Annotated in this window: 38 protein-coding genes and 1 tRNA gene; 30 read left to right on the top strand and 9 right to left on the bottom strand. The window is 65.9% G+C overall.

Annotated features, from left to right (window positions below):
• Nucleotides 1-328 precede the first annotated feature (328 nt).
• The 15 genes from KF709_14990 to KF709_14920 all read left to right on the top strand — a co-directional run bounded on the left by KF709_14990 (nt 329) and on the right by KF709_14920 (nt 21811).
• The gene (locus KF709_14990) at nt 329-1630 is read left to right on the top strand and encodes a DUF512 domain-containing protein (GenBank protein ID MBX3175711.1); all 1302 of its coding nucleotides are present in this window, start codon (nt 329-331) and stop codon (nt 1628-1630) included.
• Entirely contained in the window at nt 1627-2961 is a 1335-nt protein-coding gene (der, locus tag KF709_14985; protein MBX3175710.1) for a ribosome biogenesis GTPase Der, read from the top strand. Before KF709_14990 ends, der begins: the two co-directional genes overlap by 4 nt.
• The gene (plsY, locus tag KF709_14980) at nt 2954-3619 is read left to right on the top strand and encodes a glycerol-3-phosphate 1-O-acyltransferase PlsY (protein MBX3175709.1); all 666 of its coding nucleotides are present in this window, start codon (nt 2954-2956) and stop codon (nt 3617-3619) included. Before der ends, plsY begins: the two co-directional genes overlap by 8 nt.
• Nucleotides 3616-4608, top strand: coding sequence for an NAD(P)-dependent glycerol-3-phosphate dehydrogenase (locus KF709_14975; GenBank protein ID MBX3175708.1), 993 nt, complete (start codon nt 3616-3618; stop codon nt 4606-4608). Before plsY ends, KF709_14975 begins: the two co-directional genes overlap by 4 nt.
• Complete coding sequence (locus tag KF709_14970; protein MBX3175707.1) at nt 4608-4967, top strand: MerR family transcriptional regulator; 360 nt, start codon at nt 4608-4610, stop codon at nt 4965-4967. The genes KF709_14975 and KF709_14970 overlap by 1 nt, the downstream gene beginning before the upstream one ends.
• The gene (gene surE, locus KF709_14965; protein MBX3175706.1) at nt 4967-5731 is read left to right on the top strand and encodes a 5'/3'-nucleotidase SurE; all 765 of its coding nucleotides are present in this window, start codon (nt 4967-4969) and stop codon (nt 5729-5731) included. Before KF709_14970 ends, surE begins: the two co-directional genes overlap by 1 nt.
• Nucleotides 5713-6375 (top strand): protein-L-isoaspartate(D-aspartate) O-methyltransferase, encoded by a 663-nt coding sequence (locus KF709_14960; GenBank protein MBX3175705.1) that lies wholly within the window; start codon nt 5713-5715, stop codon nt 6373-6375. The genes surE and KF709_14960 overlap by 19 nt, the downstream gene beginning before the upstream one ends.
• A gap of 81 nt (nt 6376-6456) precedes the next feature.
• Complete coding sequence (locus KF709_14955; GenBank protein ID MBX3175704.1) at nt 6457-6981, top strand: adenine phosphoribosyltransferase; 525 nt, start codon at nt 6457-6459, stop codon at nt 6979-6981.
• 220 nt (nt 6982-7201) lie between these two features.
• A complete protein-coding gene (locus tag KF709_14950; GenBank protein MBX3175703.1) occupies nt 7202-8434 on the top strand; it encodes an AAA family ATPase in 1233 nt (410 codons plus the stop codon).
• A gap of 29 nt (nt 8435-8463) precedes the next feature.
• A complete protein-coding gene (locus tag KF709_14945; GenBank protein MBX3175702.1) occupies nt 8464-9084 on the top strand; it encodes an HNH endonuclease in 621 nt (206 codons plus the stop codon).
• A gap of 190 nt (nt 9085-9274) precedes the next feature.
• Complete coding sequence (locus tag KF709_14940) at nt 9275-12166, top strand: DEAD/DEAH box helicase family protein (GenBank protein MBX3175701.1); 2892 nt, start codon at nt 9275-9277, stop codon at nt 12164-12166.
• 133 nt (nt 12167-12299) lie between these two features.
• Nucleotides 12300-13550, top strand: coding sequence for an ATP-binding protein (locus KF709_14935; protein ID MBX3175700.1), 1251 nt, complete (start codon nt 12300-12302; stop codon nt 13548-13550).
• 31 nt (nt 13551-13581) lie between these two features.
• Nucleotides 13582-16719 carry a site-specific DNA-methyltransferase gene (locus KF709_14930; GenBank protein MBX3175699.1) on the top strand — a complete coding sequence of 1046 codons (3138 nt, stop codon included), beginning with the start codon at nt 13582-13584 and terminating at the stop codon, nt 16717-16719.
• The gene (locus KF709_14925) at nt 16719-18515 is read left to right on the top strand and encodes a DUF262 domain-containing protein (GenBank protein MBX3175698.1); all 1797 of its coding nucleotides are present in this window, start codon (nt 16719-16721) and stop codon (nt 18513-18515) included. Before KF709_14930 ends, KF709_14925 begins: the two co-directional genes overlap by 1 nt.
• Entirely contained in the window at nt 18515-21811 is a 3297-nt protein-coding gene (locus tag KF709_14920) for a DEAD/DEAH box helicase family protein (GenBank protein MBX3175697.1), read from the top strand. Before KF709_14925 ends, KF709_14920 begins: the two co-directional genes overlap by 1 nt.
• A gap of 315 nt (nt 21812-22126) precedes the next feature.
• On the opposite strand, the gene KF709_14915 is transcribed toward KF709_14920, so the two are convergent.
• Complete coding sequence (locus KF709_14915; protein MBX3175696.1) at nt 22127-23533, bottom strand: protein kinase; 1407 nt, start codon at nt 23531-23533, stop codon at nt 22127-22129.
• An 830-nt stretch (nt 23534-24363) separates the two neighbouring features.
• Between KF709_14915 and KF709_14910 the strand changes: the two genes are divergently transcribed.
• Genes KF709_14910 through KF709_14895 form a run of 4 tightly spaced genes read left to right on the top strand, consistent with a single transcriptional unit; the run spans nt 24364 to nt 27785 of the window.
• Entirely contained in the window at nt 24364-24888 is a 525-nt protein-coding gene (locus KF709_14910) for a hypothetical protein (GenBank protein ID MBX3175695.1), read from the top strand.
• Between the two features lie 10 nt (nt 24889-24898).
• A complete protein-coding gene (locus tag KF709_14905; GenBank protein ID MBX3175694.1) occupies nt 24899-26494 on the top strand; it encodes a hypothetical protein in 1596 nt (531 codons plus the stop codon).
• 11 nt (nt 26495-26505) lie between these two features.
• Nucleotides 26506-26898 carry a hypothetical protein gene (locus tag KF709_14900; GenBank protein ID MBX3175693.1) on the top strand — a complete coding sequence of 131 codons (393 nt, stop codon included), beginning with the start codon at nt 26506-26508 and terminating at the stop codon, nt 26896-26898.
• Entirely contained in the window at nt 26895-27785 is an 891-nt protein-coding gene (locus KF709_14895) for a dienelactone hydrolase family protein (protein ID MBX3175692.1), read from the top strand. Before KF709_14900 ends, KF709_14895 begins: the two co-directional genes overlap by 4 nt.
• Nucleotides 27786-27817: 32 nt before the next feature.
• On the opposite strand, the gene KF709_14890 is transcribed toward KF709_14895, so the two are convergent.
• A complete protein-coding gene (locus KF709_14890; GenBank protein ID MBX3175691.1) occupies nt 27818-30673 on the bottom strand; it encodes a hypothetical protein in 2856 nt (951 codons plus the stop codon).
• Between the two features lie 269 nt (nt 30674-30942).
• Here KF709_14890 and KF709_14885 point away from each other — a divergent pair, with 269 nt between their 5' ends.
• Together KF709_14885 and KF709_14880 are read left to right on the top strand one after the other, a co-directional pair.
• The gene (locus KF709_14885; protein ID MBX3175690.1) at nt 30943-31578 is read left to right on the top strand and encodes a YdeI/OmpD-associated family protein; all 636 of its coding nucleotides are present in this window, start codon (nt 30943-30945) and stop codon (nt 31576-31578) included.
• Nucleotides 31579-31727: 149 nt separating this feature from the next.
• Nucleotides 31728-32486 carry a hypothetical protein gene (locus KF709_14880; GenBank protein ID MBX3175689.1) on the top strand — a complete coding sequence of 253 codons (759 nt, stop codon included), beginning with the start codon at nt 31728-31730 and terminating at the stop codon, nt 32484-32486.
• Nucleotides 32487-32530: 44 nt separating this feature from the next.
• Here KF709_14880 and KF709_14875 read toward each other — a convergent pair whose 3' ends face one another.
• Together KF709_14875 and KF709_14870 are read right to left on the bottom strand one after the other, a co-directional pair.
• A complete protein-coding gene (locus KF709_14875; GenBank protein MBX3175688.1) occupies nt 32531-35224 on the bottom strand; it encodes an ABC transporter permease in 2694 nt (897 codons plus the stop codon).
• Between the two features lies 1 nt (nt 35225).
• Nucleotides 35226-35567 (bottom strand): PadR family transcriptional regulator, encoded by a 342-nt coding sequence (locus tag KF709_14870; protein MBX3175687.1) that lies wholly within the window; start codon nt 35565-35567, stop codon nt 35226-35228.
• Nucleotides 35568-35685: 118 nt separating this feature from the next.
• Here KF709_14870 and KF709_14865 point away from each other — a divergent pair, with 118 nt between their 5' ends.
• Together KF709_14865 and KF709_14860 are read left to right on the top strand one after the other, a co-directional pair.
• Nucleotides 35686-37611, top strand: a complete 1926-nt coding sequence (locus KF709_14865) for a serine/threonine protein kinase (protein MBX3175686.1) — start codon at nt 35686-35688, stop codon at nt 37609-37611.
• A gap of 410 nt (nt 37612-38021) precedes the next feature.
• A complete protein-coding gene (locus KF709_14860; protein MBX3175685.1) occupies nt 38022-38501 on the top strand; it encodes a nuclear transport factor 2 family protein in 480 nt (159 codons plus the stop codon).
• A 25-nt stretch (nt 38502-38526) separates the two neighbouring features.
• Here KF709_14860 and KF709_14855 read toward each other — a convergent pair whose 3' ends face one another.
• From KF709_14855 to KF709_14845, 3 genes are read right to left on the bottom strand one after another with little or no spacing between them, the layout of a single operon-like run.
• A complete protein-coding gene (locus KF709_14855; protein MBX3175684.1) occupies nt 38527-40287 on the bottom strand; it encodes a DUF885 domain-containing protein in 1761 nt (586 codons plus the stop codon).
• Nucleotides 40287-42272 (bottom strand): PD40 domain-containing protein, encoded by a 1986-nt coding sequence (locus KF709_14850; protein MBX3175683.1) that lies wholly within the window; start codon nt 42270-42272, stop codon nt 40287-40289. The genes KF709_14855 and KF709_14850 overlap by 1 nt, the downstream gene beginning before the upstream one ends.
• An 11-nt stretch (nt 42273-42283) precedes the next feature.
• Nucleotides 42284-43687 carry a protein kinase gene (locus KF709_14845; GenBank protein MBX3175682.1) on the bottom strand — a complete coding sequence of 468 codons (1404 nt, stop codon included), beginning with the start codon at nt 43685-43687 and terminating at the stop codon, nt 42284-42286.
• Between the two features lie 226 nt (nt 43688-43913).
• On the opposite strand from KF709_14845, the gene KF709_14840 reads away from it, so the two are divergent.
• From KF709_14840 to KF709_14820, 5 genes are all read left to right on the top strand, one after another.
• Nucleotides 43914-46676: a hypothetical protein gene (locus KF709_14840; protein MBX3175681.1), complete on the top strand. Its 2763-nt coding sequence runs from the start codon at nt 43914-43916 to the stop codon at nt 46674-46676.
• Between the two features lie 110 nt (nt 46677-46786).
• Nucleotides 46787-47536, top strand: a complete 750-nt coding sequence (locus KF709_14835) for a hypothetical protein (GenBank protein ID MBX3175680.1) — start codon at nt 46787-46789, stop codon at nt 47534-47536.
• Nucleotides 47537-47552: 16 nt separating this feature from the next.
• A complete protein-coding gene (locus KF709_14830; protein ID MBX3175679.1) occupies nt 47553-48965 on the top strand; it encodes a hypothetical protein in 1413 nt (470 codons plus the stop codon).
• 15 nt (nt 48966-48980) lie between these two features.
• Nucleotides 48981-50330: a hypothetical protein gene (locus tag KF709_14825; protein ID MBX3175678.1), complete on the top strand. Its 1350-nt coding sequence runs from the start codon at nt 48981-48983 to the stop codon at nt 50328-50330.
• A gap of 181 nt (nt 50331-50511) precedes the next feature.
• Entirely contained in the window at nt 50512-51180 is a 669-nt protein-coding gene (locus KF709_14820; protein MBX3175677.1) for a TetR/AcrR family transcriptional regulator, read from the top strand.
• On the opposite strand, the gene KF709_14815 is transcribed toward KF709_14820, so the two are convergent.
• Both KF709_14815 and KF709_14810 read right to left on the bottom strand, forming a co-directional pair.
• Nucleotides 51080-54268, bottom strand: coding sequence for an efflux RND transporter permease subunit (locus KF709_14815; GenBank protein MBX3175676.1), 3189 nt, complete (start codon nt 54266-54268; stop codon nt 51080-51082). The two genes, KF709_14820 and KF709_14815, sit on opposite strands and share 101 nt — an antisense overlap.
• The gene (locus KF709_14810) at nt 54265-55464 is read right to left on the bottom strand and encodes an efflux RND transporter periplasmic adaptor subunit (GenBank protein ID MBX3175675.1); all 1200 of its coding nucleotides are present in this window, start codon (nt 55462-55464) and stop codon (nt 54265-54267) included. Before KF709_14810 ends, KF709_14815 begins: the two co-directional genes overlap by 4 nt.
• A gap of 106 nt (nt 55465-55570) precedes the next feature.
• Here KF709_14810 and KF709_14805 point away from each other — a divergent pair.
• Nucleotides 55571-55644, top strand: a tRNA-Arg gene (locus KF709_14805).
• 68 nt (nt 55645-55712) lie between these two features.
• The gene (locus tag KF709_14800; GenBank protein MBX3175674.1) at nt 55713-56369 is read left to right on the top strand and encodes a hypothetical protein; all 657 of its coding nucleotides are present in this window, start codon (nt 55713-55715) and stop codon (nt 56367-56369) included.
• Nucleotides 56370-56660 lie beyond the last annotated feature (291 nt).

The raw sequence follows: 56660 nt of genomic DNA, 5'->3' as shown, positions 1-56660 counted from the left end.
ACTGCGAATACGGGGAACGGAATGCGGGTCAACCGCGGACGGCAATGCGGTAACCGCAACGGCAACTGCCCTTCAAAGGGGTCCCTCGGGCAGATCCGTGCGCCGCGGCCCCCCAAGAAGGCAGTTGTAGTTTCCGAATCGCCCCTCGCCGTTGTCCCGCATTCGCCGTACATCCCGCATCCGCAGTCCTCTGTGTCTCTGTGCCTCTGTGGCATATCGTCAGTTCTATAAGTGACGCCCTGACATTGTGTTCGCCCCTCTGTCTTAATAGATTTCTTGAGCCGCGAAGCCGCGGCTTTTTTTGTCCCGTTGGCACTCAGGAAGTCCCATGGTCCGCGTCTCCAAAGTCCACCCCGAGAGCATCGCCGCCGAGCTGGGCCTCGTGCCCGGCACGGAGCTGCTCAGCGTGGACGGGCGCGCCCTGGATGACTTCCTCGACTGGGAGTTCCTCACCGCCGACGACGCCTTCGAGCTCGAAGCAAGGCTCCCCGACGGCGAGCACGTCGTGTTCGAGATCGAACGCGAGGGCGGGGAGCCCATGGGCCTCGAACTCGAGCCTCCCAACGTCCGCCGCTGCGCCAACCGCTGCGAGTTCTGCTTCATCGAAGGCCTCCCCAAGGGCCTGCGGAAGCCGCTCTACATCCGCGACGACGACTACCGCCTGAGCTTCGCCTACGGCAACTTCGCCACGCTCAGCAACCTCAAGGAGCGCGACTTCCAGCGCATCCTCGAGTACCGGCTCTCGCCGCTCTACGTCTCCGTGCACGCCACGCCCTGGGAGGCCCGCAAGGTCCTGCTCAACAACCCGCGCGTGCCGAACATCATGGAGCAGCTCACGCGGCTCACCGAGGGCGGCATCCAGTTCCACGGCCAGATGGTCGTGGTCCCGGGCCTCAACTCCGACGACGTGCTCGAGCAGTCCCTCAAGGACCTCTACAGCTTCGGCGACGCCTGCCTCTCCGTCGCGCTCGTGCCCGTGGGACTCACGCAGTTCTCGCACATCTACACCGGCAAGTCGATGGACCGCGAGAACGCCAACAAGATCCTCGAGACCGCCGAGCGTTGGGCGGCGAAGGCGCAGAAGGAGCGCGGCGAGGTCTGGGTCTATGGCTCCGACGAGCTCTACCTGCTCGCCGGCCGCGAGCTGCCGGCCGCCGAGCACTATGGCGATTTCTCGCAGATCGAGAACGGTGTGGGCGCGGTGACCTCGCTGCGCGACCGCGTGCGCGATGGCGTCTCCCGCCTGCCGCGGCTTGATGGCAAGCGCATCGGCGTCGTCACCGGCTCGGCCATGGCCAAGCTGATGCCCGAGCTGTTGGAACAGCTCACGAACCAGACGGGTGCCAAGTTCGAACTCATCGCAACAGAGAACTCGCTCTTCGGCCCCACCGTCACCACTGCAGGCCTGCTCGTGGGCGCGGACATCCGGCGCGCGCTGGCCGAGCGCCACGATCTCGATCTGGCGCTGATCCCCGCCGAGACCATCAACCAGGACGGCATCTTCCTCGACGATGAATCGTTCATCGCCGTGCGCGAAGACCTGCCGATGCCCGTGTATCCCTCGTACGACTTTATCGACGTGCTCGAACAAGAAGGTGTGCCAGCCGGAGTAGCGGAGGGCATCGCGTGAACGACGGCACCATCCCCGTGGTCGCCCTCGTGGGGCGGCCCAATGTGGGCAAGTCGCACCTGTTCAACCGCCTCATTGGCGATGACACGGCGATCGTGAGCGAAGAGGCCGGCACCACGCGTGACCGGCATTTTGCGCGCGCCGAGTGGCAGGGGCGGGCGTTCTGGCTGGTGGACACGGGCGGCCTGGTCGAGGACTCCGACCTGCCGATGGACGTGGCCATCAAGCGTCAGGTGAAGCAGGCCATCGAGGAAGCGGACCTGCTGCTGCTCACGGTGGACGCCAAGGCGGGCCTGCACCCCAGCGACGCGCGTATCGTGGACATGCTGCGCAACTCGCGGAAGCCCTGGGTGCTGGTCGCCAACAAGGTGGACGACCCGAAGAGCACGGATCACTTCGAGTTCTTCAATCTGGGCGCGGGAGACCCCGTGCCGGTCTCGGCGGCCAACGGCAAGAACTCGGGCGATTTGCTCGATGTGATCGTCGAGAAGCTGCCCGAGAAGCAAGAGGTCGCGGGCCCCGACGTGATGCGCGTGGCCGTCATCGGCCGCCCGAACGTCGGCAAGAGCTCGTTCATCAACCGCCTGCTCGGCGAGGACCGTCTGGTCGTGAGCGACACGGCCGGCACGACGCGTGACTCCATCGACACGCCGTTCACGTATCATGAACGGCGGTTCATCTTTGTCGATACCGCCGGTCTGCGACGTCAGAGCAAGATCGACGACGGCATCGAGTTCTACTCCTCGCTGCGCACGCGCCGAGCCATCGAGCGCGCCGACATCTGCATCCTGATGATCGACGCCACCGAGGGGCTGCATAACCAGGATCTCAAGATCGCCACGCTGGCCTGGGAGGCCGGCCGCGGGATGATCATTGTCGTCAACAAGTGGGACCTGAAGGAGAAGGACGACAAGACCAGCGCCAAGTTCCAGAAGGAATGCACGGAGAAGGCGCCGTATCTCAAGTTCGTGCCCTTCCTGTTCACGAGTGCCATCACGGGCCAACGCGTGACCAAGGTGATGGACGTGCTGCTTGAGGTGGAGAGCGAGCGCAAGAAGCGCATCAGCACCAGCGACGTGAACGAGACGCTGCAGGAGCTGCTGGCGCGCCGGCAGCCGCCGCAGGCCGCGGGCAACGAGGTCAAGCTCAACTACGCCACGCAGGTGCTCACGGCGCCGCCGGCCATCGCCGTGTTTGGCAACCATCCGGAGCTCGTCCAGGAGCACTACGTGCGCTACCTGCACAACGGCTTCCGCGAGAAGTGGGGCTTCACGGGCAACCCGCTCAAGATCCTGCTGCGCCGCAAGGGAGGCCGCAACACGTATGAATGAGCTGACCGGGAACCTGCACTGGGGCGTGGCGCTCGCGATTGCCTACCTCGCGGGCTCGTTCCCGACGGCCTACCTGGCCGGCCGTCTGCTCAAGGGCATCGATCTGCGCACGGTGGGCTCCGGCAACCTCGGCGCCTCCAACGTGTTTCGGAACCTCGGCGCGCTGCCGGGCATCGTGGTCCTGTTGATTGACGCCGCCAAGGGCGCGCTGCCGGTGCTCTATCTGCCCAAGCACATCAAGGGCGTGTGGTTCTTCGAGTCGCGCGAAGTGCTGGTCTGGGGCCTCGCCTGCGGCATCCTCGCCATCGCCGGCCACGCCAAGCCGATCTTCCTCGGCTGGAAGGGCGGGGGCAAGGGCGTGGCGACGGCCGCCGGTGTGTTTGGCGCGCTGGCGCCGGTGTCGCTGGGCATCAGTCTCATCGTGTTCATCGCTGTGACGGCGGGAAGCGGCATCATCTCGCTGGGCAGCATCTCCGCGGCTATCGTGCTGCCGATCGCCGTGGCGGTGGTGAAGGGTGTGCAATCGCCCATCTTCACTGTGGCGCTGTTGATTGGCGTGTTCGTGGTCTGGTCGCACCGCGGCAACATTGCGCGGCTCAGGGCCGGCACCGAGCCGCGCAGCTTCGGCTCAGGCAAGAAGCAGAAGGAGGCACAATGAAAGTCGCCGTGATTGGCGCCGGCGCCTGGGGCACCGCGCTGGCCAACCTGTTGGCCGAGAACGAGCACGACGTGATGCTCTGGGCCTACGAGCCCGATGTGGTGGAGAGCGTCAACCAGCACGCCGAGAACCGACGTTTTCTGGGCGGCGTGCAGTTGCACAGCGACCTGCGGGCCTCCGGCCAGTTCGAGCACGTGCTCGAGGGCGTGGAGCTGGCGCTGTTCGTCGCGCCCTCGCACGTGCTGCGTGGTGTTGCCGCGGCCGCCAAGAAGCACGTGCCCGAGGGCATCCCGCTTGTCGTGGCCACCAAGGGCATTGATCGCGACCATCTGGCGCTGATGACCGACGTGGTGAACGAGGAGATCCCCGGGCATCCCATCGTCGCCTTGAGTGGGCCGAGCTTCGCCCTAGAAGTCGCCAACCATCTGCCCACCGCCATCGTCGCGGCCTCGGCGGACACCGACGCCGCGCTCAAGGTGCAGGAGGCGCTCAGCACCTCCGCGTTCCGCGTCTACACGCAGAGCGACGTGATCGGCGTGGAACTCGGCGGCGCGCTCAAGAACGTGATGGCCGTGGCCACTGGTATTGCCGACGGCCTGCAGCTGGGCTTCAACGCGCGGGCCGCGCTGATCACGCGTGGGTTGGCCGAGATGACGCGGCTGGGCGTGAAGCTCGGGGCCGATCCGCAGACCTTCGCGGGGCTGGCCGGCATGGGCGACCTCGTGCTGACCTGCACTGGATCGCTCTCGCGCAATCGCTCCGTTGGCTTGGAGATCGGGCGCGGCGCCACCTTGCAGGAAGTGCTGCAGGGCCGCGAGACCGTGGCCGAGGGCGTGACGACCACCGAGACGGCCAAGAAGTTGGCCGAGAAGCACGGGGTGGAGATGCCGATCGTGAACGCCGTGCATCGCGTGCTGTTTGAGAAGCAGCCGGCGCGCTGGGCATTGGTGGAGCTGATGACGCGCGACCTGAAGGCGGAGAACGAGTGATGGCGGGCGGCGCGGAGCCGGTCCGCGAGTTCTTCAGCATTGGCGACGTCTGCGAGATGACCGAGCTCAAGCCGCACGTGCTGAGGTATTGGGAGAGCCAGTTCAAGTTCCTGAGCCCGGCCAAGAACCGCAGCGGCAACCGTGTGTACACGCGCCGCGAGGTGGAGCTGGTGATGCTGGTGAAGCACCTGCTCTACACGGAGAAGTACACGATCGAGGGCGCGAAGCAGAAGGTGGACGAGCAGCGCAAGGGCGGGGGCATCAAGCCCGCGGCGCGGCAGGGCCTGGACGCGGAGACCGTGATCCAGTTGGAGAAGGACCTACAGGGCATCCTCGAGATCTTGGAGCGCAAGGACTGATGCGGCTTCTGTGCAGTAATGACGATGGAATCCTGGCGCGCGGGCTGGAGTGCCTCGAGCGCGCGGCGAGTCCGCTGGGCGAGGTGTGGGTGGTGGCGCCGGACCGTGAGCAGTCGGCGACGTCGCACTCGCTGACGCTGCATCATCCGCTGCGGCCCATCCAGCTCGGCGAGCGGCGCTGGCAGGTGGACGGCACGCCGACCGACTGCGTGATGCTGGCCATCGAGGCCTTGCTGCCCGAGCGGCCGGACTTCGTGCTGAGCGGCATCAACCACGGGCCCAATATGGGCGAGGATGTTCTCTATTCCGGCACTGTGGCCGCGGCGATGGAAGGGCTGGCGCTGGGCGTGCCGTCGATTGCCGTGTCGTTTGGCGGGCGGGTGTTGCGGTCGGACGACTCACTGCTCTTCGACCACGTGGACAATCTCACCAAGGTGCTCACGCACCTGACGCAGCTGCCTTCATTTCCTGCTGATACGCTGCTCAACGTGAATATCCCGCCCATCCCCGCGAAGGACGTGAAGGGGATTCGGCTGACACGGCTCGGGCGTCGTGTGTTTTCCGACTCGCTGACACCGATGAAGGATCCCTGGGGGCGCGAGATCTTTTGGATCGGTGGTGGGTCGGTGTCGTGGACTGGCTCGTCGGAGGACTCCGACTTCCGCGCGCTCAAGGATGGGTACATCTCCATCACGCCGTTGCACCTGGACCTGACGGCGAAGGACCGGCTGGAGGATGCGGAGCGGTGGTGGCGTCCGCTCTAGTGCACGCGTACGGCGGCGCGCGGCGGCGGTTGATCGAGGAGCTGCAGCGCAAGGGGATCAAAGACCTGGCGGTGCTGAAGGCGTTTGATGAGGTGCCGCGGCATGAGTTTGTGCCGACTGGGCTGCGGCATCGCGCCTATGAGGACTCGCCGTTGCCGATCGGGCAGGGGCAGACGATTTCGCAGCCTTGGGTTCACGCCAAGTATCTCGAGTTGCTTGGGCTTTCCGGCAAAGAACGCGTGCTCGAGATTGGCACTGGCTCTGGGTTCCAGTCGGCGCTCTTGTCGCGGCTTGCTGGTGCTGTGTTCTCGATTGAGCGGATTCCGGCGTTGGCGGAGTTGGCGCGGGAAGCTCTCCGGAGATGCGGGATTGAGCATGTGATCCAGCGTGTGGGGGATGGGACGCTGGGGTGGCCGGAGTATGGGCCTTATGACGCGATTCTTGTTGGGGCTGCGTCGCCTGCTGTGCCTCAGCCATTGTTGGATCAGTTGGCGGTGGGTGGGCAGCTGCTGATTCCGATTGGGGACCGTGAGGTGCAGAAGTTGGTTCGGGTGCGGCGGACTTCAGACGCGGAGTTTGAGGAGACGACGCTCGATGCGATGCGGTTTGTGCCGTTGATTGGGCGGCATGGCTTCGAGTCTTGATTGCGGGCCTAGGGCAGGGTGCCCTAGGATGGGTTGCGGGGTCCCTGGCGCGGAGGAATGTTGATGACGGACGCGGGCTCGGTGGGGCTGGAGGCGCGGCTCAGGGCGGCGATACGGGATGTGCCGGATTTTCCCAAGCCGGGCGTGGTGTTTAAGGACATCACGCCTGTTTTGTTGGATCCTGTCTTGTTCGCGGATGTGGTGAAGGCGATGGCGGCGCCTTGGCGTGGGAAGGGCGTCACGCACGTGCTGGCGATTGAGAGCCGGGGGTTTCTGTTTGGGGCTCCTATCGCTTTGGAGCTAGGCGCGGCGTTGGTGCCGGTGCGGAAGGCTGGGAAGCTTCCCTCTGCTCGGATCTCGGAGCGGTATGCGTTGGAGTATGGGGAGGATGTGGTGGAGATCCATTCCGACGCGTTGGATTCGAAGTCGCTGGTGTTGATTGTGGATGATGTGGTGGCGACGGGAGGGACAGCGGCGGCGACGCGAAGGTTGGCGATGCGGTGTGGGGCGGGGGTGGTTGGGATTTCTGTGCTGATCTCTCTCGAGTTCTTGCCTTGGCGGGAGGCCATGAGGGGTGTGGGCGCGGCCGTGGTGATGGAGTATTGAGATCAGTGGGCGCGTCGTGTTGACTCCGCATTCCGTTGCGTGGTCAGCAGACGTAGGTGGATGGCGGGCGCGAGCTGAATTCTCACCAAGAACTCGACTCGTCTCGTGGACGCGGTTACGAAGGCCAATGGATTGGCGACACCTCATGCTGTTGCTTGAAGTCGGCAAGTGGAGAGCCCGTTTGCTTGGTTCATCAGTGGAATGGCAACGTGACTGACCTATGACCTACTTCACACATCTGAAACTCAGTCGCTGGCGCCAGTTCGAAAGCGTCGCGCTAGATCTGTCTGACCGCCTTGTGGTGCTAACGGGCCCCAACGGTTGCGGTAAGACGACGCTTTTGAGTTTGCTCGGGCGCCATTTCGGATGGAATCAGCAGTTCCTCTCGTCGCCGCTCACGTCAAAACGCCAGCGTCGGCGATACTCAGACGCGTGGGATGCCGAAGAGCAGCCGGAAATCAGCGGTGTGCCCATCGGAACCCTTGGATACTCAGAAGGACACCAAGCTCGCATCGTCGCTCCGGTCGCAGATTCCACACAGACCAATATTCAACTCGATAATCAGCGGCCCGTCGCCGGCATCCACATTCCGTCGCATCGCCCTCCTCCCGGTTACGCGCGCCTGCAAAACATTCCGATTGACCCGAAAACATCTGAGCAGCACTTCCAAGCCTACCAGAACTTCCTCTTTCAGTCTTACGGGGAGTCGCCTAGACGAAACCCATCCGTTGCAATGAAGGAGGCATTAATTGGCTTCGCGGTCTTTGGAGAGGGCAACTCGTCAGTAAGTGCGAACCAGGAGTACGAGGGTATCCTTCGCGGCTTCGAGAGCATCCTCGGCAAGCTTCTCCCACAGCATCTCGGCTTTGAACGGATTGAGATCGATACTCCAGAGGTCCTGCTTCGCACACGCACGGGGCGCTTCCCTCTGGAGTCAATGTCAGGAGGCCTCAATGCCATCTTTGGCATTGCCTGGCAGATTCATATGCACGCAATCGGTGGCCGAACGTGCACGGTGCTGTTGGATGAGCCTGAGAATCATCTGCACCCGAGCATGCAACGCGAGTTTCTGCCGCGACTGCTCGACGCATTTCCTGACCACCGGTTTGTCGTTGCAACACACAGCCCGTTCGTAGTGGCATCGTCGCCAGTTGCAGCAGTCTACGGTCTCTTGTTCGGGACTAACCAACGCGTCACGTCACGTCGGCTTGAGCACACGGATCTGGCGGGTTCGCCGCAGCGCTTGCTTCGTGATGTATTGGACGTTCCCGTCGTGATGCCTTTGTGGGTTGAGGCACGAATCAAGCAGCTCTTGTCCGGGTTCGCAGATCGCTCATTTGACGCGGATGCCATCTCGGAGCTCCGTGAGCGACTGCGCGAAGAAGGGCTTGAATCGGCTTTCGGAGATTACCTCGTCCAGGCTCCTCTTCGAGGCGAGAGCTCGCTCTCATGAGGCGTCATGAAAAAGGTGCCGAGCCGACAGTGCTAGTCGAGAACGGAGCGAGGTGGCTCCAGGAGTACCTTGCAGACCCGACGAACGAAACGAAGCGCAAGCGCTATCGGCACGATGACGTGCGCGCTGCCCTTCGCGAGGAGACCGGATGGAAGTGCGTGTTCTGTGAGAGCAGAATCGGCCACAACACGCCTGGGGACGTGGAGCACAAGAAGCCTGCAAGCAAGTTCCAGGAGTTGCGGTTTGTCTGGGACAACCTTACGGTCGCCTGCACTGAGTGCAATCGGCGCAAGTCTGACTACCACAGCGACGAGCTGCCGTTCATAGACCCATATCTCCACGCGGTGGAGGAGGATGTCGTACACTGCGGACCACTGGTTACGTGGCGGATTGGTGCGGCCAGCGCTGAGTTCTCGGTCCGGAAGCTCGAGTTACACTTGTATGACCGCCCCGCTCTGATTCAGCAGAAGCTGGACGTGCTCGCACGCGCGCGCGCATTGATCGACCTATCCGCCAACGACGCTGATCCGTTGACGCCAGTTAGGCTCGACGAGCTAAGGAAGATGCAGGAGAAGAATGCAGAGTTCTCAGCTTGCGTGCGTGCGTTTGTTGCTGTGCTGTTGCCTTCCGCCGCTCTTTGGACAGCCTAACGAGGCTCGCGGCGAATCGTTGCGCCGAGAATGATTGGGTGAGCGTCTGGCGCCCTAGGCTAGGAGGGATGCGCCAGTGCTACCGGCCCGGCACTTCTGCTTGCATTTGCATTCAAGACAACTGCTGCGTGCGCCCGGCCGCCCAACGGCGCGCCACCGATGAACGCCGAGCACCGCACACGACGAGTTGATGTCTCTCTCCGCTCACCACGCCAAGTATTACGCCCACGACCTGACTCGGCGGGCCGCCGGAGGCATCGACCGCCTCTCCTCAGCGCTGTTCGACGCAGCAGTTGACCTCAATCCGCATCAGATCGAGGCCGCCCTATTCGCCCTGCACTCCCCCCTCTCGAAGGGCGTGATCCTCGCTGACGAAGTCGGCCTCGGCAAGACAGTCGAGGCGGGCATTGTGCTCTGCCAACTGTGGGCCGAGCGCAAGCGCCGGCTCCTGGTGATCGCTCCAGCTGCGATTCGGAAGCAGTGGGCGCTGGAGCTCGGCGAGAAGTTCAAACTGCCGGTACTGGTGCTCGACGCTAAGTCGCTTCGCGAAGCGCGCCGGGCCGGCCACGACCCGTTCGCATCCGGTGCGATCCAAGTGATGTCATACCATTTTGCGCACGCGTTTCGGGATGAGCTGCGAGGTGTGGCATGGGACCTGGTTGTCATCGACGAGGCTCACAAGCTCCGGAATGCCTTCCGTCCGAGCAACAAGGTGGGTCAGGGGATACGGTGGGCGACGGAGGGTTGCCGAAAGCTCTTACTCACCGCCACGCCGCTGCAGAACTCGCTTCTCGAGCTCTACGGCCTGTCGACGCTCATCGACGACACACTGTTCGGCGACGTCAATGCGTTCCGGTCGCTTTACGCGAGCGCCGGCAGCAATCTAGATGCGCTCCGCACGCGGCTGGCAACGTTCTGCAAGCGCACTCTGCGGAATCAGGTTACCGAGTACGTTCGCTACACGGAAAGGCGTCCGCTCACACGACCTTTCCAGCCGACTGACGACGAGCACGCATTGTACGAAGCTGTCTCGGAGTTCCTGCAGCGTGAGGACAGCTATGCGCTTCCCCATCGTCAGCGCCACCTTACGGCGCTCATCTTGCGCAAGCTGCTGGCCTCTTCCTCACAGGCGATTGCCGGCACCCTTGATGCTCTGCGGAAGCGCCTGGAGTCGCTGCGCGACGAACGGGTCGGTAACGACCCCGAGTTCACGGAGCGACTCATCGAGTCCGAGGAACTCGAAGAGGACCTTCTGGACGAGATCCTCGCGAACGAGGACGCGGCCGGCTTGGAAACCGAGTCCTCGGTGCCCATCAATCGACAGCAGCTTCGCGAAGAGATAGAGATTCTGCGCCGCCTAGCGGACCGTGCGAGGCGCATCGGCGAGGACAGCAAGTCTGCGGCACTCCTCACCGCGCTCGACGTTGGACTTGCGGAGATGGCGAAGACGGGCGCCGCGCGACGGGCTCTCATCTTCACAGAGTCACGGCGCACGCAGGACTACCTCAAGCAGTTCCTCGAGACCCACGGGTATGCGGGCCAGGTGGTCGTGTTCAACGGGACCAATGGTGGGCCCGAAGCGACGGCGATTTACCAGCGATGGCTCGAGGCCAATCGCGATTCCGGGAGGATTTCGGGGTCGAAGGCGGTGGAGCTCCGTACCGCACTCGTCGAGCACTTCCGCGACCACGCCACGATCCTGCTGGCCACCGAAGCGGCGGCCGAGGGCATCAACGTGCAGTTCTGCTCCCTAGTGGTCAACTATGACCTACCGTGGAATCCGCAGCGCATCGAACAGCGCATTGGACGCTGCCATCGCTACGGCCAGCGGCATGACGTCGTGGTTGTGAACTTCCTCAACGAGCGCAATGCTGCCGACAAGCGAGTACTCGAGCTGCTGACGGAGAAGTTCTCCCTCTTCAGCGGCGTTTTCGGCGCCTCTGACGACGTTCTCGGCAGCATCGACAGCGGCGTGGACTTTGAGCAGCGCATTCTGGCCATCTACCAAGAGTGCCGCACGCCGGCTGAGATTGACGCGGCGTTCAAGGCGCTTCAGGATGAGCTAGACGAACAGATCCGCGCGCGCCTCGACGACACCCGCCGCGCCTTGCTCGAACACTTCGACGAGGACGTTCACCAACGGCTGCGCGTGCAACTAGCGGACGCGCAGGCACAGCTAGATCGCGTGGGCCAGCGCTTCTGGGCGCTCACCCGCTGGATGCTGCACGAGGCCGCCAGCTTTGACGATGCGGCCTTGGCCTTCGACCTGTACCGCGCCCCAGACGACCACATCGCCACGGGTCGCTACCACCTGATCTCCAAGACACACCCGCGCGCCAGCGATGGCGACGCCAGCGGCGAGGAGGCGAGCCGCTTCCTCTACCGACTCTCGCACCCGCTGGGCGAACACGTAATCGAGAGCGCCAAGGGGCTACTCACACCGAGCGCACACCTCACCTTCGACAGCTCGGCTCACCCGACACGCATCGCTGCGGCTGAATCCCTGCGCGGGCGTTCCGGCTACCTCACGCTCACGCGCCTCGCCGTGGACTCCTACGAACGCGAGGAGTATCTGCTCTTCTCCGGCTTCGACGATGCGGGCGTCGCCCTCGATCAGGAGACAATGGAGAAGCTGTTCGGACTGGGCGGCACGGCCGCACCGCACGTGCTGCCGTCCGCAGCGCAGGGCCAACTGGCGCGCGAAGCGGAGCGTCACGCGCAGGCCACGGTCAGTCGCTCGCTGGAGCAGAATAACGCGCACTTTCAGGCGGCGCGCGAGAAGCTGGAACGCTGGGCCGAGGACCTGGTGCATTCGGCCGAGAAGGCGCTGCACGACACCAAGGAGCAGATCAAGGCGCTGCGTCGCGAAGCGCGGCAGGCGGTGACCTTGGCCGAGCAGCACGCCGTCCAGGAGCGCATCCAGAAGCTGGAACGCCAGCAGCGCAAGCAGCGGCAGGAGATCTTCGCCGCCGAGGACGAAGTGTTCGAAAAGCGCGACCGGTTGATTGACGAATTGGAGCGTCGGTTGGCGCAGCGCGCCGAGACCGAGACGCTGTTCTCGGTCCGATGGACGGTGGTGTGACGGTGACTCCGCAGCGCCCGGAGGCGCCGGGCTTCCGAGTCGAGGTGCTTTTCATATGGCCGCCATCTAACATTGCAATCGGCCGCTAATCTAGATTGCATATGGCCGCCACCGAAGCTTACATTTGGCCGTAATGGCACCCATCCCTCCGTATCCGCGGTTCGCGACGCCACTGCTCGAACAGGCACTAGCCGAGTCGCCGGTGGTGCTGATCCACGGGCCTCGGCAGTGCGGCAAGACGACCCTCGCCCAAGCGGCAGGGGACGCGCACGGCTACGGCTACTTCAGCTTTGACGATGCGGTCACGCTGGAGGCGGCGACCACCGACCCGGTAGGCTTTGTGGGCGACCTACCCGAGCGCGCGATCCTGGACGAGGTCCAGCGCGCGCCTGCGCTCTTCACCGCCCTCAAGCGCGCGGTGGACCGCGACCGGCGACCGGGCCGATTCCTGCTCACGGGCTCGGCCAACGTACTGCTGCTACCCACGCTCTCCGACTCGCTCGCCGGACGGATGGAGATCCTGCGCCTGCACCCGCTGGCGCAGAGCGAGCTGGCAAGAGCGAAGCCCGCGTTCCTCGACGCCCTGTTCGGAGGTGGCTTCAAGGCGCGCCCCTACGCTCGGTTGGGCAAGGAGCTCGGGCGGCGCATCGTGTCCGGTGGTTTTCCAACCGCGCTCGCCCGCAGCTCGGCGCAGCGGCGGGCGACCTGGTACCGCGACTACGTGGAGACGCTGGTGCAGCGCGACGTGCGCGACCTGGCTCGGATTGCGTCGCTGGACGCTCTCCCGCGGTTGCTCACGCTGGCGGCCGGACAGACCGCGCACCTCCTCAACGTGAGTGACCTCGCGGCGCCCTTTCAGTTGAGCCGGCCAACCATCCGGGACTACGTGACGCTGTTGGAGCGCATCTTCCTGCTTGAAGAGCTGCCGCCCTGGCACAGCAACAGGCTGAGTCGCCTCATCAAGACGCCCAAGCTCCACGTCACCGATACCGGCGTGGCCTGCGCGCTGCTGGGGCTCGACGAAGCCGCACTGTCGGAGGACCGCGGCACCCTGGGACAGCTGCTGGAGACCTTCGTGGTGCAGGAACTTCGGCGTCAGGCCAGTTGGCGGGATGACGACCTGCGCTTCCACCACCTGCGCGACAAGGACGGAGTGGAGGTGGACCTCGTGATCGAGCAGGGCGCGCGCGCGCTGGCCGCAGTGGAGGTCAAGGCGTCCGCGACAGTCACCGCCTCCGACTTCCGGGGAATCCGCAAGCTGCAGACGGCGCTGGGCAAGCGGTTTGCAGGTGGCGTGGTGCTGTACGACGGCGAGGCCAGCGTGAGCTTCGGCGACGGCCTCTATGCGGTGCCCATCCGTGCGCTCTGGGAACTGACGCAATGATACCTTGGATCACTGACCGACGGGACGACCGATGACCCAGCAGTACACCAAGCTGAAGACCCTGCTGCAGGAGCTCTTCCAGCTCGACCAGCCGGACCTGGACTTCGGCCTCTACCGCGTTATGCACGCCAAGAGCGCCGAAGTCACCAAGTTCCTCGATGAGGACCTGTTGCCGCACGTGCAGCAGGCCTTCGCGCAGTACCAGTCAGCGGACAAGGCGGAGATCGAGAAGGAGCTGGCCAAGGTCATTGCCGGCGTCGAGGCGGCGGGGCTCACGCCGGACGCCTCACCGAAGGTGAAGGAGCTGCGAAAGAAGCTGGCCAACGAAGCAGTCGACGTGAAGACGCTCGAGCGCGAGGTGTATGACCACCTGTACTCGTTCTTCCGCCGCTACTACTCCGAGGGCGACTACCTAGCCAAGCGCGTGTACAAGCCGGGGGTGTACGCCATTCCGTACGAAGGCGAGGAGGTGACGCTGCACTGGGCCAACAAGGACCAGTACTACATCAAGACCAGCGAATACCTGCGCGACTACGCGTTTCAGCTGCGGCCGCATGACGAGGCGAAGCCGATGCGCGTGCACTTCCGACTGGTGGACGCCGCCGAGGGGGAGCACGGCAATGTGAAGGTGGCGGAGGGGAAGGATCGTCGCTTCAAGCTGGCAGCAGAGCAGCCGCTCGCAGTGGAGAATGGTGAACTCGTGGTGCGCTTCACCTACCAGCCGGATGCGAAGAAGCAGGCCGAGCTCAACGCCGAGGCCGAAGCAGCGGTGCTGGCGAGCACCGATGCCGCGGTCGCTGACTGGGTAGCGGCGTTGCAGGCGCCTGCGCCCACCGAGAAGGATCCCAAGCGCACGGTGTTGGCCAAGCATCTCAAGGGCTACTCGGACCGCAACACGTTCGACTATTTCATCCACAAGGACCTGGGTGGATTCCTGCGCCGCGAGCTCGACTTCTACATCAAGAGCGAGGTGATGCACCTTGACGATGTGGAGAGCGAGACGGCGCCGCGTGTGGAGCAGTATCTGTCGAAGATCAAGGTAGTGCGGCGGATTGCGGGGAAGATCATCGACTTCCTGGCGCAACTGGAGGACTTCCAGAAGAAGCTGTGGCTCAAGAAGAAGTTCGTGGTAGAGACATCGTGGTGCGTTCGGCTCGGGGTGATTCCGGAGACGTTCTACGCAGAGATCGCGGCGAACGAAGCGCAGCGTGAGGAGTGGGTGCGGTTGTGTGGGATTGATTCGATCGCTGGAGACCTGGTGGCCGCGGCGTATAGCGTGCCGCTGGCGGTGGAGTTCCTCAAGGGGCAGCCGTCGATGGTGGTGGATACGCGGCACTTCGACGCGGACTTTGTTGCGCGGCTGCTGGACGGGCTCGGCGATGTGGACGCGCACGTGGACGGCGTGCTGTTCCATAGCGAGAACTTCCAGGCGCTCTCCGTGATGCAGTCGCTGTTCCGTGGAACGATACCCTGCATCTACATCGACCCTCCCTACAACACGGGCGGTGACGGATTCGCCTACAAGGACAGCTATCAGCACTCGAGTTGGGCATCGATGATGATCGAACGCGCCGACACAGCATTCTCGCTCCTCAACCCTAGCGACGGAGCACTGTTCGCTAGCATCGACGACGGAGAGCAAGCTCTTCTCTACAGCCTGCTCTCCTCGGCGTTCGGGGCTGAAAACTTTGTGAGCAACATCATTTGGCAGAAGAAGTACGCGCCAGCGAACGACGCCAAGTGGTTTAGCGACGATCACGATTTCGTGGTAGCGTTCGCGCGCTCACGCGAGCGCTGGCGGCCGACAAAGCTGCCGCGCACAGAGGCGCAGGATGCCTCGTACAGCAATCCAGACAAGGACCCGCGCGGTCGCTGGAAGGCTGACAACTACAAGTCAAACAAGTCAGCGGACGAGCGGCCGAACTTATTCTACGCGATTCGGAACCCGACCACAGGCCAAGACGTGTGGCCACAGCGATCTCGCGTGTGGGCGTACTCGCGCGAACAGCACGAGATCAACGAGCTGGAAGGCCGTGTCTGGTGGGGCCGCGATGGCACGAATGCGGTTCCCGCCTACAAGCGTTTTCTCTCGGAGGTCGGCGACGTAGTGCCCCGAACAATCTGGAGGCACGAGGAAGTGGGCCACAACCAAGATGGCATTCGGCAGCTACGTGACCTGCTACCAGATACAACATTCACGAGCCCGAAGCCGACGGGGCTGATTGAACGCGTCGTGCGCGTGGGTAGCGGCACTGTCACTCTCGACTATTTCGCTGGATCCGGCACTACCGCACACGCCCTGATTAACCTCAACCGAGAGGACGGCGGAAGCCGCAAGTTTGTTCTCGTCGAGATGGGAGACCACTTCGACGCCGTTCTCCTGCCACGCATCAAGAAGGTCACTTTCACCCCCGAGTGGAAGGACGGCAAGCCGAGGCGCCTCCCCAACGCTGAGGAGTCCGAGCGCGCGCCTCGCATCGTCAAGGTGCTACGGCTGGAGTCGTATGAGGACGCGCTCAACAACCTCGAGACGCGCCGCACCGCCACCCAGCAGCTCCTGCTCGACTCGCCTGAGGCCCACGGCCCGGATGGGCTCAAGGAGCAATACGTACTCCGCTATATGCTGAACGTGGAGACGCGCGGCTCGCAGTCGCTGCTCAACGTGCAAGCCTTCACCGATCCCACGGCGTACCGACTCAAGGTCAAGCGCCCAGGCTCCGACGAGAGCCGTGAGGTGAATGTTGACCTATTGGAGACGTTCAACTGGCTCGTCGGCCTGACCGTGCGTCACATCGCGGCACCGCAATCGTTCAGCGGGGCCTTCGTGAGGGACGGCGAAGGACGGCTCCGGCTCAAGGACGCGCGCCTCAAGAAGGATGCCGCTGGTCCACACTGGTTCCGTACCGTCTCCGGCACGACCCCTGACGGCCGCAAGGCGCTGGTGATCTGGCGCAAGCTCAGCGGCGACGTGGAGCAGGACAACCTCGTGCTCGACGAGTGGTTTACCAAGCAGGGGTACTCGGCCAAAGACTCGGAGTTCGACGTGATTTGGGTGAACGGCGGCAACAACCTGGAGAACCTCAGGATGCCCGATGACCGCTGGAAGGTGCGGCTCATCGAGGAGGACTTCCATCGCCTGATGTTCGAGGGGACGGAGCGTGCACAGTAATGTCTACGCAGCGCTACTCAGTCACGCCGCACGCGATCGAAACGCTTCTCACCTGGGTCAAATCGGGCGAGATCGCCATTCCCGAGATTCAGCGGCCGTTCGTGTGGGAAGCCACCAAGGTGCGCAACCTGCTGGATTCCCTGTATCAGGGCTATCCGGTGGGCTACCTCATCGCTTGGCGAAACCCTACCGTGAAGCTCAAGGATGGATCCCCCTCGGCGGGTAAGCGCATCCTGATTGACGGGCAACAGCGCGTCACCGCTCTGATGGCCGCGTTGCTGGGCCGCGAGGTCCTAACCAAGGATTACGAAACGGTCCGTATCCGGATTGCGTTCCACCCACAGGACGAGCGGTTCGAGGTCGCCAACCCAGCGATCCGGAAGGATGTTGCGTGGATCCAGGATGTGGCCGAGGTCTTCGCACCCAGCACCAGCGTCTTTCAGTTGGTGACGAGTTACTGTGCCAAGAACCCCGGCGTGTCGCAGGACGCAGTCTTCGCGAGCATCGAGAAGCTACGCAAGACCATCAATAATCACGTTGGGGTGATCGAGCTCGCCGATGACCTCGACATCGAGACGGTGACCGAGATCTTCATCCGCGTGAACTCCGCGGGCACCGAGCTCTCGCAGGCCGACTTCGCGATGTCGAAGATCGCCGTCAACGAGACGTACGGCGGCAACCTCCTCCGCAAGGCCATCGACTACTTCTGCCACCTGGCCGTGGCGCCGGAGTTCCTGTCCCGCGTCGAGAAGGGTGACAAGGCGTTCGCGCAGTCCGAGTTCCTGCCCGCGATGCGCTGGCTCAAGGATGTCAACGACGACATCTACGATCCGACCTACACGGATATGCTGCGCGTGGCGTTCACATCGGAGTTCGGACGCGGGAAGCTGCAGGACTTGGTCGCGCTCTTGTCCGGCAGAAACTTCGAGACCAAGCAGTTCGAGGAAGCGATTGCCGAGCAGTCATTCGCGCGGCTGAAGAAGGGCATCCTCGCGTTCATCAACAAGACGCACTTCGATCGCATCACGATGATCCTGCGCTCGGCTGGCTTCGTGACCAGCGACCTGATCGGCGGCCGCAACGCCGTGAACTTTGCGTACATCATATACCTGAAGGGCCGGGCCGAGGGCGTACCCGCGGCAGATCTCGAGCAACTGGTACGGCGCTGGTACGCGATGTCAATCCTGCGCGGGCGTTACACCGGCAGTCCCGAGACGGCCTTTGACTTCGATATTCGTCAGGTCGAGGCGCGTGGACTGGTGCCGTACGCGACATCTGTCCTAGAGAACGAACTGCCAGAGAGCTTCTGGACCGGTATGCTTCCGCAGCTGATGGACACGTCGTCAGCCCAGAGTCCGTACTTCCTCGCCTACAAGGCGGCACAGGTGAAGCTGGGCGACAAGGGCTTCCTCTCGCGCGACATCACGGTGCTGGACCTGCTGCTCAACCGCAGCGACGTGCACCACGTGTACCCGCGCAATCACCTGAAGCAGCAGGGCCTCCCCCGCGGCCGGTACAATCAGATCGCCAACTTCGTGCTTGCGCAGAGCGAGATCAACATTGCGATAGGCGACAAGTCACCGGAACAGTACTTCGCTGAGTTGGTCGCGCAGTGCCATGGCGGAGCGAAGAAGTATGGGGGGATCACGAGCAAGGACGACCTTCGGGTGAACCTCCAGATGCACTGCTTACCGGAATCGCTCCTAGGAGAGGGCATCCCCGATTACGACTCCTTCCTGGAGACGCGGCGCAGACTGATGGCGCTCAAGATCAAGCGCTGGTTCCAGGTGCTCTGATGCCGAGAGGACGCCCTCGCAACTCGGGCACGGCGACCGCGGCGGCCCCCGCTGCTCGGACGCGCCGCTCGACGACCAAGCCCCAGGTCCCGTTCCCATACAAGCTAATCCTCAACCAGTGGATCCTGTCGCTCTTCAACGTGAAGCGCTTCGGGGAGCTGGCCGAGCACCTGCGGGGTGAGGCGATGGAAGGGCTGGACGAGAACAACGTCCACCGGTTCCACCACGCGATTGCGGCACAGTTCTTCAACCTCACGCAGCTCAGCACCGACGACCTGCTGCGCTACGACCAGAACATCGTGCGCCACACGCTCCGGCTCAACGAGCGACGTATCACGCGCGGCGAGGACCCGATCGTCTGGAAGTACTTTCAGTACCTGGGCCTGCTGTTTACGGAGATCTACCTCGACCGGTACTTCACCGACGCCAAGGCGCTGCTGGCTGCGCTGAACGCGCAAGTGGCCGCGTACAACGCCGACAAACCGGAACCCGACCGGATCACGCCGTTCGATGAAGCCGCCGAGGCGTGGCCGCAGCTCAACAAGCTGGCATTCTGGATGGCCACTGGCAGTGGCAAGACACTGCTGATGCACGCCAACATCCTGCAGTACCAGCACGCGCTCGCCACGCACGGACGATCGCGGGAGCTCAATCGCATCCTGCTGCTCACGCCCAACGAGGGGCTGTCGCAGCAGCACCTTCGCGAGTTTGAGGCCGCCGGAATCGCCGCGGAGCTGTTCAACAAAGACGGGCGCGGCTTGTTCAGCGGGCAGGCGGTGGAGGTTCTCGAGGTCACGCTCCTACGCGACGAGATGGGCGAGAAATCCGTAGCCATCGACGCATTCGAGGGCAACAACCTTGTGCTGGTGGACGAGGGACACCGCGGCGCCAGCGGTGGCAAGGAAGGCACCTGGATGAAGAGGCGCGAGAAGCTGTGCGAGAAAGGCTTCTCGTTCGAATACTCGGCCACATTCGGACAGGCCGTCAAAGGGAGCCCGGCGCTCACCGATCTCTACGCCAAGAGCACGCTGGTGGACTACTCGTACAAGTACTTCTACGGGGACGGGTTCGGAAAGGACTATCAGATCCTAAACCTCGACGAGGGGACCCAGCAGGCGCATCAAGACCTGTACCTCACGGCCTGCTTGCTGACGTTCTATCAGCAGCAGCGACTGTTTCGCGAACTGGGCGCGGCATTTCGCCCGTTCAACATCGAGAAGCCGCTGTGGATCTTCGTGGGAGGCAGTGTGACGGCCGGCCTGGCCACGCGCGATGCGTCGGACATCGTGGAGATCCTCAAGTTCCTGGCCCGCTACGTTGCCGACCGTGCCGGCAGCACAGAGCGCATCCGGCGCGTGCTGCACGAGGGGCTGATCGGTGCCAACGGGAAGGATATCTTCGCGCGGCGCTTCGAGTACCTGAATACCTGCTCGTTTACCCCGGCGCAGATCTTTGACGAGACGCTGTCGACGCTATTTCACGCCTCGGCGGGAGGTCAGCTGTATGTCGAGAACCTAAAGGGCGTGACCGGCGAGATCGCACTGCGGCTGGGCGCTGAGAACCCGCCATTCGGCGTGATCAACGTGGGCGATGATACGAAGCTGCTCAAGTTGTGCGAGGAGAACGGCCTAAGTGTGGCGGAGCCCACGTTCTCCGAATCGCTCTTCCACGGAATCAACACGTCCGAGTCACCGGTAAACCTGTTGATCGGGTCCAAGAAGTTCACCGAGGGCTGGAGTAGTTGGCGGGTGTCCACGATGGGGCTGATGAACGTCGGTAAGGGCGAGGGAGCACAGATCATCCAGCTCTTCGGGCGCGGCGTGCGGCTCAAGGGATTCGATATAAGCCTCAAGCGCAGCCTCAAGACCGACCTGCCACAGGGTGTCGAGCGGCCTCGGCACATTGCCGTGCTCGAGACGCTGGGCATCTTCGGCGTGCATGCCGACTATATGGCCCAGTTCCGCGACTTCCTCAAGGAAGAGGGGCTTCCGTCGAATGAGGAGCGCATCGAGTTCCTTCTGCCGGTCATCAAGAGCCTCGGCACGCAGAAGCTCAAGACGGTGCGTCTCAAGAAGACCATCAACGGCGTGAGTACGGAGTTCGGCGATGCATTCCGGAAGCTGGCGCCGGTACCCACGGTGCGTCCGCCTGACCTATCGAGGCCGTCGGAGGCCAAGCAGTTACACGAGAACCGGTTGGTGCTCGACTGGTACCCAAGGATCCGCGCCTTGGGTTCGCAGGGGCTCGTCGGCGGAGATGGCGACGCTGCCAAGCACGAGACGCATCTCTCGGCGCGCCACGTGGCCTTTCTGGATGTCGACCGCTTGTACTTCGAACTGGAGCGTTTCAAGGCCGAGCGGGGGTGGTACAACCTGAACATTACGCGGTCCGGCATCGCAGATCTCTTGGTGGACACCAGTTGGTACCGATTGCAGATCCCACCCAGCGAGCTGCTGGGCAGTGGGTTCGACAAGGTGCGCGTGTGGGAAGAGATCGCGCTGGCGCTTCTGCGCAAGTATGTGGAGCGGTACTACACGTTCAGGAAGCGGGACTGGGAGCTACCGCACTTGGAGTATCGAGACCTGGAGACCGACGATCCCAACTTCCTAGGCGTGAAGGAAACCCCGGAGGATGGCTACCATCGCATACTGCTCGACAAGTCGCAGGAGGAGATCGTAGCCAAGCTCGAGGAACTGAAGGCCTCGATCGCGAAGGGCGAGATGAAGCCGTGGGAGTTCAAGGGGATGAAGGCGGTGTGGTTCGGGAAGCACCTGTATCAGCCGCTGCTGTATCTCGACACGAACATCGTGGAGATTAGTCCGGCGCCCTTGAACAGGGGGGAGCGGCAGTTCGTGGAAGACCTGCGGGCTTTCCACGACGCGAACGGCGCATTCTTCAAGGATCGAGAGCTCTATTTGCTGCGGAATCTCAGCCGCGGGCGCGGCGTGGGGTTCTTCGAGGCCGGGAACTTCCACCCTGACTTCATTCTGTGGTTGATCGAGGGCGGCAAGCAGCGCGTTGTTTTCGTGGACCCCAAGGGGATCCGGAACCTGCCGTGGGATGATCCGAAGATCCTGTTCCACGAGACCGTCAAGGAGATCGAGACGCGGCTCGGCGATTCCGCGGTACGACTGGATTCGTTCATCGTGTCGAACACGCCGTCGGTGACAATGCAGTTGCAGTGGGGCAAGAAGAAGGCCGAGATGCTTCGGCGGAATATCGTGTTTCAGGAAGAGGATGGAGGCAGCTATGTCGGGACGATACTCGCGGGCTCGACGGCTGAGGGGACGCGATGAGGCCAGATGTTGGAGGCCGCGGCACTCCCCTGCGCCCGTACTCGGCCTCGAGCCTCTTCCTAGGACGACCTCTATGATCGGGGGAGTGGGCGCCTGGTCGGCCACGATCCGCTTGGGGCGGCGACCCTCGACCCTGACGATCCGCTATTCGGTGAATCGTGATGTCCGCACGGGGGCTCCTCGGTCGGTCGATGGACAACCCGGTGGGTCCCGCTGTCGACAAGCGTCTGGACCGCACGCCGGCGGACGGTCATTGCGAGCGTCACTTACGATGCGGTCGCGTCAAATTGAGGCTACAACGGGCAGGCCGGGAGCCTATTCGTCATCGTAGATCAGATTTCGGCTCACGAGCTTCGTCATGTCAAACATGGAGACTTGGCTCCTTCCTCCGAAGACATCGCGTAGCGCGTCGTCTGCGTTAATCATTCGCCTGTTCTTCTTGTCCTGAAGGCCCTTTCTCTTGATGTAGGCCCACAGTCTCGTGGTGAGCTCGGTTCGCGGAAGCGGACTCGGCCCGACGATACGCGCCAGTTTGTCATTGGGGCGAACCGGCTTCAGGAACGGAACCGCTCCATCTGGGATCTTTCGAGTTGCCGGCGGCCTCGTCGGCGCAGAGAGGCGCAGTGAGATGTCGGGTGTTCGAAGTGCAGTTGACTTGTCCATCGTATACCACGCACTGCGCTTGCGAGAGTACTTCCATTCAATTCCGGGAGTGAGTCTACGGAGCTCACTCTCCTCTTCTGAACTCGCCTCTACCCAGAAAGCACCCCCGCTAGCCCTGTTGTCCTCGGACTCCCATCGGTCGGGTAGTGAGAAGCCGGAGCCGTCGTCGGTGAGTGCATGCAACCCGTCCCGACTGGCAGCTTCCCTTAGAAGCACTATCAGCTCTCCCGCCGACCCGGGGCGTTCGGCGGGGTCCGGAGCAAGCGCCGACTCGAATACGTCAGCCATGAATTCGCAATCGCGCCCGTCCACCCGCAGGGCCGGGAGTTCGGGCGGGTCCGAGCGAAGCTGTAGCAGGTCGAATGCGTCGAGTTGCGGGTCAAACAGGGGCACCTCTCCCGTCAACGCTTCCCAGAGAACGAGGGCGAGGGAGTAGACGTCTAACTCGACACCCTGCGCCTCGATGCCCTTGAACTGTTCAGGTGGCATGTACCGCTGCGTGCCTCTGAAGAGAGCGGTTGTGTTCTCGTCTCCCGACCGCCTCAGGATACCAAAATCACTTAGGACCGCCTGAGAGTAGCCAGCTTCAGGGACCAGGACGTTCTCCGGCTTAACATCGCGGTGTAGATAGGGAGGCTTGCATCCGTGAAGGGCATCGAGGCCGCTAGCCAGGGCGGCTCCCAGCTCCAGCACCGCACTCGGGGCAAGGCAACCGTTGTCCATGTGCTCTCGAAGGGATCTTTCGATCCAAGGGTAGACGAAGATGAACGCTCCATTTGGCGTTAGCGCACCAAGCTCCCGCACGGAATCCAGCTCAATCGCTAACGTCGGAAGACGGAGATTAGGATGCGCGACTTGCTTAACGAGCGCTTTCTCCTCAAGAAAGTATCGCCTCTGCGTATCCAGTTGTTTCGCGTTGTTCTTTCTCGGGATGACCTTGATGCAGACGGGAGCACCAGCCTCACTCAGCCCGCGGTAGATGCGAGTTGATCCGGCCCCCTCTGTGAAGAGCTCTAAAGCAGACAGGTTCGCTCCAGACAGCGATAGCGACGACGTCATAGATATATCGTGATGGAAGTGAGCGCTCGGCTAACGAGAGAGGTACGCCCGGGCGCCTACGAGTGTCGTCTTTTCCAGAACTGCCACACGCGCCACGCACAAGGACATCAACCCTGCACGCACTTGAGGGATAACGCGCTGAACGAGATCGGCCGTGGTCTCGAGACTCCCGTGCAGGACTCCATTTCTTACCGCGTAAATCACGCGAGCAAGATCACCTGAGTCTCTTGGTGCCCAGCGGCTAGCCGGTGCTAGCCCTGCCTCCGCGAGCCGATCGAGGCGGAGGCGCCACTCTCGACGTCTCGTGGCAAGTTCTTCTGGCCCCACGTCTCGTAGAAACCAGTCGTCGATTGTGGAGTCTGTAGCGCCGTCGAACTTTCGCATCAACCGCGCGAGCTCCCTTACCTCTTCGAGATCGCCGATTCCAACGTGCGCAATTGCCTCTTCTATCGCGTCTCGAGCCTTCTTTGCTATGGAAGTCGCATCGTATGGTACGCCAACAGGAGAGAACGATCGTTCGAAGGCGCGCCAGAGGAGGATTACGTCATCAAGGTTCTCGTCAACTTGAAGCTGGTGCGGTGCTTCTGTCTCAAGCACGCGCCGAATACGCCGTTTCATCGCGGGCGGTACAGGCATGGGTCTCCGTAAGGAATGCAGCATGCAACGGTGGCCTGCGTCGTCGGCCCCCATCTTGCGGTCCCGTCGCTACCGCCGCTAGTCCTATCAAGCCTAGGGCACTTAGGCGCTGTTCGATGAGCACTCCGGCGCAAATCGCCTAGCGCACGTTCGGCCCCGTGTCCAGCTTTCAGAGTGCGACCACGCTACCGCCCATGACCACCTTCTACCTAACCTTCCTCGCCCTAGGCGCCCTAGTCCTAGTCTTCCAACTCCTAGGCGGAATCCTAGGCTCCGCGGACGACTTCGACTTAGACCCCGGCGACGGCCTAGATCTGTTCACCACAAGGGCCCTAAGCACCGCCGCCGCAGCCTTCGGCGCCACAGGCCTAGGCCTCATGCAATGGGGCATCAACTCCTGGATTGCCCTGCCAATCGCGCTGGCAGTAGGCTTCACCGGAGCCGTCGCCATAGCGCTCACCATGCGCTCCCTCCATCGCCTCCAGCAGGACAAGTCCTTCAAGATCAGCATGACCCTCGGCGCGCCCGCCAAGGTCTCCCTCAGCATCCCGGGCGGCCGCAGCGGGGAGGGGAAGGTCCACCTCAATGCCCACAATCGCTTCATGGAACTCAACGCGGTGACCGCCGAGGACGATCTCCCCACCGGCACCGACGTCTTTGTGGTTGATAGCGTCTCGGCAGACACCGTGTTGGTCTCGCGCACCAATCCCACCACCTGAGATCCCCTCGATGGCCCTCGGCTCACTCGTCCCGATGCAGATCAGCGCGATGCTGGAGAACATCAACTTCCTCGGCGTCGTCCTGCCGGCCGTCGCCGCCCTCGCGCTGGGCGGCATCGTGGTGCTCTTCGTGAGCCGCTACCGGCGCTGCCCGGCCAATCGCATCCTCGTCATCTCCGGCCGCACGGGCGGCGATGAGTCCGCCCGCTGCATCTCGGGCGGCGGCGCCTTCGTCTGGCCGGTCATCCAGGAGTACGCGTACCTGAGCCTGGAGCCGATCCAGATCGACATCCCGCTCAAGGACGCGCTCTCGCTGGAGAACATCCGCGTGGCGGTGCCCTCGGTGTTCACGGTGGCCATCGGCACGGAGGAGGTGCTGCGCAGCAACGCCGCGGTGCGCCTGCTGGGCCTCTCGCACGAGCAGATCAAGCGGCAGGCGCAGGACATCATCTTCGGCCAGCTGCGCCAGGTGATCGCCTCGATGCGCATCGAGGAGATCAACCGCGACCGCGAGGCCTTCCTGCATCGCATCCAGACCTCGCTGGAGCCGGAGCTCAAGAAGATCGGCCTCGTGCTAATCAACGTGAACATCACGGACCTCAAGGACGACTCGGGCTACATCGAGGCCATCGGCAAGAAGGCGGCGGCGATGGCGGTGCAGCAGGCCCGCGGCGACGTGGCCGAGCAGGAGAAGCTCGGCGAGGTGCGCGTGGCGGACGCCGAGCGCGAGCGGATGGTGCAGGTGGCCAACGCCCTCAAGCTGCGCGAGATCGGCACCCGCGAGGCGGACCGCGACAAGCTGGTGCGCATTGCGGAGATGGAGAAGGAACAGTCGGTCGGCGAGCAGACGGCGGCCTTCGAGCGCGACGCGGCCATCAAGGACGCGGAACGCGCCCGACGCATCGCGGTGGCCGAGGCGGAGGCGAAGGCCTTCGAGGGTGAGTCGGCGTCGCAGGCGCTGGTGGCGTCCACGCGCGCGCAGCTGCAGGTGCGCGAGGCGGAGGCCTACCAGCTCTCGGAGACCCGCCGGCGTGAGGCGGAGGCGCTGGTGCGCGAGGCCGAGGCCAAGGCCAAGACGCGCGCGGCCCTGGCGGACGCGGAGCGGGTCGAAGCCGAGCAGCGTGCGGCCCTCGAGGCGGTGGCGAAGGCTACCAAGGCCAAGACGATCGTGGAGGCCGAGGCAGAGGCCGAGAAGCGGCGCATCAGCGCCGAGGCTGAGGCGCGGGCCATCTACGTGAAGCTGGAGGCCGAGGCGCGGGGCCAGTACGAGATCATGTCGAAGAAGGCGGAGGCGATGAAGGAGCTCGTTGCCGCGGCGGGTGGGGCCAAGGAGGCCTTCCAGCTCATGATGGTGGAGCATCTCGACACGCTGGCCGAGACCTCGGCCAAGGCGATCTCGAACATCAAGTTCGATAAGGTGGTGGTGTGGGATGCGGGGCAGGGTGGGAAGGGCGGGGCGAGTGGGTTCCTGCAGTCGATGGCGGGGACGCTGCCGCCGATGATGAATGTGTTGCGGGATATCGCGGGGGTGGAGTTGCCGGGGTACGTGGGCAAGATGGCGGAGGAGGGGGAGGGGAAGTCATCGGAAGTGCCCAAGGGCAAGTGAGGGGCCGGCCGATGTCTCAAAGTGAACCCATCGCCTTCCCGCTCCGACTGCTCACGGACAATCCGACGCCGGATACCACCGAAGTCGAGTTCCTCACGGTGGATACGCCGTACGGGAAGCTTCCATTTGCCTTCGAATCCCCGGCGGTGCTGCACGCCATCGTGATGGTCAATGGCACGGCAGATGGCATCTTCTTCCGGCCGGAAACCGACCTGCCGCCCGTCCTCGCGCGGCAGTTGGACGGCGGCAAGCTCATCATTCTCCGGAGCTATCAGGACTACAAGCGTCTGTTCGACAGGGACCCGTCGTTCCCGTGGGATGACTGCATCGTGACCTATGATGCGTCGTCGGTCATCACGCGGGATGTGCGGGACGTCTACGACTCACCTGGAGGTTCACCGTGACCCGAAAGACCGCCCACGACTTCGATCAGGACCTCCTGATCCTCTTCGATGCCTACGTCCACGGTGGCATCGACCGCCGCACCTTCCTCGACCGCGCCGCCAAGTACGCCACCGCCGGCGTCACCGCCGCGATGCTGCTCGAGCAACTCAGCCCGAAGTTCCTCGAGGCGCAGGTGATCAAGCCGGAAGACGCGCGCATCGTGCAGGAGTACATCGAGTTTCCGTCGCCGAATGGGTATGGGACCGCGCGCGGCTACTTCACGAAGCCGGCGCAGATGGCGGGACGCGCGCCCGGCGTGCTCGTGATCCACGAGAACCGCGGGCTCAATCCGCATATCGAGGACATCGCGCGACGCCTGGCAGTGGACGGATTCGTGGCATTTGCGCCCGATGCGCTGTTTCCGCTCGGTGGGTATCCCGGCACAGAGGATGCGGCGCGCGAGCAGTTCGGGAAGCTCGACCAGGCGAAGACCCGCGAAGACTTCGTGGCGGCGTCCGCGTTCCTGCGTGCGCGTCCCGAGACCAACGGGAAGATCGGGGCTGTTGGCTTCTGCTACGGCGGCGGGATGGTCAACTTCCTCGCCACTCGGCTCGGGGCCGATCTCGCCGCTGGCGTGGCGTTCTATGGGTCGTCGCCGAACTTGGAGGACGTGCCCAACATCCGCGCGCCGCTGATGATCCAATCTGCCGAGACGGATGCGCGTATCAATGCGAGCTGGCCGGCCTATGAGGAGGCGCTCAAGGCGGCTGGAGTGAAGTACGAACGGCACCTGTATCCTGGCACGCAGCACGGGTTCAACAACGACACCACGCCGCGGTATGACGAGGCGGCGGCGAAGTTGGCGTGGGGGCGGACGGTGGCGTTCTTCCGGCAGCACGTGCGGTAGCAGCCCGCACGCCCGACCGCCACTGCCCGAGCCTACGGCAGCGGCACGCCAGACGGGGTGAAGATCACGGGGATCTCCCGCTGCTGGGCTTCGATCCACCCCACGCCCAACATGCGGCCGAGGCTATCGACCGCACGTGGCCCGTACCCGCAGAGGGCCTGCACCATTACGGACTGGCCGTCCAGTGTGATCGTGCTGAGCGGCACGTCCATGACCGTGCTGCCGTCGCTGAGTTTCAGCAGACGGGTGATGGAGTAGTCCTGAGAGCAGACCTGCAGCTGCCCGGCCAGGCTGAGTGCACCGATGTTCCATCCGCCTGGCACGGCGCCGCTGGCGGGAATCAGATGCACGGAACCGGTATAGGAGACCGTACGTCCATCGCGATCTGCTGCCACGTGACGCCGGCCCTCCACCGCCGGGACGTCGCTCGCCAGCTCCCGCGCGCTGAATGTCTGGTTCTTGCGGCGGTACGCCCCGATGCCGCCGACCCCGCCAATGGCAGCGAGGCTGTCGAGATAACCGTAGCGCCCCACACCGGTGCCACCGTCGAACAACACCACATTCATCGCCCCGGTGTTCGGAGCGGCAATCTCCTGCTCCTGCGACGCGAGGCCAGCCCCGCTCGCCAGTGCCTCAAAGCGGCGGTAGCGCGCGCAATCGAGCTGTGGACCGCCCCCGGTCTGGACGGTCCCGCAGAAGCCGATGTCCGAGGCAGGCCACGCGTTCACGCTCTCGTAGATCGTAAAGGTCGCGCGACCTTGCGGAGAAATGGTGACGGAGAGCGGAGTCCGAGTGATGGTCGTGTTGTTCCCGAGCCAGGACAGCACTGGCTCGAGGAACGTGATGGGCTGCGCCAGGAGTGAGCGCAGGGGCGTGTTCGGTCCCCAGAGCGCCGGCATGAATGAGTTCGGCGGGTACTCCGTGTCCCAGAGCACTCCCGCAACAGCCCCGTTATCCGCAATCGACGCGAAGTTGGCAAACTCACTCGTGCCGGGCGGGTTGAAGAGACTCGGTGCCAGGGTAGTCGCCCCCTTGTGCCAGACGGCCAATCCATCCGAGGTCCCGAGCAACACGTAGCCATTCTGGTCGCTGATGGCGATCGGGTTCTGTAGGAGGCGCTGCGGATTGGCGGCATCCTTCAGCACCGTCATGCAGTGATCCATCCCCTCCGCCGGCACGCAGATACCGCGCTGCAGGGTCACGGCGAGCAGCGGAGCCGGGGCCTCGCCCCAGTATCCGCCACAGGGGCTGCCCACGCGATACAGGCCGAGCGTGGCCTGCGTGAACTGCTGGGCGTCGATGCCGGCTGCCTGCAGGGACTGGGCAACATCGAGCTCCAACACGTTGGCCAGGTACGGAACGGCGGTGATCGATTGCAGCACGGTGCTGTTGAGGCGTAGTTGCAGCTGCTCACTGCCTCCGATGGCGCCGACCGGACACTGTAGCGCCCGAATGGGACCGCTGAGGCGCACGACGCCGTTGGTCTCGATCCGCAAGGCGCCCGCGGCGCGCACCTCGATGGCCGAGACGCCCCCGAGCGAGGGGGACAGGCTCTCGAGGACGCCGCCGTTGCCATCACGCGACTCGGCGGCGAGCAGGGTCCCGCAATACTGGGCCGCCTCCTGGATCTCCTCCGCGTGGTCCATCGGCTCCATCAGCTCGATGAGCGCATTGTAGCTGCCGGTCTCACGGCACTGGCGCCACGGCGCCTCGAGCATGGCCTGCAGCAGTTCGGGCTGCGCGCGATCGCGCATCTGCGCGCGCGCGAAGGTCTTCACGGCGGCGCCGGCGGGAACGGTCTGCACCTGCTGCACCAGCGTCCGGTTGCTGCGGGCCTCGGCCAGGGCCTGCGCGTACTCCGGGCTGCCGACATCGGTGATCGCTGCGCTCGCGGGGCCGACCGGCAGGGCACGCAGCCCCGCCATTGCCGACGGGCCGTGCTGCGATTCGTAGAACGCGATGGCCTGGTCCGTCTTCGCGATCACCACCGTCTGGTACTCCGTTGCACCGACATTCGCGCAGGTCGTACCCAGCTGCTGCACCACCTGCTCCCAGAAGAGCACCGGCCGTACCACCGCCTGCACCGTGCCGAAGGTCGTCACGGTCGCGGTCGACGCGGCATCGAGCACCTGGCGATACGCCGTGCAGGCAATCCCGCTGGCGGTGGTGATGAACTGCGCGGCGTCCACGCTCGACCCAGGCTGCTGTCCGGCACCCTGCAGCAGGGCAGCGGCGGAGAGTGCCGCACGAATGGCGTCCGCGTGCGCGCCCGAGCTGGCCAGGCGCTGCACGGCCGCGACCATGCAGTTGCCGTAGATCAACAGTTCCAGCTGTGAGACGGCAATCAGCCCACCGGAGGCGAAGGTGCCGCTCGAGGGACCGCCGTTGCACAGCGGCGCTGTGCTCGCGGCCTGCTGGGCGTCGAGCACTGCCGGCCCACCGCCGTCGCGAAGCCCTGGTGGCGGCTCGTCCGCGAACGCCGTCAGCCGGAGTCGGACGCGACCGTCGCCGAGCCGTTCGAGAGCCAGCGGCACGCCATCGTAGAGCACAGCGCCCGTTGCGGGGAATCCACTGGACCCGGGAACGGCGACGGTCAGCACGGCCTCGCGGCCATCGGCCAGCAACAGTCCCGCCGGGGCGAGCCGAAGATGGAAGATCTGGTCACCGGTCGTGGCGACGGTGCTGAGCCGGATCGTGGTGTTCTCCCCAAGCGCGGCATTGGGAAGGTCGAGGTCGAAGCGTGCGCCTTCGGTGGTCAGCAGCGAGACCGTACCGCCCGCGCTTCCGACGACCGTCTCGACGGTCTGGCCCGGCACCACTTGATCGATCGGCGGGCGACGGAGACCCGTATTGTCCTTACAGGCGACGAACAGGAAGGCGCCAGCCACTGCGCCACGCGAGAATGCGAGGGGGCACAGACGCGAGACCGGCACGAGAGGGCACCTGGGGTTGGGGTGGCGAACCGACGCGCCACCACGCTACGGGGCGGTATCAGGGGCCGCAAGGTCGCTGCGTCACGCAGCGACAGTGCCGGACGTCACGGCCCTGCCCGTAGTTCCCTTACGGCCGCGGGCGCGACCCGGAAATTGCGTGGAAAGCAGGCTTGCTCCGGTGTGTCCAAGTGGGGCAAACTTGTGGCTCGATTCAAGGAGCCGCCGTGCCGCCAGTCGTCCCCAACCCCAAGAACATCCGCGGCTTCCGGTCGGAGGCGGCGTTTGAGTTGTGGCTCTCGAGGAACCACAACCGCGTGACCGAGCTCTGGCTGAGGATCTACAAGAAGGCCACGGGCAAGCCGACGGTGACGTACCAGGAGGCGCTAGACGTCGCCTTGTGCTGGGGCTGGATCGACGGGCTCCGCAAAGGGCACGATGAGGAATCGTTCGTGCAGCGCTTCACGCCGCGGAAGGCGAAGAGCATCTGGAGTCAGGTGAATCAGGGGCACGTGGCTCGACTGCGTGCGGCGAAGCGCATGACGGAGCACGGGGAGCGGCACGTGGCGGCGGCGGAAGCCGATGGGCGCTGGGCGGCGGCTTATGCGCCGATCCGCGCGGCGTCGCACGCAACAGTGCCGGCGGACCTGCGTGCGGCGATTGGGAAGAATGCGCGAGCTCGCGCCAAGTTCGGCACGCTGCGGAAAGGCAATCTTTTTGCGCTGACGTTCCGCGTGAACAACATGAAGACGGACGCGGGGCGGAAGAAGAAGATCGCCGACTTGGTGGCGATGCTGGCGCGGGGTGAGACAATCCTGCCCGGGCCGGCGCTGGCGAAGAAGGCGGCGGCGAAGAAGAAGTGAACGTGATGCCGTCCTCGCAGCTTCCGGACCTCTCGTTGAAGATGCGGTGCGGGAGCTTGCCGCGGCGCATCTGGGGGCTCGTGCGGGCCTTCGCATTGGTGGCCTGACGCAAAGGGGACGGGCCCGGGGAGTATCGGAGCCCAGACATCGTGCACGTCAGCGGCGACACGGTCCTCATCTTTGACACGTCGCGCTTGGCGGTGCTCGATCGGGATCTCAACCCGTTGCGTACGGTGGCCTGGATGGAGAGCCCGTTCAATCTCGTCGAACTGAAGGACGGGACCTTCGTCATCAGCAAGGATCCGTTTCACGGCACGTCTGAGTTGTACCACTTCGCCCGCGACGGCCGTCGACTGCTGGCGTTCGGGGACAGCATCACGCGGCAGCAGCGAACGCGATACCTGGTGGTTCCGGGTGCCGAGGGCGGGTTCTTGAGTATGCCGGAACTCTACAGGCTCGAGGTACACGATTGGGTGGGCCCTGGCAGCCTTCGACGGCGAATCCTCATTGAGACGCCTCACTTTGCGCCCTACGAGACCTATCAGCGAGCGTTGCCGGATCGAGCGCCGTCACCCACGACTCGAGGATTCTGGGCGGACTCGTCAGGTCTGCTGTGGATCCTTCTCGAGGTGCCGAGGACGAACTGGCAGGAAGGCCTCGGACCCGAGCGCCCGGCCCTCGAGGGCGGCGGCACCACGTTCCCCATTGTTGAGCGCGGCAAGGTGTGGGGCAGCGTGCTCATTGTGGTTGACCCGAACACAGCACGGGTGGTTGCCGAACGGATCCTTGAAGACTGGTACGCACTTGTGGTCGAGCCCTGGGTGATTGCATCGGTGCGCCAGGATGAGGACGGGTGGTACTTGGCGAGGCTCGCACGCGTGGAGCCAGGAACTGGCATGCGTCGTTGATGCAGGCGATGGTGTGGTCCCATGACCACCGTAACGCGCACCCCCTAGCCGTCCGCCCGCATCGCCTCGCTTGCCTCGATCGCTAGGATCCGGCGCATCGGCGTCAAACAGGACACCACGGCCACCAGCGCAACCAGCGTCCCAGCCAGCCCCAGCGCCAGCGCCAACGAGCGCAGCACGGACCCGTTGCCATCGCTCGCGTTGAGTTCGAAGACGAACCGCGCGGCCAAGGGCAGGCCGATGAGCGCCCCGATCCCCATCTGCGTGAGCGGACGCCGCAGGATCGTCAGGAGCAGGCTCCGTCGCGTGGCGCCGAGCGCGGCGCGGATGCCGATCTCTCGCGTGCGCTCGGTGACGGCCAGCGAGAGCATGGCGTAGAGCCCTGACGTAGCCAATGCAACGAGCACGGCCGCGAGCAGCACAAGACCGAGCGCGACTCCCATCACGAGGTACCAGTCGCCCTGGCGCAGGTCGCTGAGTACAGCGACTCGTCCCACGATGAGGTCGGGGTCCGTGCTCGCCGCGATCTCACGCACGCGCGGCACGAGACCGAGCGGCGGCACGGCCGCGTGGATGGCGACCTGCAGGGGATTGGTGGTCCCTACGTCCGCCGGCAGGTAGACCGCCGCCCCGTGGTCGGGACTGAGCACGTTCACGCCAAGGTGTCCGACCACGCCGATGATGTCGTACCAATCGGCATCCCCCAGCCCGGCGCGCAGTGGGAAGCGCACGCGACGTCCGAGCGCGTCGCCGCCGCCGAGCTCACGGTCCACGAATGCCGTATTGACGATGGCCACTCGTGAGCTGCCATCGGCGTCCATGGTGGCAAAGCCGCGCCCTCGAAGGACCGGACTCTCGAGCGCCGTGAAGTAGTCGACGTCCACGCGCGCGACGCGTGTCCAGCGGCGGCGACCGTCGGCGTCGGCATCGCGGGCGTCGAGTTCGAACGGGCGCGAGGCGTGCTCCATCCGCGGCAGCGCGTCGCCGCTGGTCACGGCGCGCACGCCGGGCTCGGCCGCCAGCGCCGCGATGAAGGCGCGCTGCGTGCGCGCGCCCTCCGGCGGCAATCGCAGCTCCACCGCGAGGTACTCACTGGCAGGGACTCCGCTGGCCAGATCCGCACCGCGCAGATCCAGCGCGTGGCCGGACACGGCAAAGGCCATCCCAACGGCGGCGATGGACACGGCGATGTCCGCGACGATGAGGCCGCCGATCAGCTTGCCAAAGCGCAGACGCGCCACGCCGCCGATGTGCGCCGCAATCGCGCGGCCAGTGATCGTGATGGCCGGCAGTACGCCTGCCAGCGTCGCGCTGACGACCGCGAAGGCGAGCGCGCTCAGCACGGTCGTGCGCGTGAGGTCGAGCGACAGCCAATAGGGCAGGGCGTTCTCCCCCGCGATCGCCGCGAGGTTCACGTGACTGAGCGTCCACTGCACGGCGAGCAATCCGACGCCCGCGCCCGCCACGGCGAGCACCAGCGTTTCAACAAAGACCTGGGACACGATGCGCACGCGGCTGGCCCCGAGTGCCGTGCGAATCGCCAACTCCCGGAGCCGCGTCGCCGTGCGCGCGAAGACGAGCATCGCCACGTTGCCGCAGGCCACAAGCAGCAGCGTCACCATGATGAGCTGCACGAAGCGATACTCGGGCAGGGCCTTGAGGCCGCCGGCCGGGAGTCCGAGGTAGAGCAGGCCAAAGGGCACGACCTCTGCTCGCAGGCGTTCCCGTGTGCGCGTCTCGTCCAGGTCCTCGGCGACACGCTGCGGCGCGGGCCCGAGGGCGTCGAGTTCCAGCTGAGCGCGCTCCGCGGTAACGCCCTCAGCGAGGCGGCCGATGATCTGCAGGCGACTGCGGAGGTCACCGGCTCCGGCCCCACGCAAGGGAAGCCACAGTGACTGCGATGACGGGAACGCAAAGCCAGCCGGCATGACGCCCACCACTTGATGCACCGCGGCACCCACGCGGATGCTGCGACCAAGGATTCCCGGGTCGCGGCCAAACTGGGAAGCCCAGACGTCATCACCGATCACGACGACGTCGGGCGCGTCGGGCGCGAAGTCGCCGCTGTCGAACAGGCGGCCGTGCATCGTGCGCGCCCCGAGCATCTGGAACACGATGGGGCTCACGCGTGCGCCCGCGAAGGGGGTGGCGCGTCCATCGACCGGCCCGACGTTGACGACAGTCGCCTGGAAGGCCGCCATCGTCGAGAAAGACCGCAACGAGGTGGACCAGTGCTCGAACTGCTCCTCCCAACTCGGCGCAACGCTCGAGGACAAGGGATCCCAGAGCCGCACGGCGCGAATGCGATTGTCCGTATCGCCCGGCAGCGGCGCGCTGAGTGCGCGGGCCACGTGCGAGGGCGCCACGCCGACCGGGATGCCCACCGCCAGCGCGAACACCGCCGCCAGATTGAGCATCGGATACTTGCGCAGCAGGCGAACCGCCATCTTGAGGTCCAACCACGAGAAGCGGATCTCGGCGATGGACGACAGTCCCATCGCCTCGCGCGCGTCGGCGCGATGCGTATTGGCGTGGCCGAACTCGCTACGCGCACGGGCCGCTGCCTCGGCGGGACTCAGGCCCTCTGCCTCAAGGTCCGCCGTGCGCGCCGCGATGTGGTGCGCGAACTCAGCTTCCATCTCCGACTCAAGGCTCTCGCGCTGACGAAGCCCGCGGTAGAGCGCGCGAAGCTTCGCCACGACAGCGGTCGGCGACAGCCACTCCGGAAGGCCGAGCATCTCAGACCGACTGCGGCGTGGCGCTCAACGACCGCCCGATGGCGTCCACCAGCCGCTGCCAGCCGTCGAGTTCCTGCTTGAATCGCCGCTGGCCCAGGGCCGTCAGGCGATAGAAGCGCGCCTTGCGGTTGTTCGACGACGTGCCCCACTTGGCGCTGATCAAGCCCTGGCGCTCCAGCCGGTAGAGGGCGGGGTAGAGCGCGCCCTGCTGCACATTGATCGCGCCGCCGGAGATCTGTTCGATGCGCAGCAGCACGCCATAGCCGTGGACGTCGCCGAGGGAGATGGCCTTGAGGATGACCAGGTCGAGGTTTCCAGCGAGCAGTTCGGCGGACGGGGGCATGGCGTCTCCTATGGCGGATAGGAGAAGGGTAGTCGGCCTCTCCTAGACAGTCAAGGAGAGGCGGTCTCGCAGCCCGCGACCCTCTGGCCGCGCGGCCACGGCGTGGCATACTTATGGGATGGCGCGCAGCCCTGTCGGCCCCATCGACCCGCTGTTCCTCGACGTCCAGGAAGCGCTGGCCGGCCAGTACTCGCTCGACCGCGAGCTCGGCCGCGGCGGAATGGGTGTGGTATACCTCGCCCGCGAGGTACACCTCGATCGCTTGGTGGCCATCAAGCTGCTGCCGCCCGAGCGCAGCGCCGTGCCCGGCCTGCGCGAGCGCTTCCTGCGCGAGGCGCGGCTCGCCGCCAAGCTGTCGCACCCGAACATCATCCCCATCCACGCGGTTGGCGAGGCGGCGGACTTCGTCTACTTCGTGATGGCGTTTGTGGACGGCGTGACGCTGGCCGAGCGCGTCCGCACGCGCGGGCCGCTGCCGGCGACGGAAGGCGCGCGCGTCTGGCGCGAAGCCGCCTGGGCGCTGGCCTATGCGCACGCGCAGGGGCTCGTGCATCGCGATGTGAAGCCGGACAACATCCTGCTGGAGAATGCCACGGGCCGCGTGCTGGTCGCGGACTTCGGTATCGCGGCCGCGTTTGATGATGCACCCGACGAAGGCATCGTCGGCACGCCGGAGTTCATGAGCCCCGAACAGGCGATGGGCGAGTCGCTTGACGCGCGCAGCGATCTCTACGGACTCGGCGCCACGGCCTTCTTCGCGTTCTCCGGTCGGTTCCCGTTTGAGGGGACGACGCCTACCGAGGTGTTGGCGAAGCAGGTGACCGAGCCCGCGCCGCCGTTGACCTCACTCGGGGTCGGCGTGCCGCGTAGGCTCTCGGCCTTGGTGGACCGCTGCCTGCAGAAGGAGCGGCAGCAGCGACCCGAGAGCGCGCAGGCCTTGGCTGAGCAGCTCGGCGTGGCGCTGGAGCACCGGCGGGAGGTGCCGGCGGCCCTGCGCGCCTTCGTGAAGCGCACCGGGCGACTGGACGGTGGCGGCACGCTGGTGGGCGCCTTCCTGGTCGCGCCGATTGCGGTGGTGGTGTCGGCCGCCCTCGGTTCGGTCGCCGGCTTCGGGACGCTCGCGCTGGCCGGCATCGTCACGCCGACGGCCTACCTCGTGATGCAGGCGCGGCGATTGCTGCGACAGGGCTTCGCGCACCAGGACCTGCGGCCGGCCTTCGAGTCGGAGGCCGAGCGGGCACGGGAAGAGTTGGCCGCCACGGGCAGGTCAAAGCCACCGGGCGTCTTCGAGCGCTTGCTCCCAACGACTGCGCGCGTGGCCGGAGGCGTGTTCGCGGTTGGTGTTGCCAGTTGGATCCTCGCGCCGATGCTGCTCGGTCCGCGCCTGGGCTTCGCGTGGATCAACGCCGTGGGCGTGACGCCGATCCTCGCCGCGGGTACCGCGATGCTGGCCAAGCTGACCGAATTTGCGATGGCGGGCGGCCGACGAGACGTGGACACGGAGTTCTGGGCGAATCGCTGGACGGGGCGCTTTGGGCGTTTCCTGTTCGCCGTTGCGCGTCGTACGCTGGGCAAGGAGACGCCGCTCTCCGCCGTCACGCACCGTGCCACGGAGCTCTCGTTGGGGATGGCCGCCGAGCAGTTGTACGAGTCGCTGCCGAAGCCTGCACGGCAGGACCTGGCCGAGTTGCCCGCGATCCTCAAGCGCCTCCAGGAGGACGCCCAGGCCCTGCGGCTGCGCCACGACGAACTCGCGGACGCGCTCACGGCGGCCGGTGAGGCCGCGGCCGGCGAGGAGTACACGGACGTCCGCGAGGCGCGCGACGAACTGCACGCCAAGCTTGGCGAGGCGATTGGCGCGCTGGAGGCGATTCGATTGAAGCTGCTGCGGCTGCACGCCGGGTCGCTGTCAGTCCAGCACCTCACCACGCACCTGGGAATCGCCGAAGACGTCTCGGAGCAGGTGGAGCGGCTGATTGCCGCGCACCGTGAGGTGGATCGGGCGCTGGCGTTTCCGCGGATGCCGACGCCGACGCCGGTCTGAGCGGCAGGGCCGGATGACGGTGGCCGGTGACGGCGGGCGGCGAACGGAGAGGCGTATCGATCGGCGAGACCGCACGCCCGCCACCGCGCACCCGCTACCCGCAGCCGCTACCCCGCGACCGCAACCCGCAACCCACAGCCCGCAGCCCATTCGACCGAGCGGAAGCCGCGCGGACTTCCACTTTTCTCAGTTTCGCGAAAGATGAATCCGGATTCATGTTTGCCGAAAGCGCGATTGGGAGGATATATCGGCTCGCCAGCCCGCTCTTTTGCACACTGACTACGAGACTACAATTTCGCTCGACATCGTTTCTTCTCGTCCGCCCGTCCGCCCGTCCGCCCGTCGGACCGCCGGTTCGTCCGGCCATCCGACCGTCCAACCGTCCAACCGTCCAACCGTCTGACCATCCGATGAAGGCCCCAGCAGCCATCCGTTCTGTCGCCAGGTTCGCGCTCATCGCAGTTGGCGTCGGCGCGGCGATTGCCTGCGGAGACGCACGCCGCGCTTCCTTTGACCTCGCGGCCACCTGCGCCGCAATCGACAGCGCCAACGCGGTGTTCACCCGCGCGCACGTGCGAGGCGATGTCCCGACCATCGACGCGATGTTCACGCGCGACGCGCAGTCGTTCCCACCGGGCGCGCCGCCAACTGTGGGGCCGGAGGCGTTGCACCAGCTTACGGTGGACTACCTCGCCGCTGGCATCCACGCATTCACGGAGTCGCAGACCAGCTGCTACGGCGGCGAGGATCTAGTGGTGGACCAGGGCAACTACGAGGTGGTCTACGGCTCCGACAGCACGGTCGAGCGCGGCAAGTACCTGAACGTCTGGGCCCGCGAGGACGGCGCGTTCAAGATCCGCGCGAACATCTGGAACAGCAGCGCGCCCTAACGCGCGTGGGTGGCGCGCGCCAAGGCTACTTCGCCCAGCCCGACACCACCTCTCCCAAGGCCCAGAGCGGCACCGTCCCGTTCTCCAGCACACGATCGTGGAACTGGCGGATATCAAAGCGCTCACCCATGCGCGTCCGTGCATCCTCGCGCAGCCGCAGGATCTCCGTCCGTCCGATCATGTACGATGGCGCCTGGCCGGGCCACGAGATGTAGCGGTCGATCTCGCCGTCCAACTCGTGCTCGGTAAGGAACGTCCGCGACGCGAGGTAGGCCCGCGCCCGCTCACGCGTCCAGCCCTTCATGTGCATGCCCGCGTCCACAACCATGCGCGCCGCCCGGAAGGCCTGGGAGCCCAGCGTGCCGAGGCGCGCGAGGTCGCCGGAGTACACACCCATCTCGTCGCCAAGCTGCTCGGCGTAGAGCGCCCAGCCTTCGCCGAAGCCCGAGGACCACGAGTACTTCACCAGCGGATGCACGCCCTCGAGCTCGTTGGCGATCGCCACCTGAAGATGGTGGCCCGGAATGCCCTCGTGCAGCGCCGTTGTCTCCGTGTCGGCGCGCGGACGCCGCGTGGGGTTGGACGGATTGATCAGGAAGATGGCCGGGCGCGAGCCGTCCTCCGGCGCCGGCTGGTACTGACCCGGCGCACCCGCGCGCTGGCGGAACTCGGGATAGGGCTGGATGATCATGTCGGCCTTGGGCAGGCGGCCGAACCATTCGCCCATCACGGCCTTCGCGCGGCCGATCACGGCCTGGGAGGTGTCGATGACCTCCTGCGACGTGCGGTAGGTGTAGCGGCGATCCGTCTGCAGCTTCGGCAACAACGTCTCCAAGGCCTCGCCATTGAAGCTGCGCGCGGCGATCTCGCGCATCTCGCCTTCGATCAGCGCCATCTGCCGCAGGCCCATCTCGTGGACACTGTCTGCCGGCATCTCCACGGTCGCAAAGCTGCGAATGGTCGCCGCATAGCAGGCCGCGCCGTCCGGATTGTTGCTCACTCCGATCGCCTCGCGCGCAGCCGGCAGGTACTCGCGCTCGAGGAACGTGCGGTAACGCCGCATCGCCGGCACGATGCCATCGGCGATGATGGTCGCGAGCTCGTTGCCGAACGCAGCGTCGCTGTCCCGCTGCGCGGGACTGAAGAACGGCGACTGCCGCGTGGGCGTGGCGATGAGATCATCCAGCTGCCGCAGCACGTTGCGCACGATCACCTTGGGCGACGAATAGCCGAGGCGCAGGCCTTCGCGCAGGTTCAGCACCTCTTGGTCCAACCACAGTGGAATGGCGCGCGCACGCGCCAACGCCTGCGCGCGCAGCGAGTCGCTGCCCACGGGCTGGATCAGCGCCAGGTCCGTGAACCGCGCCTGCCAGCCGTTCACATACGACGCCACGGTCCACAGCTCCTCGCGGCACACGCGCATCGCCAGCTCGGCGTCCAGCTGGTTGCGCATCACGGCGTAGAGCGCCCACTCCGGGCGCCCCATCACGGCATCAGGCGTCACGCCGTGGACGGCCTCGCGCAGCAGGTCCCAGCGCGCCTCGTTGGCGCGCAGCACCTCGGGCGCATTGCTCGCGATGCCATCGTGCGTCGCGCCGGCGATGCCAGACTGCGTGCCGAACTCGGGGTTCAGCTCGAGCATCGTGGCGTAGACGGAGTCGGCGAGGCGGGTGATCTCCGCGGCGACTGCGTCGGGGTCGTTGCCGCGCGCGCAGCCGAACGCTGCAGACGCGGCGAGCAGGCCGGCGCCAAGCAGCTGACGGCGCCGGAGCAGGGAGCCGCGCATCACGGTGAGGAGCGCGTTGCCAGCAACGCGCCCACCGACACCCGCGCCACGTCCGCCTTCAAGCCGAGAGCCGTGTAGATCGTGCGCCCATCCTTCAGGGTCGCGCCGGCAATCTCAAAGCTGTTCGGGCGCGCCGTCAACTCGCGTGAGGTGACGGGCTCGCCGAGCGTGAACTCAATCATGTTCTCCGTGCCGTCGTCATCGAACTGCCACTCCGAGATCAAGATCGCGCTGCCATCGCGCGCCCAGACGCCGCGCGTGTTCCAGACACGGTCATTTCGCGTCGCGATGCGCCGACGCGCACCGCCGGCGGTCGGCACGATCTCCACGAATGCCCAGCCACGTTCGATTGCCGAGTAGCCGTACCAGCGGCCGTCCGGCGACAGCGCTGCCGCCCAAGGCCTCGCCACCGTGGAGGTCTCCAGGCGCTGTGGCCGACCGCCGGCGACCGGCACGCGGAACAGTCCGGCGCCTTCGCTGCTGGAACTGAGCACGTAGATGCTCTTGCCATCCGGACTCCACTGCGGCACGCCCATCACGGTCCGGCCCATGGTCGTCAGGCGCCGCGGCGCGCCCCCGGCGGCCGCGACCACCCAGAGTTCAAGCTGCGGCGTCTCGTGGCTGGACCAAAACGCGATCTGCGATCCGTCGGGCGACCACGAGGCGTCGTACTCGTTGCTCGCCCAGTCGGCGATCCGCCGCGGCTCTCCGCCGGCCGACCCCACCACATAGACGTCCCAGTTGCCGGCGCGGTTCGACTCGAACGCAACCTGGCGGCCGTCAGGAGAATAGGTCGGGCTGCGATCATCCAACGGGCTGGCCGCGAACGGCGCCGGCTCGCCTCCGGCCACGGGCACGGACCAGATGTCCAAGTTGCCGCTGCGGTCGCCGGTGAAGAGCGCCGTGCGCTCGTCGGGCGAGAGAGCGACCCGGTCTTGGATCTGACGGCCCGGCCACTCGACCAGCACCTGCGGCGCGCCACCCGGAGTCGTGACGGCGACCTGCGCATCCGTCACGAGGCGGGAGTAGTACAGCGCCTGTCCGTCGGGCGTCCAGCCGATATCCGTCTCCAACTCGGCATCGTGCGTTACACGCAGCGCTTCGCCACCGCTGGCCGGAGAGATCCAGAGATCGAACTGGCCGCCGCGGTCCGATACGTAGGCAATCCAGCGGCCGTCCGGCGACCACGAATGCTCCATATCGTTGCGGATATCCGTCGTCACTTGCCGGAGCTCGCCCGTCTCGACGTTTGCCGTCCAGATGTCCGTGGTCCCCGTGCGGCGGGAGTGAAAGGCAATGAAGCGCCCATCGGGCGACCACGTGCGATCGGCCCCTCCCAGTGCCTCAAGTCCGTCGGTGGTCAGCTGCCGCGCGTTGCTGCCATCGGCGTTGGCGACCCAGACCGTCGAGACACTGCCGTGCTGCAGGAGCATCGCCACCCGCGTACCGTCCGGCGAGAGCATGGCCCACTGGCTCGCGTCGGCGTTACGCCCCGCCACCAGTTCTCGCAACGGTCCGCCATCGAGCGGCGCAACCATCGTGCGGGTGCTGCCCTCGCCAGCGCGGATGAAGACCACGCCACTGTTGTCCGGCAGCCAACCGATTGGTCCGTCGTTGGCAGGCCCCGAGGTCAGCTGCCGCGGCTCGCCGCCCGCCGCCGGCACCACCCACACATCGAAGCCCGGCGATTCGCCAAAGAAGGCGATCCACTGGCCGTCCGGGGACCAGTACGGATCAATATCCCAGGTCCCCTGCGTTAGCATGACGGGATTGCTGCCGTCCGCCGCGCCAACGAAGATGCGCGCCTGGCCACCCACCGGCTGCGACCAGGCGAGTCGGGAGCCATCAGGGGAAAGCGCCGGCGTGAGCACGGATCCCATCTCCGTGCGCAGCACGGTCATCTGCTCCGGCACGCCGTTGGCGTCGCCACGCGAACAGCCGGCGAGCGCGAGGAAGGGCAGGACTACAAGACGAAGTCGAGACATCGAGGGGGGGATTAAGTGGTCGGTGTCTGTAGACGCGTGCGAATGCCGTTCACGATGTCGGGGATGACCTTGTCCACCGCCTCCAGCACGTCGGCGGTGAGATCGATGTCATAGCTCCCGGCCCAGAACTGGCCGATCGAGTGCGGATTGGTCAGCTGCAGCGTCACCCGCAGCCGCTGGCCCGAGCGAAACACATTCCCCTCGAGGAACGCGCCGACGTTCAAGTCGCGCGCCATCTCATCGAGCGGCTTGGGCGCCGTCTTGTAGGGATTCACGGCGGACGGCGGGGCGACCGTGACGCCGCTGACCTGCCCGAGCGCCACGCCGAGTTGGTTCACAAGCACCGTCACGACCTCGCCGTCCTGACCGGAGACGTCCGTGAGCGGGAGCACGGCCAGTCGCTCTGGGCCCGGCGCAGCATTGCCGAGCGTGGCCCAGGCCCCAAAGCCGCCAAGCACGAGCGCCAACGCGATCGCCACGCCTACGAGTGCATTCCGCATCCGCGTGCCAGCCGCGGGCGCCTTGGCCTTGGTCGCGCGCATCGGCCGCGTCGTCGTCGGCGTCACGCCACCACTCGGCGTCGCCAACGCCTCCAGCTCCAGCAGCACTTCCTCGGCGGTCTGTGGCCGGTCTGCCGGATTCTTCTCCATGCAGCGCGCAATCAAATCGGCCAACACCGGCGACACGGCCTTGCGGATCTCCGAGACGGACTTCGGCTTCTCCAGCACGTGCGCCGAGAGGATGACCTGCGCGGACTTGCCCTGGAAAGGCGGTTCGCCAGCGAGCAGCTCGTAGCCCAGCACGCCGAGCGAGTAGATGTCGGAGCGATGGTCGATGTGCTCCTCGCCCGTCGCTTGCTCCGGGGACATATACGTCGGCGTGCCCACGGCCACGCCCACCGTGGTGAGCTTGTCGCCGGCCGCCTTGCTCACGGCCTTGGCCACGCCGAAATCCATCACCAGCGCGTGGCGGCCCGAGAGCATCACGTTGTCGGGCTTGATGTCGCGATGCATCACGCCGTGCTCGTGCGCGTAGGCCAGCGCGTCGGCGACCTCCCGGAGGATGCGCACGGCGTCGTGCACGGGCAGCTGTCCCTCGCGCTCGACCTTGGCGCGCAGCGACTCGCCGTCCACGTACGGCATCACATAGTAGAGGAAACCCGCCACCTCGCCGGAGTCGTGCAAGGGCAGCACGTGCGGGTGTGACAGCTGCGCGACGATGCGAATCTCGCGCGGGAAGCGGTCGGGGCCGAGTGCCGCGGCGAGCTCCGGCCGCAGGACCTTGATGGCCACCTGGCGATCGTGCTTGAGATCTCGGGCGAGGTAGACCGTCGCCATGCCACCGGAGCCGACCTCCGAGGTGATCTCGTACTGACCGGCGAAGGCGTCCTTCAGGCGCTCAAGTGGGGTCGACACTGCGCGAATGTACGGCCCAGCGCGGAGTCGCGCCAACGCCGCCCTCGCTCGCGAGGCATCACAAAGTTACGACCCCGTTGGCGGGGGATTCCCTCACACGTAGACTTTCCGCCCACAAGTGAAGCCCCGTCGGCGCAGCGCGTCGGCACCCTCATCAATCGGGCGTCCACCACCGCGTGCACTTGGGTTGCGCGGAGCAGTGGACGGCCAACGACCCGCCCCCTTGATGCGTCCCCTCGCTGCGGCCCTTGTCGTGCTCCTGCTCGGCGTCCTCCCGAGCGCCACCATCCACGCGCAGGGCTGGGTGAACAGCATCCAGCGAACGGACGGCCAGGTCGGCGGTGTCGTCGGCCAGATGCTGATCGCGCTGATCCCACCAGGAACTGCCGGCCGCTGCAGCGGCTGCAAGCACATCTCGAAGTTCGAAGGCGGCTTCGCGGACGTCGCCACATTCTTCGGCGGTACCAGCTGGGGCCTGCAGGAAGTGCGCTTCGCGCACGACTTCAGGTTGGACTCCACGCTGACGGTCGTCGCGCCCAACGGGTCGGGCGGCGAGGTCTTCCGTCAGGTCTCGGAGTTCAACCTGCGCCCCATCACGCGCGCCGAGGTCCGCATCACGGTCTCGGCCACGAATCCCATCACGGGCGAGAAGCGCGTGCAGACGGACGCGTTCTCGATCGAACAGGGACGCTCCACGCGCACGCAGACCATCACGTTCGGCGAGAGTGCCTGGCTACAGTTGTTCTCGCGCTGGAACACGAACAAGGTGCCACTGAAGGTGCAGGGCGATTCGCTGAAGGTCCGCGTGGAGAGCATCGAGTGGGTGCGCGCGACGACGACGAACCTACAGTCGATTGACAATCGCGTCGGTCTCGAGTTGCAGCGGCTGGCGCAACAGCAGCAACAGCAGCAACAGCAGTCCGGTGCTTCGGCCTCGGCGACTACCGCGGGAAGTGCAGGGGCGACCTCGGGGACAGGCGCTCGATCGGCAGGCAGCGCCGCTTCCGGCGCGGCTGCGGGCTCGGCATCCGCCGCTTCCGGCTCGGCTGCAGCTTCGCGTTCGGCGCCCTCCGCTCCCGCCGCGCCCGCAGTTGCGCGCCCCACCTACGACGCGGCCGCCACCCAGCGCTGGCAGGCCCAGTACGATGCCCAGACCAAGCAGTGGAACGACCAGTTCACTGCTGACATCGCGCGCAACGAGCGCAACTGGCGGCAGAAGCAGGCCTCGTATCAGGCCGCAGGCGAGAAGCTCGGCCGCGAGATTGCCGCCGTGCTCGAGGCGCGCGAGCGCCAAGCCAAGATCCGCGCCATCAACGCCGAGGCAGGTCGCATCGCGCGCGTCGCGGCGAGCACCGAACGTCTCCTGCGCGACGACATCGCCGACCTGCAGCGCGAGGAGCAGCGCCTGCACGAGGTGATTCGCCGTCACCCGGGTCTGCCGACGCCGGTGGTCACCGGAATCCAGCAGGCCACCACGCGCCTCCGCGAGGCCCAGCGTGCCAAGCTCGCAACGATCACGAAGCTGTACGAAGAGGTCGACGAGATCTTCGTGGACGCCGAGGAGGCCTACGACGGCGACCTCACGAAGGCGTACACGGGCGGGCTCGACGACTTCCGACGTGCCAATGCGGGCGCAATCAACTCATATCCCGAGCTCGGGGCGTCGTCGCTGAGCCTTGTGCGCAGCACCGCGATGCCGGCGGCGCAGCGCGCCGCCGTGGCCGAGGATCTCACGCCCGTACTGTTGGACAACGCCAAGTTCCTCTGCTCGGGGTCGGCCGCGCGGTCAATCGGCAACGAGTACTCAGCGATTGGTGGACGCAGTCCGTCCGTGCTTGAGGTGGTTGCCGAGGCACAGAGCGTCAGCGCCTATCAGTCGGCCTTGGGCAATGTCACCACGCAGCTCCGCGCGGCCACCGAGTCAATGGGTCGGCGCTACGCCAAGTTGACGGTGCGCAGCCAACCCAACGGAACGCTCTTCACGCGGCAACAGATCCTGAACCGGGCTGCTGTTCGTGGCCAGAGCGCAAACAGCGTGCGGCTCGTCGGCGTGACGGGCGTCGTGGACGTCCAGCAGGAGCTCGACTCACTGGTCAAGGCGCTGTTGCCCAGCCGGCCTGCGCTGCGACACTTCGACTGTGAGCAGCTCGAGGACCCGATGCGGCGCGTGAACCTGAGCCTTAACGAGCAGTTCGTGTACCTCCGGCCTGGACAGCAGACCCTCACGCTGCGCCGCCTGTACCGCAGCCCGGATCCGCTCGAGCTGCGCACGGTGGCCATGGAGCCGGGCAAGGAGTTCAGCCTCACGTTGTCTTCCTACGAGCGCAACTTCGGCGTCGACCGCCACCTGCTCGCGCTTGGCACACCGGACTTCCGGAACGACTTGGTGATGCTGTCGAATCCCGTGCTGCGCAATTATCACGTGGACCTGCATCCGAGCGGCTACGTGGAGGCGAACACGGAGGTGCTGGCCTTCCGGCGCGGCGATCTCTCCGACTACTGGTCGCGCAAGATGATTCCCACGCTGGGGATGGTCGGCCTGACGTTGGGTGTCGGCGCGGGGTCGCGGACGGTTGACGGCCTCGATGAGCGCAACACCGTGCTCGGCTGGCGCATGCTCGACCTCAGCGCGGGCTTGATGAAGCGCCTCTCTGACAACGTCGTCATCTCGCCCGCGCTCACGCTGAACACCTTCAACGCCCGCTTCGTCACCTTCGACGTTTCCGGCGTCGGAACCGGCGGCGCCTTCAACGATCGTGGCTCCGTGGTGATCTTCGACGGCCTCACTCCGACCGCGTCTTTCGAGGTCCACTTTCTCAAGGGCACCCGCCGCCTCTCCCTGCGCTACGGCTACAGCTTCTACTGGGTCTCCGACGATCCCGAGTACGACAAGAACGCGTCGGACTACGACGACCTGACCCAGGCGAGCTTCGAAACGTTCAGTCGGGACCGCATGGCCCACACCATCGGCCTCAGCATCAAGTTCTAGCGGGTGGGGGTGGGTATGCGGCGCCCTAGGCTTTTAATGAAGGTCCTCAGGAACGTTTCTGGCGCTTATGAGGTATTTCGCATATCGTAGTGCATACCTCCGGAGGTCCCGTGCGTGCACTCCCACCGCTCGCGTTGCTGGCGATCGCAAGCATCGCCAGTTTCCCCACGGCGGCCGACGCACAGTCGGCCCTTGAGCGCGGATACCTCTTCAAGCCACCGGCAGCGACAATCACGCTGTTCGGTGGCTTTGCGCAGGCGAGTGCCTCGTCGGACATCTTCGCGCAGTCCTTTGACGAGCTCACGCTGGGCCGCCAGGACTTTGCTGGTTCGGACCGCGGCGTGGACGTCGCCATCACGCTGAACGGACGCACGGACATCGTGTTCTCAGTCGCCGGCAACAGCGTGCGGCGCCGCAGCGCATTCCGCGATTGGGTAGACCAGGACGGCCGCGACATCGAGCAGACCACGCGATTCTCCCGCACACCGATCGGCATCGGGGCCCGCTACTACCTGCGTGACCGCGGCCGCATGATCGGCTCACGCGCCTGGATCCCGACACGACTCCTGCCGTACGTCGGCGCCTCCGTGGGCGGGATGCGGTATCGCTTCGTGCAGTACGGCGATTTCATCGATCCCGGCACACTCGACGTCTTCCGCGATGAGTTCAAGGCCGAGGGCGTGGCGATGTTCGGCCAGGCCTCGGCGGGCGCGGCGTGGAGCATCATCCCGGAGATGCAGCTTGTTGGCGACCTTCGCTACACCTATGCGCGGGGCAGCTTGGGGCGCGACTTCGCGGGCTTTGATCGCATTGACCTCTCGGGCCTGACCACTGCGGTCGGCCTCGCCATTCGATTCTGAACCCGGGAGACTGACAATGCGGATGCGACTTGCGATCTCCCTCGGCGCGACATCGGCGCTTGGCACGACATCGGCGCTTGGCGCGGCATTGGCGCTCGGCGCGACCCTCGCGATTGGCGCGCCACGCGCGCTGGCGGCGCAGGATTCCTCGACGGCACCCTGGGCCTTCCTATATGGATGCTGGGTGGGCGAGACGGAGCAGGGCAGCACGGCGCTGCCCGCGGTGACCTGCGTGCTGCCCGTGGCCGGGGATGCCGCGGCCGTGGAGCTGGTGACGCTCAAGGATGGCCAGATGGAGCGCCGCGCCAGCCTCTTTGCCGACGGCCGCGAGATGCCGATCGAGGAGACCGGCTGCACGGGCCGTGAAGTGGGGCGTCCGTCGGACGACGGCCGACGCGTGTATGTCGAAGGCAGCTTCGACTGCGGCGATGGCGTGCTCCGGAACACTCGCACCGTGATGGCGCTCGGTCCCAGCGGTGATTGGATCGAGGTGCAGGCCGTGCGCACCGGGAACCGGACCGCCGTGCGGAGCCTGCGATCCTCGCGGCTCGCGCTCGATGACCTTACTGAGCCGCTGCGATCGGCGTTGGCGCCGTTCGAAACCGCGGCGCTCGCCGCGCGCAAGCACGCGAGCCGTGTGCCGAGTTCGGCAGACGTGATTGAGATGTCGCAGAGGCTCGAGCCTGTTGCGGTGGAGACCTGGCTGGCTGCCGCGATCGTTCCGACCGAGTATGCGTTGGTCGCGAAGCGTCGCGAGTTGGAGCGCTTGCAGGCGGCGGGAATCCCGGCCTCTACAATTGATATGGTGGTGGCGCTGGGGAATCGCGAGCACTTCCAAGTGTCCTTGGCGGCGGAGGGTGCGAGCGCCGTGAGCAACGCGGACGTGATGGCGGAGATGCGACGCAGCGCGGCCGCCGTAGCGGAGGCGTCGAATGCCGCGTACGGATCGCGCACGGCGACCGCCTGGAGCGGTGGCGCCTGCGACCGGCTGCTCTGGGACGTGCGCCGTGCCTGGCCGCTCTACGGGATGCCGTTCTATTCGCCGGTGACCGGTCTGATGATCAATCCGGTCAACTGCCTGGACTCCCACGCGTTCTGGGGCGGTTACCTCTGGGGCCGCTCGATGCGCTACGGCACCTGGGGCTACGGCTACGCAAACCAGCCGGTGACCGTGACTGTGACGCCGCGCTACGACCGCGGCGGACGGATGGAGAAGGGACGCGGCTACGTGCCTGCATCGGGCACGACGCCACGCGGGTCGGCGCAGCCGCGGGGCGGGGACGCGGCATCGTCACGCCCGCGTAGCCCGGCGACGGAATCACGGCCGGCGTCGAGCTCCGGCACCTCGCGGTCGGGCGCCTCGGGGTCCAGTTCCTCCGGCAGCAGCTCGTCGGGAGGCAAGCGCACGGCGCAGCCGCGGAAGCCCTAGACCCTCAGGTTGCGGATGCCAGGTCGCTCGCGGCTTCGCCTTGGCGCGTTGATTCTCGGGCTCGCCATGCCCGGCGTCATCGACGCGCAGTGGGGCGACCTGCGTCCCTGGTACAGCTTCGCCGGCTGCTGGAGCGACCCCGCTGCGGGCGGGCAGGGCACGACCCTCTGCGTCATCCCCACCGACGGCGATCCGTTCAGCGCCGATCTCATCACGCTCAGCAACGGGCTCGAGGTCAGCAGTTCCCGCGTCCGCGCCGACGGCACCCAGCGGCCGTTCACCACCGAGAGCTGCGCCGGGACGGAAACCGCCCGCTTCTCGAATGGCGGCCTTCGCGTATACCTGCTCGGCAGTGTTCGCTGCGGCGAGTCCGGAGCCACCTCGCGCAGCTCCGCGCTGTTTTCCGTCAGCGAGACTGGTAGGCTCGTGTATGTGTTCGGCGTGGACGATCCCACGCGGCCGAGTGCCGGCCTGCTGCAGCTCTCGCCGCTGGATCCGCGCGAGATGCCACGGCGCCTGCGCGACGCACTGCAGCCGGTGGGCGCGCGCTTCAACCTGCACCGCGAGGCGCTGGCCCTGAAGACGCTGTCGCTGGCGGACGTGGTGGATGTCGGCAGCGCGGCGAACCCCACCGTGACCGAACTCTGGGCCGCCGCGATGATTGCCAGCAGCAGCGAGGGCCTGATCATCTCGGCGCGCCAGCGCGATTCGCTGGAGGCCGACGGATGGCCGGCGCGGCTGTCGATGCTCCTCTATGCGCTCTCGGAGCCCTTTGCTTACGACGTGTACTTCTCGCCAGCTGGCGCGCGCGTGCAGGCCATCACCGATGGCGCCGCCGCCATTGAGTACACGAGGGCCATCGCGCGACTCGTCGAGGCCGGACGCGCGCACCGGACCAACCTCGACGCGCAAAGTGGCGATGGGAGCGCGGAGATCTGCGGGCTCGTGCTCCTTCCCGCAGGGGGCGCGGTTGCCGGATTCCCGCTGCCACCCATGGTGCTGCCCTCTGATCACCTGGCCGTCGGCGCCTCGGTGCGCTGCGCCTCGCCGATGTTCGTCGCACACGCGGATCAGCTCAACGCGTTGTACGCGGCCGCGCCCAGTGTGCTTGGTGTCGAGTTCGAGGATGGCGCCGGGGCCACCGCGCAGCAGCGTCGTCGCACCACGATGGGCGGCCAGCGCCCAAGCGTCGGTACGAGCTTCACACCGGGCCGCGACTCCCTGAGGGCCGTCCCGCGCGAGCGCACGGCGCCTCCGAGCACGCGTCCGAGTACGACCACTACCAGCCCTCCGCCGCCGCCGCCGGCAACACCGCCGCCCCCAGCGCCGCAGCCGACACCAAAGAGCCCGACGCGACGTCCATAGCTGCCGAGGCGAAGGCTTGCGGCCGTCGCCGTGCCAAACCTCGCCGCGAAGTCTTGGACCGACGCAGACCGTGAGGCTCACACCTGCACATTTTCGATGTTCGCGAAACATGAATCGGGATTCATGTTCTTCGAATCTCGAAATTGGAGCATAGGTCCTGCCCCCGCCGTACAGCCGTTCCTTGTGCCAGGCGCGCAGCGTCTCTGCGCGCGGCCAGCTCATACTTGCCACCACGCGCCTGCTGCGCGAGCAATCGTTCGCTGACCTCAGCGTCGCCGCGATTGCGCGCGAGGCGCAGGTGCCGGTCGGGACCGTCTACCAGCGATTCCCTTCGAAACAGGACCTGCTCTGGGCGGCCGGGGATCGCTTTCTGCAGGACTTGGAGCTGCGGCTGTGCAGACTGCGTCCCGGGTCTACGGCGGCACCGGGAACTGTCGGAGCGCGGGAAACCGCGGGGCGGAAGTACACCAGCGGCCTTGAGGTAGGCTTGCTTGTGAAGTGCGTGTACGGCGCGATGGCCGCGCGGCCGGGCGTCGCGATCGCGCTGCTGTCGGATACCAGACGCGACCAGTTGCCGGCGAGCCTGGCAGCGCGCCTCGACACCTTCCGCAGCCGCGCCGCAACGCTCCTCGACGCCGCAACGCTCCCCGGCGACGCAGCTGGCGCCGACCATCTGCTAGCCGTTCGCGTGATCCTGACCCAGTGCCGCGAGGAGATCAGTCTCCCCGCGGCGCAGCGCAGCGCGCGCTTTACGTCGCTGCTGGCTGCTGCGGTGCGGGCTCTGCTGGTACGGGCCGCGCGCGCTCCCCGATCGCGAACGAGCGGACGCGATCGCCCAGGCCGTGGATGATCAGGTAGGTGCAGGGCACCACGAACAGCGTGAGGATCGTCGACACGGACAGGCCACCCACCACGGCGATTGCGAGCGGCCGCATCAACTCGCCGCCCTCGCCGAGGCCCAGCGCCAGCGGCAACGTGCCCACCAGCGAGGTGATCGTCGTCATCATGATCGGCCGCAGGCGCGCTGCGCCCGCCGCCACGATGGCCTGCGCCCGCGTGATGCCCGGCGTCTCATAGAACCCCTCGGCGAACTCCACCAGGAGGATCGAGTTGTTCACCACGATGCCCGCCAACATGATCATGCCCAGCGTGACCGGTGCGGAGAACGGCGTGCCCGAGACCAGCAGGATCGCCACGACGCCCATCATCGCCAGCGGGATCGAGATCAGGATCACCACAGGATTGATGAAGCTCTCGTACTGCACGGCCAGCACCACGAACACGAGGAAGATCGCCAGCGCGATGACCAGCGCGAGCTGACGGTTGCTCTCGTCGATCGCTTCCTGTTCGCCGCCGATGATGATGCCGTAGCCATCGGGCATCTCGAGGTCGGCGAGTCGCGCGCGGATCGAGTCCGTCACGGCGCCCACGGTGGCCACCTCGGTGATCACGTCGCCGTTGATCTGGATCTGGCGACTCTGGTTGACACGCGTGATTCCGTTGGGGCCCAGCACGGTCTGCACCTTCGCCACATCGCCCAGGCGGATCGGCGGCGCGTTCCGCGTCGCCACGATCGGCACGTCCATCAGGTCCGTGGTGCTCTGGAAGCGCCCACGCGGGAAGAACACGCGCACGTCGTACTCGAAGTTGCCTTCGGCGTAGCGCGTCGCGATGGTGCCGTCGAGCGCCGTGCGCACTGCCGCGCCCACCTGCTGCACGTTCAACCCAAGGGCGCGTGAACGCTCGCGGTCCAACTCGATCGAGAGCAGGGGAGAGCCTTCATCCTGCGGGTTCTGGAAGTTCTCCAATCCGGGCACGCCCTGCACGCGACGCGACACCGCCAGCGCGATCTCCTGCAGCGTGGCAATCTCGTCACCCAGCACCGCGACCGAGACGGCCTCGCCGGTGGACGAAGTTCGCAGGCCGCGGATGCGCGGCGGGCGCACACCCACGCGCGCGCCGGCGAAGCCGCGCTTGTTGATCGAGTCCTGCAGGGTGCGCACCCACTGGTCGGCGGTCATCTTCCGCTCGCTCACCGGCGAGAGCAGAATGTCCAACGAGCCGCGGCCGGCATTCGCGGCCGACGAGCCACCGAAGAGGAATCCGCCAGCGGTGGCGAAGACGGCCTCCACGTGCGGCATCCGCTGCACCATCCCCTCGATCTCACGCGTGATGCGGTCCGTCTGGTACGGCGTCGAGCCAGGCGCGAGGCGCACGAAGGCGCCCACCGAGCCGTCATCCACCTGCGGCAGGAACTCGTTGGGGATGCCCGGCACACGCGAGAATAGCAGGCCCGCCACGACCAACACGGAGCCCAGCACGGCGAACTTGTGCTTCACGGTCCACGAGGCACCGCGCGCGTACTTCTCGGTCATGCGGCCGAACCAGTCGTCGAACGCCAGCAGCGGACGCGAGTCCTCCAACCCGCTCTTGAAGCGGATCTTGCCCAGCTGCGCGGCCAGCATCGGCACCAAGGTCAGCGCCAAGGGCAGCGAGGCCAGGATCGCGAACGAAATCGTCAGGATCAGTTCGCGGAAGATCAGCGCCGCGAGGCCGACGATGAGCAGGAACGGCGCCACCGACGCGAGGTTCGTCGTCGTCGACGCCACCACGGCCGAGGTCACCTCGGCGGCGCCCACGTGCGCGCCCTCCTCGGGGTCCAGGCCGTCCACCTCACGCCGTCGGTAGATGTTCTCCAGCATCACGATCGCGTTGTCGAGCAGCAGGCCCGTGCCCAGCGCGAGACCGCCCAGCGACATGATGTTCAGCGTCAGGCCGGCGAAGCCCATCATCACGAAGGTGGCCATGATGGCCAGCGGGATCGACACGCCGATGATGAACGTCTTGCGAAGGCTGCGCAGGAAGAGCAGCACGACCAGCGACGCCAGGAAGGCACCCATCAGCGCGGAGTTGCGCACCGAGTTCAGCGCGTCGCGGATGAAGCCCGACTGGTCGAAGGTGACCTGGTAGCGGATGTCACGCGGGACGAAGTTGGACGACTGCAGCCGGTCCATCTGCGCGCGCACCTGATCCACGACCTCGACCGTGTTGGCCTCGGGCTGCTTCTGGATGCCGATGCGCACGGCGGGCGTGCCGTTCAATCGCGCCCAGAAGCGCTGGTCCTGCGAGGTGTCGCGCACGGCGGCCACCTCAGTGATCGGCACACGCGTGGCGCCGGCACCGGTGAGCAGCAGGCCGCGGATCTCCTCGAGCGAACGGAAGCGCCCCGTCGTGCGCGAGACAATCTCGCGGTCCGGTGCGATCACACGCCCGCCGGCGATGTTCTGGTTCTCGCCGCTCAGCGTGCTCAACACATCGCCGACCGACAGCCCAAACGAACGCAGGCGCTCAGGATCGAGCTCCACCTGGATCTCACGGACGAGACCGCCAGAGATATCCACCGACGCCACGCCTTCCACGGCCAGGAGCTGCGGCCTCAGGCGCTGGTCAATCCATTGCCGCAACGAAACCAGGTCACGCTCAGACGACGAGAACGCCACCTGGAAGATCTGCATCTGCGAGGGATCGCTCTTGCTGATGACCGGCGCCGAGGCCTCCACGGGCAGGCGCGAACGCACACGCTCCACATTGGTCGCAGCGTTCTGCAGGGCGATATCGACGTTCGTGCCGTACGAGAAGTTGAGCTCGATGCTCACGCTTCCTTCGTTCACGTTGGTCTGCAGGCGCTGCAGGTTCTCGACCGTGGCCAGCGCCGCCTCGAGCGGCTTGGCGACCGTCTCCTCGAGCACCACGGGCTCGACGCCCGGGTTGCCGACGTTCACGCGCACCTGCGGATACACGATGCGCGGGAGCAGGTCCACGGGCAGGCGGCCGATGTAGACCACGCCGAGCACGAGCAGCGTGCTCGTCAGCATCAGCGTCCCGACCGGCCGGCTGATGCTCCAGCTGGAGATGCCCCGCTTGTGATGAATGCTCATGGACGGGCTCCGGCAGGCGGCACACTCACCGGCTGCGCGGCACCCGGACCCTCAGGCGCCAGCGGCTCCACGATGCGCACCTGCGCGCCGTCGCGGAGCAGGGCATTACCCGTCGTGATCACGGTGTCGCCGGCGGCGAGTCCCTCGAAGACTTCCGTGCGGCCGTCGGTATCGGGCCCCACGCGCACGCGCCGACGCTCGGCGCGCCCGTCACGAATCACATACACAGACTGCGAGCCCGCCGCACCGACGACGGCGCGCGTCGGCACCACCAGCGCGTTGGGGCGCTCATTCAGATTGAGCGTCACGCGCACCGTGTACCCCGGGCGCAGCTGGCGCGCGGTCGCACCGCCAATCGCCACCTCAACGGGAACCAGCCGACTCACCGAGTCAGCCGCAGGGAAGATGCGACGGATGCGGCCCGGCACCGTCTGGCCGAGCGCGTCCACCTTCACGTCCACGTTGGAGCCCTCGCGGAGGTACGGCACCTCAAGCTCGGAGACCGGCAGCTGCACGACCAGCGTGCTCACATCGGCCACCGTGAACATCCGGCTGTTGCCGCCTACGACGTCGCCGGCCTGAACGAAACGCTGCATCACCACGCCATCGATGGGCGAGGCGATCTTCGTGAAGCCGTAGCGCGTGCGAAGCTGCGCCACCGACGCCTCGGCGGCGCCGAGCGCTGCCTGGTCGCGCTCATACTCCGCGACGGTGACGACACCGCGCTTGTGCAACTCGGCCGAACGCGCGGCCGTGCTGGTGGCGAACGCCAGATTCTTCTCGGCGGCCGTCAGCTGTGCCTCGAGCTCGCGGGCGTCGAGTTCGGCGAGCACCTGGCCCTGGCGGACCACCGAGCCTTCCTCGACAGGCACGCGCAGCAACGGCCCGGCGACAATCGATGTCACGCCGACGACGCGCAGCGGCGCGAGCTGGCCGGCGACAAGACTGGTGCGCGCAATGCTCACGCGCTCGACCGTGGTGATCTCGACCGGGCTGATCTGATTGCCGCCGCCGCCGAAGCCACCGCGACCGCCGCCTTGGTTGCCGCCCTGACTTCCACCGGGGCGATTGCCGCCGGGCGCCGCAGCATTGCCGTTGGCCTCTGCAGATTCGGTCTTGCAGGCGTTGAGGCCGAGTGTCGAAACTACGAGCGCCGCAACGACTGCGGCGCGGAGGAACGTATAGGAGAGGCGCATGGCCGGAACTGCGGATTTTCGAGGGTAGGGAGCTAGGCGAACTTGCTGCGAGACTTACGTTTGGAGGCGCCGAATCGTTCAGGTCGTAGGGTTAAGTTTCGGTGAGGCCCCCGTAGCTCAGGTGGATAGAGCGACGGTTTCCTAAACCGCAGGTCGGCGGTTCGAGTCCGCCCGGGGGCACTGCTAGATTAGATTGCTTGCGCAGCCGCCCCGTCGGGCGGTGCCACACACGACACTTGAGCCACTGAATGACGAAGACCCGATCGACGGGCCCCGGGGCCCTGGAGCAACTGGAAGCCGAAGACATTGGCTACACCCTGAAGAAGTACCAGAAGCCCCTGACCATCGCGGCAGTGGTCATCGCCATCGGGGCAGGTGGCTTCTACTTCGCCAAGCGGTCCGCCGAGATCCGCGAGGCGCGTGGCTACGACGCGCTGGCCCAGGCGGAGGCGCTGTACGGCGGTAGCGACCAGGCGCGGGCCCAGGAAGAGCTCAACCGGGTGGTGAACCGGTATGCCGGGACTACGGCCGGTACCCAGGCCGCCCACCTCTCAGCCCAGCTGTACTACGCGGACGGCAAGGTGGACGAGGGCCTGGCGCTCGTTGAGACGGCGCTGGCCAAGGCCGCAGCCCCCCAGCGGGCTGCGTTGCTGGCGCTTCGCGGCGCCGGAAAGGCTAGCAAGGGCGAGGACGCGGCAGCGGCCGCGGACTACGAGGCCGCCGCTGCTGCGGCCGACCTGAGCATCGACGCGCAGCAGTACCGGATGGAGGCTGCTCGCCATCACGTGCAGGCGGGCAATGTGGCGGCCGGCCGGGCGCTGTACGAGACTATCGCGGATCGCGAGGACTCACCGTATGCGTCTGAGGCAAAGCTAAGACTCGGTGAGATAAGCGTTAAGGGCTAGTCGTCTCACGTCCCGCATGAACAGATGAGGCCTGCCGACTTGATCGGCGGGCCTCATTTCTTTGCGCATCGGGGCAGCAACTGGCGCCTTGCTGACGCGGAATCTGGACGCCGAGCCGACACCGCGCCATTTCGCTAATACTACCTATAATAAGTATTATGTATTGTTGTATTGGGGATAACACATAGGGTTTCCACGTCCCTGATGCGCGGTCTATCTCGCTGAAAACCGATGCCACAGAGGCACGGAGACACAGAGGGCTCGGTGCGCCGGACTCTCTGTGTCTCTGTG

The sequence above is a fragment of the Gemmatimonadaceae bacterium genome (assembly GCA_019637445.1).
In the GTDB taxonomy this organism is placed as follows: domain Bacteria; phylum Gemmatimonadota; class Gemmatimonadetes; order Gemmatimonadales; family Gemmatimonadaceae; genus Pseudogemmatithrix.
The sequence above is the reverse complement of the archived record's forward strand: the minus strand, read 5'-3'. Positions and strand labels throughout refer to the sequence as shown.

Bases quoted from the DNA above. Each gene is read 5' to 3' on its own strand.
- KF709_14990 (MBX3175711.1), top strand. From the start codon at position 329: ATGGTCCGCGTCTCCAAAGTCCACCCCGAGAGCATCGCCGCCGAGCTG.
- plsY (MBX3175709.1), top strand. From the start codon at position 2,954: ATGAATGAGCTGACCGGGAACCTGCACTGGGGCGTGGCGCTCGCGATT.
- KF709_14975 (MBX3175708.1), top strand. From the start codon at position 3,616: ATGAAAGTCGCCGTGATTGGCGCCGGCGCCTGGGGCACCGCGCTGGCC.
- KF709_14970 (MBX3175707.1), top strand. From the start codon at position 4,608: ATGGCGGGCGGCGCGGAGCCGGTCCGCGAGTTCTTCAGCATTGGCGAC.
- surE (MBX3175706.1), top strand. From the start codon at position 4,967: ATGCGGCTTCTGTGCAGTAATGACGATGGAATCCTGGCGCGCGGGCTG.
- KF709_14950 (MBX3175703.1), top strand. From the start codon at position 7,202: ATGACCTACTTCACACATCTGAAACTCAGTCGCTGGCGCCAGTTCGAA.
- KF709_14940 (MBX3175701.1), top strand. From the start codon at position 9,275: ATGTCTCTCTCCGCTCACCACGCCAAGTATTACGCCCACGACCTGACT.
- KF709_14935 (MBX3175700.1), top strand. From the start codon at position 12,300: ATGGCACCCATCCCTCCGTATCCGCGGTTCGCGACGCCACTGCTCGAA.
- KF709_14930 (MBX3175699.1), top strand. From the start codon at position 13,582: ATGACCCAGCAGTACACCAAGCTGAAGACCCTGCTGCAGGAGCTCTTC.
- KF709_14925 (MBX3175698.1), top strand. From the start codon at position 16,719: ATGTCTACGCAGCGCTACTCAGTCACGCCGCACGCGATCGAAACGCTT.
- KF709_14920 (MBX3175697.1), top strand. From the start codon at position 18,515: ATGCCGAGAGGACGCCCTCGCAACTCGGGCACGGCGACCGCGGCGGCC.
- KF709_14915 (MBX3175696.1), bottom strand. From the start codon at position 23,533: ATGACGTCGTCGCTATCGCTGTCTGGAGCGAACCTGTCTGCTTTAGAG.
- KF709_14910 (MBX3175695.1), top strand. From the start codon at position 24,364: ATGACCACCTTCTACCTAACCTTCCTCGCCCTAGGCGCCCTAGTCCTA.
- KF709_14905 (MBX3175694.1), top strand. From the start codon at position 24,899: ATGGCCCTCGGCTCACTCGTCCCGATGCAGATCAGCGCGATGCTGGAG.
- KF709_14900 (MBX3175693.1), top strand. From the start codon at position 26,506: ATGTCTCAAAGTGAACCCATCGCCTTCCCGCTCCGACTGCTCACGGAC.
- KF709_14875 (MBX3175688.1), bottom strand. From the start codon at position 35,224: ATGCTCGGCCTTCCGGAGTGGCTGTCGCCGACCGCTGTCGTGGCGAAG.
- KF709_14870 (MBX3175687.1), bottom strand. From the start codon at position 35,567: ATGCCCCCGTCCGCCGAACTGCTCGCTGGAAACCTCGACCTGGTCATC.
- KF709_14865 (MBX3175686.1), top strand. From the start codon at position 35,686: ATGGCGCGCAGCCCTGTCGGCCCCATCGACCCGCTGTTCCTCGACGTC.
- KF709_14860 (MBX3175685.1), top strand. From the start codon at position 38,022: ATGAAGGCCCCAGCAGCCATCCGTTCTGTCGCCAGGTTCGCGCTCATC.
- KF709_14855 (MBX3175684.1), bottom strand. From the start codon at position 40,287: ATGCGCGGCTCCCTGCTCCGGCGCCGTCAGCTGCTTGGCGCCGGCCTG.
- KF709_14850 (MBX3175683.1), bottom strand. From the start codon at position 42,272: ATGTCTCGACTTCGTCTTGTAGTCCTGCCCTTCCTCGCGCTCGCCGGC.
- KF709_14840 (MBX3175681.1), top strand. From the start codon at position 43,914: ATGCGTCCCCTCGCTGCGGCCCTTGTCGTGCTCCTGCTCGGCGTCCTC.
- KF709_14830 (MBX3175679.1), top strand. From the start codon at position 47,553: ATGCGGATGCGACTTGCGATCTCCCTCGGCGCGACATCGGCGCTTGGC.
- KF709_14825 (MBX3175678.1), top strand. From the start codon at position 48,981: ATGCCAGGTCGCTCGCGGCTTCGCCTTGGCGCGTTGATTCTCGGGCTC.
- KF709_14815 (MBX3175676.1), bottom strand. From the start codon at position 54,268: ATGAGCATTCATCACAAGCGGGGCATCTCCAGCTGGAGCATCAGCCGG.
- KF709_14810 (MBX3175675.1), bottom strand. From the start codon at position 55,464: ATGCGCCTCTCCTATACGTTCCTCCGCGCCGCAGTCGTTGCGGCGCTC.
- KF709_14800 (MBX3175674.1), top strand. From the start codon at position 55,713: ATGACGAAGACCCGATCGACGGGCCCCGGGGCCCTGGAGCAACTGGAA.